Origin of the sequence: Luteibacter sp. 621 (assembly GCF_050435445.1) — a bacterium.
GTDB lineage: Bacteria > Pseudomonadota > Gammaproteobacteria > Xanthomonadales > Rhodanobacteraceae > Luteibacter.
The window spans coordinates 225016-281820 of the sequence record NZ_JBNDKI010000001.1 but is presented as its reverse complement, the minus strand read 5'-3'; the positions used below and the strand labels follow the sequence as shown (position 1 = coordinate 281820).

Genomic DNA, 56805 nt, shown 5'->3' with positions numbered 1-56805 from the left:
CATGCCGCGCTCAAAGCCGGCGCCAGTGACAACGGTGGGACAGGCACAGTGCAATCGGCGCTTGGGAAGATGAGGGACGAATGGTTGGATGAAGTGCCCCGCCTGATGGCTGCCGGACTGTTCGGAAAAGAAGCGGAGGACTTCAAGGGACTGCCGCCTCTTGGTCCAGGGACAACCCCCTCCCTTTACGCACTGCATGACTTCATCATCCGAATTATCGAAGGTGCAGGCAGGGAAAAGCATCCACGGAACCCGGCCGGCAAGGCGTCGCACGATTACTTTGACGCCATGCACGCGGTGTTCCTCCCGCATGTGGACATCTTCCGTGCAGACGGCCACACCGCTGAGGTCCTTCGCTCATCGTCCATGGCAGCAACGAAGCAGCTTGCGGCCTCGCTCTCAGACATCCCGGGCCTGGTCGCGGACCACCATCGTCGCGCATGATGCGTCCGGCGCTCAGCGACTGCCGGGCGCCGTAAGGCACCGCACTGAAAAAAGGAAAAACGCATGGCTGCGACATCCCGTGAACGAGACATGGAGCGACTGATGGCTGACCCAAGGCTGGTTGAGCTCTGTGAGCTCCACCGCACAGGCGACAGCATCTTTGACGTCGTCAGGCTCAGCGAAAAGCAGAACTCGACCATCCTGGCCTGGATGCTTGACCCAAAAGAAGGGCACAGCCAAGGGGATGAAGTGCTGCGGGATCTGCTCACGCACGCATCGTCTGTTTTTTCATCTGGGGGCAGTGGCCTCGACAAGCGCGGCGTGACGGCGCATTTCCTTGCCCGTTGGCCCGCTTCCCGTATCCGTACATCGAGCTTTGCTTCCGCCTTCACCCTGACCGAGTTCTGGGTGTCGGAGACTGCGCGGATTGACCTCTGTGTTGTCGATACCCAGAACAACTTCGTTGTAATCATCGAAAACAAGGTGGGCGCCAGGCACACAGAGGAACAGCTCGAACGCTACCGCGAGGATGTTGGCGCGGCACTGAAGGCCAACCCGCGCTTGCGCAAGCTCGACTCCGTCTACATTGCGATGGATTACTACCACGACGCCACGCAGGAGGCTCCGCGCCCGTCTGGTAGCTACTGGCTGCATGTGGGCTACGATTGGCTGGAAACCTCAGCGGTGCGCGCCCAGGCCCATGTGAGTCGTGGCAACGCATCGGCAAAGCTTGTTGCCGCTTACTGTCAACGCCTCGCAGACCTTCCGGCGGAAGGCGCTGAGCGCGTCGAACAGCTCGCTGCAGCCATCCATCAGGCCCATCCCGGCGCCATCAACGAGCTCCTTGGCACGGGGCGCCAGGACGCTGCCAATGACTGGCTGACGAGCCCTGCTGCAAACCGGACGAAGCTGCTGTTTTCTCTGCAAAACAAGAGTGTCATCAAGACGCTTCGCGAGACGAAGGGCATGGCTTCCGTCTTGACTGAAGTCCGGGCGGCCATCCCGGGCATGCCCCGCGACAATCTGCATGCGCGCCGGGCGACACTCGACGTTTGTCCCCGGGGCTGCGAAAACCTCAGCCGGGAGGAGTACTGGCCGGTGTATATCCGGGTGCGATACTCGGGCAAGGACCAGACGAAGTTCAATGTGCTGGTCTGCTGGGACCAGCTGGAAGCCAAAACGCCCGAGGTCGCCCACGCGCTTCGCGGCGCGCTCGCAGTCGACGATGAGCGCTTTGACAGCTATACGCAGGCCCGTCGTCGTCGTGTGCCTGTCTGGCGGGGATTGACCCTCGATGAGCTGAAAAAAGTCCTTGTAGAGCTCGAAGCCCGGCTCTCATCGGCCTTGGCTTGACGACCATGCGACAGAGTCCTGTCGGGCCAGATGGGGCATGCTTCTGGCGACCCCTCCCGTGGCCTGCTGTCGAAACACTGCCCCGCCGGCAAAGGGTTGCGTGAACCGGGCAGGGAGGCGCGATGCGGAGCGAGGCGTGCCAATGGTGGGTCGGGGAGCGTGTGCGGCGACGAACGGCTTGACGGTCTTAGGAACGTTGCGAAGGGGAAGGTCCAGTCATTGAGGGGGCGGAAGTGCAAGGCGCCGTCATCCGTAACAGGTGGCGGGGACCGTCGCCAGCCGGACTAACCGGTCGACGGTTCGGGCCGAATGTTTCGGATGCGGCCGAGGCTTCGCAGTTCAATCTGCCGGCTGCCCGTGTTCCGCACCGCCTGGAAAAACTCGAAATCATGCCGCCCGGTAGCGACGCACTTTGCCTGCACCAGCTGGAAGAGCGCCTGCTTGTTGGCGTCGGAGGTCTTGATGCCGAAGACGATCGCTTCAAGGTCCTCGAAGTTGTATCGCATCAGCCGCATCCCGGCAGGGGCAAGGTCGAGTACATCGCTATGGAAGGTGAGGCGATACTCCCGTTCCGGCGACCATTCCGTGTTTTTCCTCGTGATGGCAGCCTCAAACTGCTGCCAGTAGCCCGCGCGCCAGCGATGTTCATCCCCGTGGACTTCCTGTTCAATGGCGCTCAGCTTACCGGCACGGCTCACCCGCCACACCTTGTTGAGCGTCGGGGCGGGCAGGTTGCCCATGGCGGTAAAGAAGTTCAGGCGGACTCCTTCATCGGTATAGCGGACCTGCTGGAATTCAAGGTCGAGCGTGCTCCACAGCGTTTCTTCCCTGTTGAAACCCGCCGGAACGCGCAGCGGCAGGGCGTGCCTTTCACCGACTGACTTTGCCCGGAATTTCAGGCAGACATCCCGGTGACCGTTGGCATAGTGTCCCCACACGGCAGAATTGCCCACATCGTCCATGAAGCATGCCGTGTACCAGTCCGGATGCAGGAGGCGCCGCAATCCAGTGAGGTAATGGTCAACGAAATCGAGGTACACAAAGCGGTGGTTGGGTCCTGCAGGACGGTCGGTCCTCGCCCATAGGTGGACCTTGCGGCCTTGGGCGCTCACCTCTGCGGCCTGGAACATCGCTTCGAGTCGTGACTCAGCGTCGCTGTGCCCGGCCATCCCAGCCAATGTTTCATCCGTCGCCCGGACAATGGCGAGCACATCAGGCGGCGTCGCCACGGAGACGGTCCCGCCCAATGGGTGCCCGGGAAGGACGTCGAGAATCGCGACTGTCCAGTCGGGATGGAGCTGTTTGAGGTAAATCCGCAGTTCGGATTCGCTGGCCGGAATGCCACGGTTCGCCAGGTGGGCGACGAGCATCTGGATGTCAGGCGTCGCAACCAGACGGTCGGCGAGCTCCTCGATGGCCCTGACCACGGATTCGACCTTTGAGTCGAGCGGATCTTCGATGGGCATGTCGGCAAGGCGGATGGGGCGGTGCTCGCCGGATGCCGACGCGACCACGGCCCACGTCAGACAGGCAACGAAATGCCTGAAGAGGTTCTCCCAAACGATGGCGTCGCCCCGGAAGACGACGTCTGCGCGGCCCTCCATCGGATCGTTGAGCTCGTCGGGACCAGCAAAGTAAATGGTCTGGGTCTCAAGCTCCCGGGACTTGCCGAGCAGGCGGTCGATGGGACGGAATCGATAGTAAGAGGTCATGAGGTACGGGCTTGGTCAGTCGTCGGGGGCAGTGCACGAATCCGGAGGCGTCTGACCTACCGAAGCGCCGAATCGAGGAACACCTCATCGGGTCGGGGCTCGCCGAAGAGAGTCTTTTCCCGCTCGTGAGCCGTTTTTCCTGCCCGTTTCCGGACTGCGCCTCGTACGCCGGTTGCGAGGCGGTGGATGTGTGCAGCATGACCGGCGAGGTCACCCGACCACAGGTCGTACCGGGCGTCCGCGCATTCTTCGAGCTGCACCAGGAACGGCCACGCTTCCGCGTCGGTGGGCGCCGCGAGCAACGCTTCGAACCAGTGACGGGCCCATGTGTTTGACTCGTACGCCCTCGTGGCGTGCTTCCAGGCAGCGCCTGGCAATCCGCCCATCGAGCTCCCTGAGGCAAGACGGACATCCACGTCCGGGGACCTGTCCATGAAGCCGAGAACGGCGAAAGCTCTTGCCACCCGCGCAGGAAGGCCGGTGGCAAGCGATGTATCGACCCATGCGAGCAACACGTCGGTCCTCCCTTCGGTCTGCGCCGCGACGACCTCCCTGGCCAGCGCTGCGTCGTTTTTCGCTCCATCAAGGCGCTTGCCGCACAGGTCAGCAAACGTCGCGGTGCCGGCCGCCTGCCAGGCGACCTGCGAGGCGAGGGGGTAGGCGGCCATGTGGAAGACGAGCGACACGTAGGGCTCCACGTCCGCGTAGGCGTCAAAGAGCATGCGTGCGCGACTAGGTGTGACCTGTGCAAGGTATCCGGCGAACATGAGCGCAATATTGGCAACGGCGCGCTGGCCGGAGCGGGGCATGCGGAGGAGCCGGTCGGTCCACGCGTCCAGGAACGAGGCTGACGCGGCGAAGGCGGCGTGCATGCCCTCGGGTCGCAGGGTCCGGAGTGCAAGCGCCGCATCAACCCGTGTCAGCGCGTTACAAAATGCCATGAGCGCCTCATGCTCACGCTTTGCCTTGGCGGCATAGTCGGCGGGCGTCCAGTTCAGGCGCCCGAATCCCTTGTCGCCGGGAATGTCGCGCTCCTCGACATCAATGAGGTCACGCAGGACAAGCGGACCCCCAAGCTGGACTTCCAGGTCGACTGTGGGCGAGGGCAGGACATTGCTTTCCATCGCTTGCAGAAAGATGTGCAGGAATCCACCGACGATTGCGGCGGCTTCCGCGCTCGCGAGAGCAAAGGCACCAAAGGCTTCGGCGGTGATTCTTGGCGAGACGGCAGCTGGCGACGCAAGGGCCTGTTTAACGGCCTTGACCAGCACCAGGGACCCGAAATAGGCTTCCGTATCGTTAGCGGCCGTTGCCGACGACCAATCGCTTTCCACGAACGTAGCCAGTGCGTCGTTCAATCCCCGGTGCTGGAGAAACGCGAAGGCACTGACGCGGTCAGTCGGTTCGTCGCTTGCCACCATTTTCAGGACCAGCTCGTCGACGGCCGGCGTGACCGGGTCATGCGAAGCCCCAAGATGCCCGAGGATGTACCGGCCGACAACCGGGTTGCCGGACGCCAGTGCCTGCCGCGCCGCTTGCTCGATGCCGGGCGCCGTGGCGTCCTTGAACCGTCTCGTGTGCTGTATCCATACCGCCTGCTCGGGCGCAGGTCGAAGCAGCGCGTTGAGCTGCGCGTCGCCGTCGAGCTGGGGCAGGGCAAGCAGTAGGCAATATCCGCCCATGACCTCTCGCTCGCGTTCGGAAAGACCTTGTGCCTTGTCCATCAACAAGGCGTTGCGGACATCGAGCAGCGCATCTGCACGGCCAGGTGACATGGCCAAAGAGAACGCCTCGATGGCGAAGATGCCCTGTCGCAACGCCATCCCGTCCCGGGCCGGGACCTGCTCGATGAAGGCCTGGACCTTGGCAATGGCCGTCGTTGGTTGTACGCGGGCAACCCAGGGCAGGTCACGTTCGAAATTGTGGTCCTCTGATGTCGCGCCGAAGTGGTTGAACAGCGTCGTCACGTCAATGGACTCAAACCGCTCGATGCGCGTGGCGATGTCATCTGGATGGGGTGATGCGGGGTCGGCCGATTCAGGCGACTGCATGGCGTTCAGCGCACGAATCTGAGCATATTCGGGGTCATTTGCGCGCATCTCATCGAGAAGACGCCTGGCAGTGTGGCCGTCCTCCGAGTCGCCAGTGAAGCGGTACATCTGCACCACGGCGGCCGTGCCGGTGTCGCTGTGGCCTACTTTCAGCATGTCGTTGCACCATGAGCGCACGGCATCGCGCGTCGCTGGCCAATCGACCGCATTGTGGTTTCCCAGCCAGGAAAAGGCGCTACCGGGAGAGCGGCTGGATTGGGCAAGCCGGCTGCTGAGTGCCCATCTCGCCAAGGCCGGGACAAATGGTTCAAGCGCGCGGCCGGCGAGCAACTCAAGCGAGAGGCTGGCGAGTGCATCGACGTCTCCCTCGCATTCCTGCATGCCGGCAAGCAACGCTTTCTCGTGCTCGGTCAGCTTCCCCAGACGGCCCCGGTACCGCTGCACCCGGCGTTCACGCGACTGTTCCTCCTGGGATGAGCTCCCGCTCTCAACAGGGATGGGCGCGGGCGCACCTAAAGACAGCCACCGGGTGATTGCGGCGGCGACCACTGTCCAGGACGGGGAGCCGGACGGAAGCGCAGACAGGGCGTCTTGGACCCATTCACCGTTCTCCGGCAGCTGCCCGGGCGCAAGCCAGATGCGTTCGGCAGCAAGGACCACCGCGTCGGGAGACTCCCTCGCAAACGCATGGAGGCCCAGCGCATGGGCGGGGGCGACGTTCTGGAGACCGACGAAGGCGGTGATGATGCCGGCGACGACGTCAAGGCGTGAGTTGCCGCGCGAGAGGTTGGCAGCCCACGCGGCCGCCATCAGGACGTCTGCCGTGTCATCCAGGGTGGATATCGGGTCGACCAGTGAAGCAATCGCTTCCGTGGGCGTGATGCCGGCATGAATTGCCTCACGCACATGGTCGACGACCGCAAGCCCAAGGGCAAGGGTGAGGCCATCGGGAGAGAGCGTGTAGCGCGTCGGGTCGTCACCGAGAGGCACAAAAAAGCGGCCCTCAGCGGTTGCCCCCACCTCGTCGAGGATCCGCGCCCGTCGCCTCTCAATGGGGGTTGTCGCGGCGAGCAAGGTTTGTGCAAGGCCCGTCAGGCGCCGCATGAAAGCCGGTGCGCTTTCGTCTTTGGCATCGTCGCGGCGGGCCCGCCGGAGATATTCAAACAGCAACTGCGCCTTGGTCAGCTCGTCCATCGACTGCAAGGCGTTTGCGTCGAACAACTCGAGAGCGATGGAGAGCATCCTCGGGTTTCGAAGCGAGGCTGCGACGGAGGGCTTGAGTGAGTCTGCGGCGAGCCCGGCGGCGGTCAGTATCTCGTTGCGCTCGCCTTCCGTCCAAATCGGTACAGCACACGTCCTGACCTCGGAGAAACGGGGGCGGACCACATCCTCGAAGACGCCTTGCCTCGATGAAACGACAAGGTGCGCGTTGCGTTCCCGTAGCTCACGAAAAAGCCTGCGGGTGATGCGGCCCCAGTCCGCTTCGTGCTGGTTGATGCCGTCAACCACAACGACGAGGGCAAGCGAGCGGTATGGCCGGGGGTCCACCCAGCGCCTCACCAACCGCTCCCAGTTTCCCGGGGTCATGCCGTTTCCGTGCCGATTGGTTTGCCGTGCAAGGTTGGTCGCAAGCAGCTGGACGAGGTCAAACCCGTCCCCGAGTGCGGCCAGGTCCCTGGACTGGATGACCAGGAGCATGGGGCGCTCATCGGCCGGCAGTTCAAGCCAGGCGTCTAGCGGCAACCAGGACTTACCTGCGCCTTCCTCGCCAATCAGGAACAGGGCTTCCTTGGGCGCGGGTCCTTGCATGTGCGCCTGGACGGTGTGGACGAGGGCGGTTCGGACGATGCGGTGGGAGACGGATTTGTCGAGCGGGGCGATTGGCTGGCGCAGGTGGTCGATGGCGGCCTCCCTGTCCGACAGCGTCTGGACCAGCCATTCGGCATTTGCCCTCCGCGCGGCAGCAAAGCCCAGGTTGACGACGTCCAGCCCGGCGAGGAGTTCCTGGCGCTCAGCCAAGTATCCCGGTTGGGCGCGAAGGGTGTCCAGCGCGGTACGCACTCCGTCAATCTCGGCCTGGCTCACGCCGGCCTTGGCGAGAAACGCGTCTAGTGTTCCGGGAGGGATGAAGGACAGGAGCAGCGCGAGAAGCGGGGTGGCGCCCGTATCATCCCAGTCGAACACCTGGGTCTGCAGCCCGTAGAGGTCGGCGTGTTGTCGGACAGAACGGACAATCCGCTCATCAACCGGACAGGTGGCGCAAAGCACCCACAACTCGACATCGTCCCGTGTCTGGAGGTCGAGGAGCTTGACCTTGACGGTGGCGCTCTCCACCTTCGAGTCGTAGCGCTTGCACTCGAACCCGATGCCGTCAGCGGGGCCGGCGCCGGCGCCGTCGGTTCCTTGCTGCGAGCCGCTCTTGGTGAGCCGAAAATGCAGATGCGTCGCCGCGTTCAAGGCGAGGGCCGCGAGTCCCTCGAATCCGTCGCTTCCCGTCGGCTCCATTGCGGCCAGAACATCTCGCATCGCGTCCAGGGTCATTGCCGTGTCCTCCTTGAGTGAGGGGCAAGGCTAACCGATTTGGCCGGCGCCCTGAAGGCGGCCCTTTCACGGCTGCTCCCCTGCGGTCGATGCCGACGTCCCCGCCCTCAAAGACCCTGGCTCTGCCCCGGGCCAATCTTAAATGCTTCAAGAAATGAAGCGATTTGTTTTTTACGGTCTAGACAGTGTTTTTTTCATGCGCCAGAATTCCGCCACGATTTCCTACGGGGCGCGAACGTCCAATGAGCAACGACAGCGACGCACACAAGGGAGCGGCCCTTCCTGGCGGGGAACTCCACGCTGGGACCACGCCACGTGATGTCGTTGCCGCCATCTCGGCCTACACAAACGACAAGGTGCCATTCCTGGTGGTCATCCTGCGGTCGGGAGACCCCTGGCTTGTACCGGACACGGCAGCCGGACGGGAAAGTCTGGGCAATGCGGGTATCGACATCATACCCCTGCGAAGCGCCCGGCAGGGGGCGCTCTCGCGTCCATGGTCTGCCGACATTTCTCATTGGGCGCAGATGGCTGTTGCCTTGCGGGATGCTGATGCCATCGGCTGGCTTCTCGTGGTCATGAAGACGGGGACCGTCTGTGTGATGCTGGACAATCCGGCCAGGCGACTCGAGCTTCTTGCACTGGGCGTGCCCATGGTGACGGCCTCGGCCTCCCGCGAAGGAATCACCCGGGTGTTGTTGCCCAACGGTTGACGCTTTCGCGAAACGGCCCGCGACCTCCAGCCGGCCCCGTGTATCGAGCAGCAGCGGGGCAACGACGGGAGTTCAGTTTCCCGCAGTGATGGGCGTGCAGGGTTGGGCGTTTTGGCCGGCGACCGGCGCCGGAATCTCGCTCCAGGTCTCGGCGTTTACCGCCCAGATTGCCATCCCTGCAAGGAAAAGCCCCATGAGGACCGGGCGCACGCGCTTTTCGAAAAAGCGGGCGTAGTCAGGGTTGGCAAGGAGGCGTGCGAGGATGAGCATGCACAACTGGCCGGTGGCCGACACAAACAGCGCTGGAAACACCATGCATCCGAGACGCCAGCTTTCGATGAACGCAGGAAGCAGGATGCCAATGAAAATGCCTGATGCGGCGCCGAGGAGGTCGAAGGCGAGCCCTGCCATCAGCGACGCGATGCCAATCATGAGCGGAATTGGTTTCCATGCCCTGCTCAAAAATGCGATGCCAAGCACGACAAATGTGCCGAAGCTGAAGAGCTTTATCATTGTCGTTGAAAGCTGACCGGTGACTGCCGACAGCAGAACATGCGTCCAGTGGGGATTGCTCAGCAAAGCGCCAATGCCGCCTGCAAGACTGAGGGCGGCGGTTGTCCCGACGGTGGGCGCAGCCCGTCGTATGGCGCCAATGTCAGTCAAGCGGGCAAAACGGGGTGTCGACAGGTCCATCGATGAATTCCTTGTTGTTCTGGGCGTGGGCAGCGCTGCCGCGTTCAGGGTGTCGGCGGCGCGGTCGGGAGGCTTCCGGTGGCACCATGAATCTCCGTCATGCCAAGCTCCCGGAGCAGTGCCGCCAGGTCGAGCTCGCCATCGGGGACTGGCCACGGATAGAGATCGTCAACGGAAGACGCCGTTGACGCGTGCTCGACGACGTCCCTCAAGCCTGCGATAAAAGGTCCTCGCGATTCGTCGTCGTCCCCGTCGAAAAAAAATGTCGCCGGGGGAAGGGACGGCCGCTCTCCGAGCACCAGCAGCAGTCCCGTTGTCAGGCCGGCGAGATACAGGTCATGGGCACGAAGGCTGGACGACAGGATCTGCGCAAAGACGCCTTCGCTCGCCAAGTCATCGAGCGCAAGGTCGGCATCCTGGTCATGGTGACGCAACAGGGCAAGGCCGAGCATCGCGACCCCAACTCCCGCTGCCGGCTTCCATGCAGTACTTCCGGAACTCTTCGCTGCGTCCAGGGAGAGCGCGTCGTGGGCGGTGCGCGCATATGACTTCCAGTCGGCTGGAAGGCCAAGCGGAACGACCGCAAGTGCGCGGTCAATTGCCTCATCCGTGTCGACGTCTGAAACGAGGTCTTGCTCGAGGAGGCGCACCACATCGACCGCCGATGCGACCGGCCTCATCCCCTCAAGTGGGCGGTGGGTCTGTAGCAGGCTGACCGCAACATCCACGAAAGTACGTGCGTCGCCCGGGATTCGGATCGTCGAAAGTGTCCTCGGCGAACCGATGGGCTGATCGTCGACCCATGCCCAGAATGCCGCCACTTCCTCGGCGATGTCGTGGACGGGCTCCAGGGTCGCGCCGGCAAGCCTTGCCTCGATGGTGGTGACGGTCTCGGCGCGTAGCGGCAGCGGAGCGGTTTCAATGAAGTGGCGCGCAATCATGAGCTCTCGCTTGCCCACTTGCCAGCCCGATTCCACCGACATTCCACGCAAAACCTGGCTCCAGGCATAGCGCTTCTCGGATTCGCCAAGCGTTGACGCATTCGACAAGAGGCGCATGATGTTCATCGCGTCGGCCACAGGCAGATTTGTTCGCGCCATCGACGTCAGGATGCGCTGGAGAACCTGCACGCCACCGCTGATGGCAATGAGCCGGTTGAAGGATTTGCGCCGGCCAGCCTTGATGGCGTCCAGAAGCGGTGCTTCCAGGAGCGCCTTGGTTGCATCGGTGCGTTTGACACCGAAGTGGAGGGTTGCGATGTCTTCCGTCCAGGTTTTCTTCAGCGCTGCCTGCACGGAGGGTCGACCCGATACCGCGAGGATGATGTCCTTGTCGATGTCGGTCTTGTTAAGGCAGTAGTAGAGCACCGATGAGAGCGCGATACGGTCGGCGTGCGTCTGCATCACGTAGGAGGCGACGAGGTTGACCAGCGAGTTGAGGTGTCTCGGTGTGACGGCGACGCGCAGTTTTGCAAAATGCTCGTCGACAAGGCGGGTGAGCAGGTGCTCTTCTTCCTCATCGAGCGCGCGATTGAAACTTGCTTCGAGCTGCCGGCAAAAGTAGTCCTGCCAGCGGGTAAACACGGGCCGGGGGAGGTGGAAGGTGGCGTCGAAGGTTTTTTGCATGAAGCCATCGGCTGCCACGCCGCCTTCTTGCTCCGGATAGATAACATCCACCGCTTCAAGTGCGACCGGCACAACGACGACCGGAAGCCTGACTTCCGGGTAGCTTCCGGAGGGCTTGCCCACGAGAAATGTTCGCAGCATCGACCACAGCTCCCGGGCTTCCTGCGGCGGCAGGCGGTCGAGATTGTCGATGACGATGACCAGGCGACCCGTGTTTTCCTCAATGGCGCCGAGCAGCTGCCAGTAGACGGCCCGGAATTCGAGGGCGGTGGCCGTCGGGGTGCCGACGACCCTTGTCTCCTTGCTTTGGGCCTGCCGGTTCAACAGCAGGGCCAGCACATCCTCGCCTGCGTCCGGCGCGGATGGTGCTTTGTGATTGGAGAGCCAGTGCCACGCCCGGCGAAGCAGGACGACAGCGAGGGTGAGGGTCGGGATGAGGAAGGGGACGAAGCGGGGGAGCAAGGGGGCCGTGCTGCGGATGGCATCGACCAGTGCGGCCACCTGCGGGATGGACTTCAGAGCCTGGGCCTGTGCGCCAAGGAGGCCGCCTAGCGCAGCCGAGACAAGGATTGCCCAGGCGTCGACCGAGTACAGGGGGCGCTCGGTGGTCCGGGTCACAACGACCTTCCCGCTCAGCCGGTCGAGCGCGTCGCCGAGAATCGCCGTGTCACAGAGCCCGTTTCCGGCGGCGAAGGCGACGAGTTCCTCAAGGAACGACCTTCTTGGCGGCTCGCCCTGGCGCAGCCACGCGTCGTAGACGAACACGCGCGGCAGGTTCTCGGTGGGCGAAGCCCGTTTGAGGTCGGCTTCGAGAAGGGAGACCACGGTCGATTTTCCGCTGCCCCACGGACCGACGAGGCCGACCGTCCTGGGTGGGTCAGCAGACAAAATTGTCGCCGCGAGGGCCTCGCTTATCCGGCTGTGGGCACCGAACGCGTCCCGCGCAGCCGGGTCATCCCGGATGAAGCGGGGCATGGGTGCTGCGTCGTCATCCCTGGGCGTCATCGTCGTTCTCCCTGTGTCGACAGGATACCGCTGGGTCATCCGGGGAGCCAGCCGGATACCGTCCGCCGCAGCCCCGTCCAAGGCAGGGCCGACTTGGGTGATTAGTGTCAGGTCGTCACCCGGGCCCGCCGCGCGAAACAGCAGCGACGTGAGCCGCAGCAGCGGACTGACCCCCCAAGGGCCCGGGCGACTTTTTTGTGGGCAGGACGCAACGACTGTTTGGAGCTCAAGGGCTGTCTGCTTCGCCTCCCGCCCGCTTGGCGCCTGCGGTTAGCCCTTGCAGCCCATTTCGTCGTAAGCGCGCATCAATGCAGCATTGGCCTCATTGCCGGGGTGGTCGCGTTTCATCTTGATGGTGTTGCAGCTGAGTGCTGTGCCGACGCCGTTGACCGTGTCGCGCATGCTTGTGGGGGCAGTAAGGACGATGCCCTGGGCACGCGAGCCCGCGTCGAACCCGGGGACGGCAGGGGCATGGTGGGCCGACTCGCCAAGGGCCTGCCGGAGTGCTGGGTCGCCGCCAGCGTAGGACGTCGGATTCCCGGCTGGCTGCGCCGCCTCGGTGATGGGGGCTGGTGCCGGTGCCGGCACGGGTGGTGCAAACGCGGTGAGTGGTGCGTCTGATGGTGCGGGGTGGGTGACGGGTGACAGCCGGACCTTCCGGGGATGCGCGGTCACCGGTGGCGCCGGGGCTGCAAGGACAGCGGCAACGGGATGTCGCGGCGGCGGTATGGGCCGGGGATGGAACGTGATCTCCAGGGCGGCCTCGGGTGTCGGTGCCGACACCGCCCTCTCTGGTTCCGGTTGTTCTGAGAGAACGAGCAGGCCAGCCGCGAGGCCGATGTGCAGCGAGAAGACAAGGCCGAGGACTGCGCCATTCCGGAGGATGGGCAAGTGGTTTGTCGAGGGTGGGCGTTGGAAAGGCATCGCAATTTCGAGCGTGTTTTATGGGTCGTGGCGCGGCGGAGATTGCACGCGGCGCGCCACGAAAATAAGATGCTGTAGATACTGAAGCGACATGGTATTCGCGTCAATCTGCCAATGGTCACGGCAACGACAGTCGCGGGCCAAGGCGCCTTGCGTCACGTCTGAGTCCCACGCGTTTCACTCGCCAGTGGCGCGAGTGCGGCGTGGCTCCACGGGACCAGTCGTGGGACCGTCATGGTCAGGGCACGCCTAAAGTCTGTGTCATGCGCGCCGTTATTCATCTTGCCAACCGGGACAAGGAAACAGGGACATGCAGCATCTCTCCGCCTATCTGATGGAATTGCCGGATTTGCCGGATGCCGAGGCCCGGGCGCTGTACGACCGGATCAACGCGGAAATCGACGACTGGCTGTCCCGGAAGGGTGTGGCGGACCTGTCGGCGAGCGAGACGACCTTTGTGTCGAAGACCGGCGGGCAGGCGGGCAGGGTGTGGCATGCGCCCTTTTCCAATGAGCAGGGCGACCTTCGGGAAATCATTCTCGAGGAGCCAACTACGGACGACCACATCTTCCGCACGGCACTCCGGGTGGTCAGGACCTCGCTTCGTGTGGTGGTCTATCTCACCCTCGCGGCCCGCAATGTCCACAGCATTATCCGTCCGGGCTTTGTGGTGCCGCGCTGCCCGCAGATTATTCATGCCATCCGTGCCCTTCGGCCGGACTGGCACCTCGGTGACACGAAACTGGGTCCCGTGGGTGTAACGCAACTGTCGGAGGAAGCCGACGGCATCGCACTGGCCTCAAACATCCTGTCGACGCGACGCACCATGCCGATCGTCGCAGTGTCCGTTTTTGACGGGGAAGAACCATGGGACGGCCTTTCAGGCCGCATCGCACGCGACCTGTCCGCTCTCGCTACGGTCGTCACCCTGTCCGAGGACGCAAGCTGGAGCCTGACCGACGAAATCGGCAAGCGGCTGTCTTGCTATGGCGGGGCCGTGCGGCTGTACTGGCCGCCCCTGAGGAGTGGCACGGATGCGAGGGTGTCCGGGCGCGTGTGGACACCAGAGCGGCTCGACAGCATGGACTGGGACGGTGAAGGCCAGGAGCGACTGCGAAACCAGCTGCGGTACACCGTCATGAGTGCTGCGGCCCTCGGCGTTGAGCCGCCCTTTGAGATTCGCGAAATCCGCACGTACCGCGCCCGGATGCGCGTACGAACGCTCGAGGCGCAGGGACAAACGGCCGAAGAGGCGCTCGAACTTGTCCACGAGTTTGACAAGGAAAACGACGCCCTGCGGGAGGAGAACAAGGCGCTCCAGCAGGTCATCGCCCAGATGAAAGGCGGTTTCCAGGCGCCCCAGGATGCGCGTGTCGGAGAGGTGCGGGACGAGGACGAAGAGTCGTCCGACGACAACGGCCGGGAAGGGCCACCCGAGGCGGGGGAAATCCGCTTTTACAAGAAGCGCTACTCGAAGCCCGGCTATGACGTCCTCATCCGGCGCGGCGACTGCGGGCACGACAACTGGGAGAATTCCCATACCGCCGACAAGGCACGAAAGGGTCTCAAGCGCCTCGAAGGCCGGGATGACTGGCAGATGCTCAACCATTGCGCCAGCTGCACGGGCGGTGGCGTCTGGCGGGTGCGCTGGTGACGCCTGTGCACAAAGGCTCCTCGCATCGAAACGTGGGCCAGTGGGCTCGCGTAGACCGATTGGATCCTTTCAAGGAATGAGCATGAATTTGCCTTTTAACGATGCTGCCAATGGCCTTTCGTCCCGGACGGAAACACATCGCAATCGACCCTTCATCAACGCGGTGAGGGCGATTGGTGCCATCGACCCGGACGGGAATGCCTTCATTGTTGTCATCTTCGCGGACGGCAGCTTCCTGCTGTATCCGGACTCGGAAAAGGTGCGCGAAGCCCTTGCAGAAGAAGGGTTGGTGGTCGAACCGTTGTCGCGGGTCAAGCATCGTGCGTTCGCGGACAATTGGGATTCCGCTCTGGGATCTTCGGCACGGGTCGCGATCATCGCGCGCGATGACGACGGCGACGCGCTCATCCTGGTCGTCATGAAGGATGGCGCGCTCATTGTGTTGCCGGACACGCCCGAAAACCGCAGTGCCTTGCAGGCCTCCGGGGTGCCGTTGATTGTGCCTCGCGTGACACCTGAGGGGGTGGTCGCCGAACCCGCAGAGGGTCTTCCGAAGCCGCCCCGGCCCAAGCCGCGCATCTGACCCTGGGCACCAAAGCTAGTTGATCATGTCCTGGTATCGCTTCTGGAGTTCCAGAAGCTCCTGGATGCTGCCGAACTGTTCCTTGGCCAGCAGGTCGGCGATGGTCCGGTTGAGTTCGGCAAGCAGGCGGTGGCGGATGGTTCGGGTGATGTCGATGTTGGTCATGGGAAGCGCTCATGGTTGGGATTGACTCCAGCCTGGCGTGATCTGCGCCCTTGTCAACCCGACGGGCCGGACGACAGTTTGTCGCAGCAAAATAAAGTCCCCTTCCTGCTGGGCTGGGGCCAAATCAAGGGAAAAGGGATGACAGACCCAGAGAAAGAAGAGCTGGTTCCCCCGTCGGACGCGGAGGCATTGTCCGGTCGGCTTGCTGCGGCCGCAGACGCGCTCGAGCGCACGATTGCTGCGATCTTCACACCCGAAGAGCTCGCGGAGCTCAAGGAACTCGTGCCGCCAACGCCTGAAGGCCTCCGTGATTTCATCAAGGCCCAGCGCCGTAAGGTTGATGAATCGCTCGAGGGGTTCGCAAAGTGGCGAGGGCAGCTGCCGCCCATTGCCAGCGAGCAGCTGGGATGTATGGCCAGGGAAGGGTGGTTTCTCGACGTCCGAATGCCGCACGCACTCCGTTGGAGATTTCAGGAACGCATGGGCGCCGGTGACGAGGAAGGCGCGACCGCACTGATGCGGGATTATTTCGCTGAGCGAGCCAGCGGGATACTCCAGGAGCTTTCAGAGGCCTATCCCCACCGCGCTGCCCTCTTGCAGTCGGCGTTTGCGGCCATTGAAAGAAACGACCACGGGCTGGCCATTCCAACGCTTTTTGCGCAGGTCGACGGCGTCTGCTTTGATGCATTCGCTGGTGCGGCCTTCTTCGTCAAGTCCGGACGGCTCGCGCTGAGCAGTCATCTGCGCCGAAAGACCGACGGTCCCCTGACAGGTTTGGCCGATGTCTACATCGAGGCATTCAAAGCAGATGTGCCCGTGCACCAGAACGAAAAGCAGCGACCCGCTGGATTCCGGGGTCTGAACCGGCACCAGGTTGTCCACGGGGGAAGTGGTTGACTATGGATCGTTGGACAACAGCTTGCGCACGATGTCCCTTCTTTACTACGTCGCGTGGTGCGTGGGCGGATTTGGCACGGCACTGTCACCTGCGAGCGACAGGCAGGCATAGGCGGCATCCTGTTCGTTTTCGTGCACGCGTTGATGCGCAGGCCAGCAGAAACGCCCTTTAACCTTCATTGGCCACTCTTATGCAGAAGAAATACACACCCGTTCTCAACGAGCGAATCGAAAGGAGGGTGCCTGTGCTCTCGGTGGCTGTAGATGCCATCTGGGAGGCGTCGAAGATCTGGGGCGTGCTCACATCGATTGCGCTGGCCATTGCGGCCGGCTACTGGTGGCAATTCCGGGCGCAATATGCCATTCCGGTCCCGGTCGGGTCGAGCCTTGCTTGGGGGAGTCTCCCTGTGCTTTTTTGCCTGATTCTCGTGGCGACCGTGCTTCTCACGGCGTACGTGCTCGCCCCATCCATGGCGATGTGGATGACGGTGGATGCGGAGGGCAGAAGGCTCATTGACGGGACGAGGTCCGTGAGAGAAAAGCGGTTCGTCAATCCCTTTCGCACGGAGAATCTCTCCCGCGCCTGGGTCGCGTCGCAGATTGTGACGCTGGGCCTTATGTTCCTTTGCAATTGGCTGATGAGCGGAACGGACTGGGCATCGGGCGTCATCCTGTTGGCCACGGTTACCATCGCCTGTGCTTCAACCATCAGCGCCCTCCGATTGGTGCAGATGCGGGCGGGCATTGTCGGGAAAGGTAGACTCTATTCCAACACGCTGATTGCCTACTCAACTGTACTGCAGTGCCTTCTTGCAATCGGGCTCGGCCGTCTTGTTTTCGGTATCGCCAGGGATTTGGATGGCATGACTGTGGTCATGTGCTGGATGGCATGGCTGGCGCTCTGTGTCGCTGGAATCGCAGCCCAGTATGTGTTCAGTTATGCCCTGCGACGCCGACTCAACGCGGAAGCGGTCAGGCTCTTGCCGTTCCTGGTCCTTGGGTTGAGCGCACTGCCCCTGATTGCGCCGCCGTTTGCAGCAAAGCTTGCGACCCCCGCGTACCGGACCACAGCCGTGCATGGCCAAAAGTGCGTACGCCTCGTCGCTTCTGACAAAGCGGATGGCGATGCGTGGGAAGCCATTTCAAGTGAGAAGCCGTTGAAGGTCAGTGACAATCTGGACCTCGTCGTGCAGATGGACGGCTACCAGGTCAAGCGCCACCTAAACGAAGACACGGTGACCATCCCTGTTGACCAGGTCCGACGCGTCACATCCTGCGAGCCGGTGGACGGAAAAGCGCAGGGGAGTATGCGATGACGCGGGGAGCATCCAGTAAGGGAAAGTCATCCAGTCGATGGGCACGCCATCAGCGCGCCCAGGCAATTCTCAAGGAATGGAAGGAGAATCCACCGGTGCGTGAGTGGCAGCCAGCCAGTGCGCATCGGGCGATGATGTGGTGGCCGCAGTCCTTCAACCTCACATGGTGGCTATATTTGTTCGCCATCATCGGCCTTGCGCGTGGAGGCGCCTCTTCGCTGCACCTGCTCGACCCGTACCTGAAAAGTACGGCCATGAAATGGCCGATTTTCTGGGGCGCGGTGGCGGTTTCCGTCGCTCTCTACCTGCTGCGGCGCCATTTCCGCTACTGGTATGGCGTCTTTGAGGTCTTTTTTGCGGCTTGCGTCATTTTCGATGCGGCCGGTTCTGTCAGTACCGGCGGGGTAGCGGAAGGCCTGAAACTTGGGGCGGCCATTTACGTGATGATTCGCGGTTTTGACAACTGCGCGTCCGGTGTGACCGAGATGCAAAAACGCCTTGATGAGCGTGTTGCGGCCGAACGCCAGGCGCGGGCTGAAGCGGAAGCCGAGGGGGCAGCATAGGGTCGGGCACGTTTCCCGGCCGACAGCGCCAACGTGGAGCGTGTCCCGGCGTTCAATGCCACCAGCTCAACTGGAGAGGGCGTCGGGGTCCAGTTCGATGAGGCCGTCGGCGAGCAGCGCGTGAAGTGTCGACGCCTCGGACGGTGACAGTGTCCATGCGGGACGGTAATCGCCCACCTCCGTCACGAGTGTGTGGCGTCCGTCCGTGAGCAAGGGGTCACGGACGCGCTCGAGCATGGGTTCGGATCCGACGGTCGCGAAGACACGGCCATCTTGCTCAATCACCAGATAGGCAATGACCGGGCCACTCATGACGTCCACGAGCTCAAGCGCCGGCGGGGTGGTCGTCAGGCGTTGTTCGCGACACTCGCCGAGCAGGCCGGCGCATGTGATTGCCCACGCCTGCGCAAAGGCCGCCTCGTCTGCAAGCAGGGCCGGGTGGCGCCGGAGCCACCGCTGGATGACCCGCGCGGTCCTGGTCGGCGCATCAATCGACAGGACCGGTACTGCCGCCCGGTCGGCGTCCACGGGAGACAGCCGTCCCGGATGTGACGCGGCGGGCCATTGGAGAAAAGTCACTGTTGAGCGGTCGCGCTGGCCGGGCGGCGGCAGTGCAATGCGTGTGAGCAACCGCCCCGGCGCGATGGCGTACACCGCCTGGTTGGCACTGTGCGTGATGAGCGTTCCACCCGTGGCCGGGTCGACGACCAACTGCACAGGACCGGCGTCCAGGGTGTTCTGGCTGAGCGTGCGCCACTGCTTGATGCGGCCGACCGTGAGGACGGCTGCCAGAACGGTCATCAGTGCACCAGGAATGTGGATGGAGAGCCAGCGGACGGCCGGGAGCCTCCCTGGGAGGGCGGGACGGACATAGCGGGAACGTTTCATTGAATACAGACGTCCGGGTCGGCGGCTTTCGCCATGGGTTCCCTGCGCGTATCGGCACGCACTGTTGGTCGGGAGCGCGATGACGCCGGGCGGGGGTGGCCACGCACCGGCGGCCTGTTGAGGGCCAGGCGCGAAGAGAGTATCTAGTAAACAGGTAAAAATCCTGAATTAAACGTAACTGTTCATCAGGTATAGGTTTCCCGCCGTCCATCCGGGTACGGCTGATGAAACGAACTTCTGTCCACAGCGAACGCCACGCCATCGTCACCGCCTACCTGCGGGAGCTGCGGGTGGTCCGGGGCCTGACACAGGGGGAAGTGGCCGAGGCGCTCGACCGGCCACAGACCTACGTGTCGGACATCGAAAAGAACCGTCGCGGCGTCGACATGCTGCAGGTCATGGAGTTCTGCGACGCCTTTGACGTCCGCTTTGAGGATTTCGCAAAGGAACTGATGAGGCGCATCCGCGCAAAGAAGGCCTGAGCGCGCTCAGGTCAACGTCTGCCGCATGCCGGGGCGCCCCATGCACGGCGCGTGGTGCGCCGGCCACCCGTGCAATCACGGAGGGCAGGACCGTCAAATGGCCGGTCCCGCCTCCGCCGTGCAAACCTTAGCAGTGGTTCCCGCGCTCAGGCGTGGATGAGTTTCTTGTTGACGAACTCACCAAAGCCAAGGTCGGCGAGTTCGCGGCCGTAGCCTGAATTCTTCACGCCGCCGAATGGGAGGTCCGGTGCCGAGAAGCCGCCCCGGTTGATGAAGACCATGCCCGTCTCCAGGCGGGCGGCCACACGGTTGGCGCGCTCGATGTCGCCGGACATCACCATTGCGCCGAGCCCGAAGGGGGAGTCGTTGGCCAGCGATACGGCAGCCTCTTCATCGCTGACACGGAACACCATGGCCACCGGTGCGAAGAACTCCTGGTGGTAGGCCGGGTTTTCCGGCGAGACGTCGGTGAGGATGGTCGGCTCCATGAAAAAGCCCTGCATGCCTGTGCGGCTGCCGCCGAGAACGAGTCGTGCACCCGCGTCGACAGCGCTGCGGACCTGGGCTAGGGCGTTTTCGAGCGCCGGCGCCGAGTTCAAGGGCTGGAGCGTGGTCGCCGGCTTGGCCGGGTCACCGGGCTGGACGGCTGCCATCGCTTCGGTGAATTTCCGGATGAATTCATCGGCGACGCGCTCCTCGACAATGAACCGCTTGGCAGCGTTGCAGACCTGGCCTGCGTTGTGCAGACGGCTTGCAGCGCCGATCCTTGCCGCCTCGTCGAGGTTCGCGTCGTCAAGAACGATGAAGGCATCACTGCCGCCAAGCTCCATGGTGCTCTTTTTGAGCGCATGGCCCGCCTCGGCCGCAACCGCAGCACCGGCGCGCTCGCTTCCCGTCAGCGCTACGCCGCGCACGCGCTTGTCGGCGATGACCGTTGCAGCCTGCTCATTGCTGATGAAGACGTTGGTGTAGACCCCGCCGTGGGCACCGCCGTCGTGCATGACCTGTTCGAACGCGAGGGCGCACTGCGGCACGTTCGGGGCATGCTTGGCCACCAGTGTGTTGCCGACGGCGAGGTTCGGGCCGGTGACCCGGGCGAGCTGGTAGTACGGGAAATTCCAGGGCTCGATGCAGAAGATGACGCCGAGGGACTCGGTGACCACACGGGCCGGGCCCGACGCGACCGTCAGCGTCCTGTCGGCGAGGAATGCGGCGGCGTTGTCGGCGTAGTACTCGAGGATGGCGGCGCTGAGCTCGACTTCACCCAGGCCGTCTTTCGTGAGCTTGCCCATCTCAAGGGTCAGCAGCTCGGCGAGCGTGTGCGCCCGCGTGCGTAGGAGGGCAGCCGCGCGCCGCAGCACGGCACTGCGGGTTTCAACATCGCGCGCAGACCAGGTGGCGTGGGCAGCGTGGGCCGAGGCCAGGATGCGCTCGATGTCGCTGTCGGTGTGCTCGGCAAAGGTCTGGACGAGCTTGCCGGTGTAGGGATTGATGGTCTGGTAGGTCATGGGGTGCTCGGGATGGGAATGGAACGGCGGCCCGGTCACGTCAGGCGGCGGCCGGGCTGGCATGAATATCGGGGACGAGGCGCCATGCCGATGGGTGCTGGAACCCAACATGGACGCCTGTGGGGAGGCGCTTACAGGCCTGCCTTGCTGTTGACCGGGCAGCGGTAGCGGCTGGCGATGCGGTCGTGTGAGGCATCGGCGGCAATCGCGGCCTCGGCGGTGCAATAGAGCTCCCATGCAGCCGTCTCCGGCAGGGAAGGGATGCAGACGAGCTCGCCAGCTTCGACCGCACAAAGCGACGCTGTGACGAGATCTTCTGCCGACATCACCCGGCTTGGCGGGAAGGCGGAGAGGTCAGCGCCTGCGATGCGGTGGAAATCGGTCGCCACAACGCCGGGCACCAGCAGCTGGACATAGACCCCGGTTCCTTCCGCCTCGAGTTGCATGTGGCGGGAGAAGGCCATCACGAAGCTCTTGGACGCGCCATAGCCGGCGTTGCCGGGGCGCAACAGGAAAGAGGTGATGGAGGAGATATTGATGATGATGCCGTGGCCCGTTCGGGTCATGGCGGCCATCGCATGGCTGGCAAGGCGCGACATGGCCATGACATTGACCTCGAGCATCTCGTCGAGCGCATCGGCATCGAGCGAGGCGACCGGGCCTCGCGCGGCATAACCTGCGTTGTTGATGAAGACATCAATGGCGGGTAGCGCTTCAAGGCGCAATGCGACACGCCGGACATCCGGGCGTTGTGCGAGGTCGGCCACCATGACTTCGACCTGCACGCCGTAGTCGGTGGCAAGGCGCGCTGCGAGTTCGTCGAGATGGTCCTTGCGACGGGCGACGATGACCAGATCATGGCCCGTCTGGGCAAGACGGTCGGCGTATACCGCCCCAATGCCGGACGATGCGCCCGTGATGAGGGCGCGGCGAGTGGTGTTCATTTGCGGTGTCCTTGTTGGGTCAGGCCCAGGGCTCGAGCACAAGCTTGCCCATGGAGCGCCGGGCCTCGATGGCCTCATGAGCGGCGCCGGCGCGGCCGAGTGGGAAACGCTCGCTGATGGCGATGTGCAGGCTGCCGTCGACGAGGCCGTCGAGGAGGTCCTGCGTGCCGGCCTGGATGATGTCTGCGTGCTCTGGAGCAAACCAGGGCGGAAGGTAAAAGCCGCGCAGCGTCTGGTTTTTTTCGACCACGAAGGACGGGTCGATGGACTGGTGCTCGTCGACGCCACGACCGAATTTGACCAGGGTGCCAAACGGGGCCAAGCAGCGCAGGAGTGCCGGCAGTGATGCGCCGGAGGATTCAAACGCGACATCAACGCCGCGACCCCCGGTCAGGTCCAGAATCTCCTTGTCCCAACCGGGTGCGAGCGAATCGACGGCGAGGTCGACGCCACCTTTCCGGGCGAAATGGCGCTTGTCCTCGGTGCTTGCCGAGCCGACGATGAGCCTTGCACCCTGGCGCCTTGCCAGCTGGACCATCAGCGAGCCGACGCCACCGGCTGCCGATTCGATGAATACGGATTCGTCGCGAAGGTCGACTGTCTCGTGCGTCAGCAGCCACGCCGTCATGCCCTGGGCAAGCAGGACGGTTGCATCCGCGAAGGAGACCCCGTGCGGAAGACGCGTCGCATGCGAGGCCGTCGCCAGCGCGTACTGGGCGTATCCGCCGGAAGGCACGCGGCTGACGATGCGATCGCCGGCCGCATGGGTGGTCACGCCAGGTCCGGTTGCAACAACCGTTCCGGCAATCTCCGTGCCGGGTTCGTAGGGAAGGGGTGTGGGCAGGAGGTAGCGGTCCGTGCGGCGCATGACATCGCCGAAAAGGACGCCTGCGGCTTCGACGCGGACGAGGAGCTGGTTTGCGCCAGGGACGGGGACCGGGACTTCGACGAGTTCGAGGACGTCGGGGCCGCCGAATTGCCTGACGATGACTTGGAGTGCGCTGTTCATGGCTCGGAGGGGATGGGGGGCGCAGGCATGGCCTGCGCCCGGTCTTGCGTGTGCTCCGGTTCAGCCCGGAGCGCGTCCGTCAGGCTTTCTCGACGCGGGCGAGGAACTCGTCGATGGTGATGACCTCATGGCCGAAGGTCGGGTAGGAGAGTTCACGGGCGGCGTTGTGCGCCTCTTCGGTGAATTCGGCGACGGCATCGGTGAGGAAGGTCACATGGAAGCCTTCTTCCAACGCGTGGCGGCCAGCGCTTTCCACACACGTGTGGGAGGTCAGCCCTGCGAGCACGACCTTTTCAATCTTGTGCTCACGGAGCTTGGCGAGAAGGTCCGTATTGACGAAGCTGTCAAAGGTACGATGACGGCTGACGATGACATCTTCGTCGCGGGGCTTGAAGACGGGATAGAAATCCGAGCCCCATTCACCCATCCAGAACACCTTGTTTTCCATTGCCCACTGCCAGCGCGGGTGGATGTGGGTGACGTCATCGAAGCTGTGCTCGTGAAGACCATGGGGAACGTAGAAGATCTTCACCCCTTTCTCGCGGGCGCCCTTGACCAAACGCTTGAGGTGTTCGACGAGGTCCGTCTTTTTGAGCATCGGGCCGATGCGCTGGGCGAGCTTGCCGTTCTCGTCCAGGAAATCATTGAGGAGATCCACGAGGAGGAGCGCGGTATCGGAGGTTGCGTAGTTCTCTTGCATCATCAGTGTCCAGTTGGAAAAAACATCAGTCGTCGAAGCGTTGCCATTCGTCCATGCCGGCGATGTTCCGCCGGCGCGATTCCTCCTCACTGACCCGCTGCGCGGGATAGGCGGCGTTGCCCATCATCCAGCGGGCCGTGGTCCGTGCGATGCGTCGCCCAAAGCGCTCGGCCGTGAGCCGGTCGCCGGGGTGGGGCGCGGTCTCCGGTGTGCCATCACCAAAGCTCTGTGCACTGAGCCCGAGCCATGAGCCGTTGACATTGACATCGGTGTATTTGCTTGCCACGTGGTTGCCGCCGGGCTGGTCGCCCACACCGACCCAAATCATGGCCATCTGTGCTGCAAACACCGCCATCTGTTCTAGGGCGATGAGTTTGTCGCCGGCGCGCGAAGCGGAATTGGTGAATCCTGCGGCAACCTTGTCTTTCCAGGACTGCCCGAGCCAGGGAGAGAACCCGTACTCGAGAAACAGTTTGAATAGCCCATGGGCGGAGCCCATGTAGGTGGGCGCGCCAAAGACGATGGCGTCCGCCTCATCGAGCGCATCAATGATGGTCTGGTCGTGCCAGCGCCCGTCGGGGCCGATGTGGGCTGGCACAATCTCGTGGAGCTCTGCCCTGACGCCATCGACGGCGGAGGCGCCGGCGAGGATATGGGTTGCGATGGTCCGCGTATGGCCATGGCCGGAAGAAAATACGATGGCGACCTTGACCACGGGGGAGACTCCTGGGCGGCGTGCTTGCCGAATCGACCTAGTCTGCGACCGGCGTTTCGGGAGTTGAAATCAAAAATTAAAGCTGCTGGTATCAGCCCCATGGATGACAAGCGCATCGATCTCAATCTCATGCTCGCCCTGGAGGCACTCCTTGCCGAGCAAAACGTCACGCGGGCCGCCCGGCGCCTGCGCCTGAGCCAGCCTGCGCTGAGCGCGCAGCTTTCCCGGCTCCGGGACCTGTTTGGCGACGAGCTCCTGCGCCCGACGTCAAGGGGCGTGGTGCCAACCGCCATGGCCCGCGAAATGGACGGTCCGCTGCGCCTCGCGCTCGACCAGGTCAGGGACGTGGTGGCGCGGTCGCGGACGTTTGACCCTCTGACGTCCACTGCCACACTCACGATTGCCGCGAGTGACTACATGCAGGTCGGCGTCCTTCTTCCCTTCATGACGGAGCTTCCCCGGATTGCCCCCGGCGTGCGGTTGATGGTGAGCCTGGTCCATGACAGCCGCGCTGTCGCGGCGTCCCTTGAGAGGGGCGACATCGACGTGGCGTTCCTGCAGCGGACCGATGTCATTGATGGTGGCCTGCACCGCACGGACATGTTTGAAGAGCATTACGTCGGGGTTGCCCGAAAGGGCAGTGTCGACGGGGCCGGCATGACGATGGTGCGGTTTACGTCCGCGCGCCATATTCTCGTTTCGCCCAGGGCGGAGGGTTTTTCCGGCGCGACCGACGCCGCGCTGTCAGCCGTCGGCGCGTCGCGTCACGTGGCCTTTGCGGTCTCCTCTTTTCTCGTCATGCTCGAGACCATCGCCCAGTCCGACCTCATTGGCATGGTGCCGGCGAGGCTCGCGAAGCGCTTTGAAGACCGGGTCGATACCTTCATCGCACCCGTCGACGTGGAGGGCTTTTGCATGTCGATGGTCTGGCATGACCGGACCCATACCCATCCGGCACGGCGTTGGTTGCGCGAGCGGTTGATGGACTTCTGTGGGGAAGGGTGAGCGCGGCGATGCCAAGGGCTGAACCAATGGGGTGACGCCACCCATCGGACTGTCGAGGGTGCCGGACCATGCGCCGGATAGTCGTGGGTGGCAGGATGCCGTGGGGTTTTCCGGCGTGGGACCTTGATACAGGCTGCCAGGAGGGCCAAGCGCGCCGCGTGTGCATGCGTTGGTCAAGCCGGCTCCAGGCGCGACCAGCAGCTATGCTCGGCGCGTCCCTGGTCGCATCAACGACTGGCATCCAAATCCAATCAGCCTTCCTTTCACAGGCCCAGTATGTCCATCGCCTATACGTTCTCCACTCCCGCCGAATTTGACGTCGAGGTTTTTGGTGACACCGGTACGTCCCTTGGGCAGGCGAAGCTCGAGGTGGGCGGGAGAAGTGGTGCCTCACTGGCGTTCCGTTGGACAACAGTGTCCCCGGTGCTCGAGGACGACTTGACGCTCGACCGCCTGGTTGCGCGGACGGCTGAAGGACAGGCGTTTACGCTGTTTCATTGCCAGTACCACTCATACCGCGCCTATATCGGACAGGTCGTCGAGGGCGAGACCACCGACGCCTTCACCGAGGTCGGTGTCCGGTTTACCAACCTCACCGAGTGGTTCCTGTCCGGCCAGCGGGTCCGGGGTGAGGCCGGGGACACACTGAAGTGGGAAGGCCGACCTGAGGCCATTGATGTCGAGGTCGAAACACCGCATGGCGCTTTGTGGGTCCGCAGTACGGTCGAAACCTCCATGCGACAGTCAGGGGACGACACCGTCATCACCGACCAGCTCTGGTTGTCCGTCGGCGCCGAGACGCCGTTCTCCATCGCTGATGCGCGGGAGCGCTGTCGCGACCTCTCGATTTTCCTGACCATTCTTCTCGCCCGGCCGGTCGACATCCTGGAAGTGACGGTGGCCGTGGCCACGGGACAGCACCGGCACGCCTGGGTCCAGTACTTCGAGCCTCACACCGGGGATGGCGGGCGCCGTGGATGGCCGCGCTTTTTGATGAGGTGGCCCATCGTCGACGGGCAATGGAAGCGGCTTCTGGAGAATTACTACCGGTCAGTGTTCCGCGCGGTTTCCTGGACCCGGGTGGCCGGGATGCTTCGGTACGAGGGGTTCTGGGACTTCAGGTTCTTCGGCTATGTGGCGCTGCTCGACGGGGTGGTCAAGCTCAAGGCGGGCAATGCCGGGACCGAGGTCATTGGACCTCCAAGGGACGCAGTCCACGCCCTGCGGGGAACCCTCCCCACCATGGCTGAGCCGTTGAGTCGTGGGCAGAAGGCGGAAATCATTGCACTGGTCCGGAAGGCCTTCACCCGCGAAGTCGAGTCGTTCGGCGGGCGCTATCGCCAGGCGGTGGGTGCATCCGACCAGGGGGTGATTGATGCTATCAACATCACCTCTCAGGAATTCAAGGTCATCAAGGAAACGCGCGACGCCATCGCCCACGGCGACGACATGGCATTGTCCCCGCAGGCGTATGCCGACATGCAAACGCTCACCAACAAGGTGGCCCTGTTGCTGACCTACTGGGCATGGGAAGACTTTGGATTGACAGCCGCTGACTTCCTCGACTGCCTGCACCAGACACACAGTCCTATGGTCATGGGGGCGAACATTGACCGCGTCGCAGTCGACCGCGCGCGGGGACATGCCGAGTTCCACGTGTTTACCGAATCGGCGTTCGACAGGCTTCCCGTGTCAAAGGGGCAAGTGCTGCACCAATGCTTCACCCAGGTGCCGGGGGAGGGCATTGAATACTCGGAACGCTTCAGTGCCGTTCTCAAGACCCTGGTGCGGCAGGGCAGGCTTGCACCGGAACAGCTTGCCGATGCCATCGGTGTCGTACCAGATAAGGTCAGAATCTCGGGTCCTGCCTACATTGAGTGCGGACCACGGGTCGTGGAACTCGTCTGGGTGTACATCATCGAGACGGGAGAGAACGATCTTTCGCTGCGCGGGCTGAGCGAAAAGGCCACCGGTGTCCCCTGACCTGTCGCAATTGACACTTTCAGCGTTGCGTTTGGTGTGTGCGACGCTGGCGCGCGGCCAGCGGCCCTTGCTCGGCGTGGTAAAATTGAGCTTCAGACGCATTGATAAGGCAGTGGAATGAACAGCGCCAGGGATCTGCTGGGAAATCTCCTCGATTACATCGGTGAGCAGGCGAAGAACGCCAAAGCCGAACCCTGTTTCCTTCCCGATTCGCCAGGGCTGAAATTTGATCATTTGTCTTTCGCGGGCTTGCCGGGCATCGCGTCGAACCTTGTGAGCGACGGTTATGCGGTGTGGCTGCGAATTGAGCGACTCGAAGCCTATCCGGCGCCAGCCCTGCAGGCACTTCTGATGCCGGTTGTCAGCGTGTCGGACAATCCCGCCGGGCAGCCGCCCGCCCTCGATGAGAGCGCTGTGCTCGCCCATTTGGCCGCCAATCCCGACGTCGACCCAGGCGAACACCGGCTGGCGTTGGCCGCAGCGTTGGATGCCTATGCCGAGGCCTGGTGGACATGGGCGGCACATGAGAAGCCACGGCGGGCCGTCATCGACATCTACTCTGACCTCTTTGCCCTCAAACACCAGATTGAAGCCGAGGAAACGGCCCGCCCCCAGGAGCTCGTATGGGGGATTGGCGTTGCCTCGTGGGATCTGAAGACTGACGAGGCAGCGGTGCTGTTTGAATACCCGGTGCTGACGCAGGCCATGGAAATCAGTCTCGAAGAGACCACCATGGCCATCGAGGTGCGGCCCCGTGATGTGCCCGCACGTGTGGACCTTGGGCCGCTCATCGCTGCCTCAGTCGTCGGGGCGGCAGGGGTTGAAGTTGGAGTGCGGACGGATCTGGATAAAGACGGTGCACCCATCCTCAGCCCGTTTGACCCGTCGTCGTACCTGCCCCATTTGAAAACGATTGCCCGCGCGCTCGATGCCAATGGCGTGTTTCGCGAGGTGCTCGCGCCCGGCGAGCGCTGGCCGGGTGCAGGTGAACACCTCACCGTGACCGACGGGTGGGTGTTGCTCGCGCGGGCCCGCCAGGCCAGTTACCTGCTCGAAGACCTCATCCGGCTCAAGGCCAATGTCGAGAAGGCGGGCGAGCTTCCCGCCGGGCCGCTCTCCCTGGTCACCCCGCCGTCCGACAGCGTGGTCCACATCGAACCCGTGCGCTTCCGGGGGCTGTCGACCGGAACACCATCGGGCGTGGGCAAGGTCGAGGAGCTGTATTTTCCGCTTCCGAGCAACGATGAGCAGATGACAATCATCGAGCAGCTCGAGCGCGCGCCGGGCGTGACCGTCCAGGGTCCGCCGGGAACAGGCAAGACCCACACCATCGCCAATGTCATCTGCCATTACCTTGCTACCGGTCGACGGGTTCTTGTCACGTCCCGAGGCGAACCGGCGCTTGCCGTGCTCCAGGAAAAGTTGCCTGAGGATGTCCGCCATCTCACGGTCGCGCTCCTCGTCAACGACCGGGAAGGCGTCCGTCAGTTCCAGGCCGCCATTGAGTCCATCCAGCACCGTGTCTCGCAGCTCAACGTCCGCGAGGCCCAGCATGAAATCATCACGCTCGAAACGGCGATTGACCGCGCGCACGAAGAGATTGCGGGCATTGATGTACGCCTCGACGCCATTGCCCGCTCGCAGCTCGACAGCATCACGGTCGATGGGCGGCCGATGCGGGCCCAGAGCGTTGCTGAGCTCATCCTCGCCGGTGCCGGGCAGCACCAGTGGTTCACGGACGTGCTCTCGCTGGACGAGGCGCACAGGCCGCCCCTGACCGAAGACGAGATGCGTGCGGTAAGGGGCGCCCGGCGTGCGGTTGGCAGTGACCTCGTTTACCAGGGCATGGCCCTGCCGTCTGCCGAGACCCTGCCTACTGCAGGAGCAGTGGCCGACCTTCACCGTTCGATGCTTGACTACCGGCGAATAGAACGCGAGCTCGACACCCCCACGGGCCCGTCGATCAAGGCCAACACGCCGGACGTCGTGCAGGCGGCGGAAGCGCTGCTGCAGACCATGGCCGCTGCTAGCGAAGTCATGGATGCCCTCGATGCGTCGGCTGCCGGATGGTGGAAGACCACGCGAGAGCGCTGTCATGCGCCCTCGTTTTCGAGTGAGCGAGGGGCGTTGGAGGCCGTTTTCTCGGACCTCGATGAATTGACGAGTGCCCGCGCCGATTTCCTCAAGCGCCCGGTCGTGGTGCCAAAGGAGGTGTTCGGCTCCCCGAAGGCACTTGAGGCCATAAAGCGGGCCGCCGAGGGCGGCAAGCCGTTTGGCATGCTCGCCTTTGGCGCCAATGATGCCAAGCAAGCCGTCGCGGCCATCCGGGTGTCAGGCCTTCCGCCCGCTGAGGCGGACGGGTGGTTGCACGTTCAGCGATTCATCGACACCCAGACCCAGGTGCTGTCGTTTGTCGCCCGGTGGAACGAGTTTGCGCACGCCTTGGCGTTGCCGCGCATTGAGGAGGCGGTGCCCGACTTGCGCGACGTCGAACAACTGGGGGTGGCTGCCCGGAGCGTCCACCGACTTGCCTGCCATCTCGACCGCATCATGGCAAACCAGGCTTCCGCCGTATTCAATGATGTGCCGGCCGGCGCCTTTACGGGTGAGCGCGACACGTTCGAGGGCATCCGAAAGACGCTCTCCCGCGTCGTGACCCGTGCACGGCTCGCCCAGGCAACAGAGGCCCTCTCGGCCCTGCAGCATCAGCTCGCCGGCAAGACCGGGGGCGTGTCGGCCGCGCTTCGTGAATTCGCAACGCATTTCATCGGGCGGGCCGGCGTCGAGCCGGACGAGGTCAGTGCGGAGTACATCACCCTCATGGCTGAGCTTCGCCGTGTCGCGGGTCTCATGCCTTCCCTTACCGTCATCTCGGACGGTGCGCGCCGTGTCCGGGATGCTGGGGCTCCGGAGTGGGCCCAGCGCATCGCGTCTATCCCAACGCTGCAATCGGGCGAGGAGACGGTCATCCCTGTCTTGTGGGAGCAGGCGTGGACGTGGGCGAGGCTTCGTGGACATCTCGACGCCATCGATGCGCGTGACGAGCTCCGCCAGCTCACCGAACGACGGATGACCCTGTCGAGGGCCCTGCAGCGGCTCTATTCCGATGTTGTCGCCAAACGAGCGTGGCTCCAGGCGAAGAACAACGCGACACCGAAAATCCTCTCGGCGCTCAACGGGTATGCAACCGCCATCCGTCGCATCGGGCAGGGGACAGGAACAAACGCTGCACGCTACCGCCGCGATGCGCGCGATGCGATGACCGACGCGGCAGGCGCCGTGCCGTGCTGGATCATGAGTCATTCGCGCATTTCTGAAGCGATGCCAGCGGATGTCGGCGCGTTTGACCTCGTCATCGTCGATGAGGCCAGTCAGTCCGACCTCTGGGCGCTTCCGGCCATCCTGCGCGGAAAGAAGATTCTTGTCGTCGGCGACGACAAGCAGGTCTCACCCGATTCAGGCTTCATTGCCGCCCAGCAGATCACATCCTTGCGTCAGAGGTTCCTGCAGGGCCAGCCGTTCGCTGCCGACATGACCCCGGAAAAGTCCCTGTACGACCTTGCCGCTCGCGTGTTTGCTGGCAACCAGGTCATGCTCCGGGAGCATTTCCGCTGCGTTGCGCCCATCATCGCGTACTCGAATGCCACGTTTTACAAGCATTCCATCAAGCCGCTGCGCGTTCCGAGGGCCTCCGAGCGCATCGACCCGCCGCTTGTTGACCTGTATGTGGAAGGTGGATTCCGCACCAGGAAAGACTGCAACCCCCAAGAGGCAGATGCCATCGCCGACGAGATTGGCGCCATCCTCGACAATCCGGCGATGGCTGGACGAACCCTTGGTGTGGTGTCCTTGCTCGGCATGGAGCAGGCCAAATACATTGATACCGTCGTCCGCAGCCGCTTTCCCGCAGGAGAGCTCATGCGCCGCAAGTTTGAATGCGGTGAGGCCCGGTCTTTCCAGGGCAGCGAACGGGATATCATCTTTTTGTCGCTCATCGTCGACAAGGCCAGGCACCATGCGCTGTCCGGGAGCCGGTATGAGCAGCGTTTCAACGTTGCAGCCAGCCGGGCGCGGGACCGCATGTATCTGGTCCGTTCGGTCGAATTGTCAGATCTGTCCGATGCGGACCTCCGGAAGTCACTGCTTGGCCACTTCAGCATGCCGGCGCTGACCAGCACGGACGCAGGGGACGACCCCATCTCGCTTTGTGAATCGGGATTCGAGCGCGAGGTCTATTCCATGCTCACCGAGCGCGGATATCGCGTCATCCCGCAAGTCAAAGTCGGAGAATTTCGCATCGACATGGTCGTTGAAGGTGAAGACGACCGCCGCCTGGCCATCGAGCTTGATGGCGATGAGTTCCATGGACCGGACCGTTGGGCGCACGACATGGCGCGACAGCGCATCCTGGAGCGGGCGGGCTGGACGTTCTGGCGCTCGTTCGCCTCGACCTGGTCGCTCCATAAGGAAGACGTCTTCAACGAGCTCATTGAGCGCTTGCGCTTCATGCGCATCGAGCCCATCGGGGCGATGGGTCAACTGGCGAAGCTCGTGGAGTATCGGACCTGGTCACCGGCCCCGCGCGAACGGGATGAAGCGGACCGGTTGATTGAAGAGGCTACGGACAACGAGGTGGAAGGGGTGCCGGGCGACAACTGAGGGGCGGCCTGTGAGCATGCGACCTGGCGCCTTTCGTGAGATGGGGCAATCTCTCTCCTGCGTCAAACGACATTTGGAAGGTGGCCGAGGGCGTGGTCCTTCCGAGGGCGCAAGGTGGGATATCAGCTGACGGTCTGATGTGCACGAGGCCCCCCGGTCAGGTGACGGCGGGCCAGTCTGCCGGTCCGCGTGCCGCGTCCCGCAGCCATCCGTCTTTTGGCGGATGGCGAGGCGTGGCGTCGCCGCTTAGATTGAGCGGACCTACTTGGGGGGAGCGTCCATGCCATCGTCAAGCGTCCGTGTGTCGGGTCGCGTCTGGTTTGTCATTGCGCTTACACTGTGCGGCGATGTCGTTTCCCCCTGTGCCGCGCAGACGCAGGACCCCGGCGCGGTGGTCACTTCCGTCCCGTGCCACTTTGGCGACGCGCCGCCGGAGCCAGGCCCGGCGTGCCTCCTCGCCCACCAGGACCTCGGCGCGCTGCCAGACTCCCCTGTCTACTGGCACATCGACCAGTTCGCCACGAGGGCGGAGGCCGAGGCGGCAAGGCAGGCCACAGGGACCGTGGTGACCGATTTCGGGAAGGTCTGGCTGTTTACCATTGCGGGTGCGGGCTGGCATGCGCGAGGCGGCACACACATCGCCTCCATCGGGCCCTTGCCCATGCTTCCAGCAACCGGCTACAGCGCGGAATATGTGCACTCCTTCTTCATGCCGGGCATGAGTGCACCGATTCACCGGCATTCGGGCCCTGAAGCGTTCTATGCCATCGAGGGTGACACGTGTCTGGAGATGCCCGGAGGGGCGCAGTTCGGCACCGGCCCAGGCAATCAGCTCATCATGCCTGCCCATGAGCCGATGCTGCTCATGGCCGTCGGCAAGGTGCCGCGCCGGGCGTTTGCGCTCATCCTGCACGACTCGACCCTGCCACCGACCACCCGCGTCGATGCCTGGCATCCGGCAGGTGCCTGCCAGGCGCGGGCCGCTTAAGGCCGTTGACGCAATGAGATTCACCCTGTTGAGTGCGGCCAAAGACTCGCTGGAAGGCGCGATCGCCGGACGATGGACGACCTGGCCTTTCGCACCGGGTTGGGTCTTCAAGCTGCCGGGTGTGCACCCGTGGTGCAAGTCACACCGTTGCGACGGAAAAAGGCCCCGCTGTCCCGGCACCACCCGGCATCGGCGGGAGCCGTCGACTGGCGTGCCAGAAATGGGTGGCTTCAAACACGCGGCAGACGTTGTCCGGAATGACGCTGTCAATGTCATTAAGGCCTCGATGGAGGTCGGGGCGGGGTGCTCGCTGCAGGGTCCGAGGACTACGTGAGGGACCTGCCGAGGTTCGAAAATTTTCCGTCGGGCATGGCACCGGGGATTGCCGCCCGTGGGTGGTTTGCCTGCTATATGGAGAGGATGGCCGCGCGGACCATGCCGGCGCCGAGCAGATCAAGGCGGTTTTCGACTGAAATTTCAGAACCGGGTGAGAGCGAAGGTCATCCCGTGCAAATGCACCCGGCCCGGTGCAGCCCTGCGCCGCCGGGTGGTGTATAAGAGCGCGGTCTTTCTCGATGGATGGAACCCATGGACCGACCGCTGACCGATGACGATCGCCTCGCGCTCTTTTCCAGTGACGCGTTCGCGTCCTCGTTCGCCGGTGTCAGTGACGACATCCCGGTCGAGTCCGTCAATGACAATGGTGCGTGGGTCGCCCTCCACAACAGCGGGCGCATCGACCTGCTGAGACGCAGTTCCGGGGCGCTCGAGGGTCTGGACTGGGGCGTTGCCTATCCGTTCGGGCAGCGGCTTGCACGGGTGTTGCCAGACCTGCACTCGAGTGCGATGGCGATGGCGGACTTCCTCGTCGCCTTAGAAGGCACGAATCTGGGCATGGGCGCCATCGCCCCTGCGGTGAAGGCCTGGCTTCTTGCCAACGCCGATGTTTGTGAGGCGGTGACGCGTGCGCCGGATGAGCGCCATGTGCAAGCCCGACTGTTCACCTTGGCGCTCCAGGCGCACGGGAATCCGCAGGTCGCTCGCAACTGGCTTGGCGACGAGGATACGGCGGTCCGCCTTCAGGCGCTCAATGCGTTGTCAAACATGGCGGATGATAAGGCGGGTGTCGAGGCCACTCTCAGTGCCCTGAGGTCTCTTGTTTCCTCCGCTTCGGACGAGGAGCGGGAGCTGCTCATCCGGGTGGCCATCCACCTGACCGAGCTTTCGGGCGATGCGGACGTCGGGGGCGTGGTCACCGCCATCCTCGAGGGAGGCGGGGCAGCCTGTCTCCGCCAGGCCGGGGTGGGGCTTCGTATCGTCCCTGCCTTCATGGCGTCGAGTGCGAGGGAGCCGGTGGTCGACGCATTCGGTGCTTTGGGCGCCGATGCGCCGTCGGGGGAGGTGACCGAGTTGGTCCGGAAGCTTATCGGCGCCGGTCACGTTGATGCCGCCGTGCATTTGTCCGAGATGGTTGGTATCGAAGCCACCATTACGGCCCTCCTCGGGACGCTCGACCCCGAGGCACGGTGCGATGTCGTGCTTCGCTGGTTGCGAAATGATGATTTGCGGGTCCTGCCTGGGATCGCGCACTTTTTCACCATGCGTACAATGGACGGCATCGACGAGCTCCATGTCCCCGCGTCGTCCGTCGCACCGGTCGCCGACCGGCGCCTGTTTGTAGGGATGAAGGCCGTCTCCTGGCTGATTCACGCACCTCAAAGTGCCATGGCCATTCTCCTCGCCCTGCTCGATGGCGCAGACGAGGTTGCTCGCGCACCGCTGGTGACGCTGATTCGTGACCTCCTGCGCGATGACCAGGGCCTTCGTGTCGCGGTTCAGGCAGCTGCTGATGCGCGGAGTGACGAGCGATTGCGGGAACTGGTCCTTGAGCACGATGCGTATCTGCACGCTATTGAAAGCATGGAATCGTTGCCCGAATTGCGACCGTCGCCGTCGCACAGGGCCGTCATGGCCATGCTCAACCAGCGGGAGATGCAAGCGTCGTCCCGCGCAGCAGAAGCGGACTCGGCATTCTTGTCGCTCGTCACGCGTGTAGAGGTGCTGCACGGAACCGGCACACTGGGTTCGGTGTATGCCTCGGACGGGACAGCGCACTTTTCGAAGAACATGATGGCGACCGTCAAGCGCAGCTACAAATTGCCGTCGACCAGCGTACTTGACCCCGTCGGCTATGAGATGCGCATGGTCACCTTTCGCATCGCAGGAGTTGAGTGATTAAGGCGCTGCTGCGTGAATACCTGACCAGCCTCGGCGAACGCGGCGGCCTCGACGTCCTTTTGCCTGACCTGCTCGCCGAGTCGGGCTTTCAGGTGCTTTCCCGACCACAGGTGGGAACGACGCAAAAAGGCGTGGATGTTGCGGCGGTTGGTCCTTACAAGGGAAAAGAGTCGATGTACCTCTTTTCCATCAAGCCAGGGGACCTGAAGCGGACGGAGTGGGAGGGCGGCCCCCAGACAGTCGCCCCCTCGCTGCGGCAGTTTGCAACGTACCGCAGGAACCGTATAGCACCTGAGCACCAACACCTCCCGGTCGTCGGCTGTCTTGTGACGGGCGGGCAGATGCATGAGACGTTGCACGACGATTGGACAGCATTCGCCGAGGGTGAGGAGAAGCGGGAGAGCATCGCCTTCATCCACTGGAATGGTGACCGGCTCGCTGAGTTGTTGCTGGCCGGGCACCTACGCGAGGAGGTCATGCCCCGGGAGATGCGCAGCATGCTGCAAAAGGCCGTCGCGATGGCCGACATCGCGGACGTGTCTGCGCATCACTTCGAAGAGCTGACCCGTGCGCTCCTTGCCCGCAATGCCTCGGGGGACGTTGCCGAACGGTTGACCGCCATCCGTCAGGTCACACTGGCGGCATCCATCGTGCACAACTGGTGCAAGGAAATTGGCAATCTCGACGCCGGCTGGCGGGCGACGTCGCTTGCGGTGCTTTGCGCCTGGGCACTCGCGCGGGAGGTGCTGGCCGACAAGCCCCGCCAGCGCAAGAAAATTCTCGCCGTAGTCGGCCATACCGTTGAGCTGCACCGTACGGTGGGGGAGGCGTACGTGAAAAAACTCGGACACCATGCCGGCGTGCTCAATGCGCTTTCCTTGCAGGTCGCGTCGCAAGAATACCTCGACCGGAACCTTGCGCTGTTTGATGCACTCGGGCGCGTGGCGATGACCGGGCTTTGGGCCTATCACCATGCCGCGCAGTCCCCCGAGCCGCATGCCGCCGATAGGGAGCTGGCGGAGGACGCCACGGTCGATGACCTATCGCACTCGGTTGACGTGCTGAAGCATTGTGTCCACACCGGCTTGACCATGATTGCTTCCAATCCAGTGCTCTGGCTTCCCTGCCATGATGGGCAGGCCACCGATATCGCGCTTTTCCTTTTGCTTTGCCAGTACACGGGCAACGGGGAACATGTGCGAAGCTGGCTTTGCCGAATGGTCGAGCGGCTTGAATTTTCCGTGGTCCGCCGACAGCGCCATCCCGTGACGCACTCAGGCTACGAGGAGCTTGCCGCACAGCGGGGCGAGATGTCCGATGAGCCATTCCGACGAGGGACGGGGTCGAGTACGTTGATTCCGCTGCTAGGCGCCTGGCTCCATCTCCTCGGCGAGACCGCGTATGTCGACCGTCTTTCCCACCTCGTCGAGACAAAGCTTCCACACTGCGCGCTGCAGCTTTGGGTGCCATCGGAGGATTCCGACGAGCGGCTGTACACGGACGACCCGGCCCACGGACTCGCCCTGACCGACGCCGACCTCGGGAAGGGAGGCGGGCAGCTGATCGAGCACATCATCAATGCGTGCGAATTCGAGCGGTCGTTCTACGAGCTCTCTGCGGTCACCCACGATTACTGGCCCATTGTCCTCGCCGCGTGTCGTCGCCAAGGCCTGCCGTTGCCGCCTCATCTTTGGGTCCCACCGCGTGCCGATGGGGGCGAAGGCACCCACGCCTAGCCGCTGGACCGTGGCATTGTCAGGCGGCAACTCCGAGGGGGCGGGAATACCATCCTGGTGGGAATCGGCCGGTTGTCAATCGAGAGGCTCGTGCACATCCGTGACCGGGTCGATGCCGTCGGCGCCGGACAACGCTCCGTTCGCTGTTTTGGCTTTTCCCGGTTTCGCGGGCGGGGGTGCGATGGCTTCCTCGTCCCGACGCCCAAGCCGGCGCGGGCCTGCCCCGGTAACCGCGCCGTCGAGGCGGGAGCCAGACCCTGGCGCTGGACCGATGAAGTCGCCGACCTGATTCAGGTAGGTGGGCAGCTCCTCGAGTGGCTCATGCTTGAGCCTTTTTCGCACATCTTCAAAGGCATCTGCCTGCGACATGCCGGCCCCGTAAGTCAGGTCCCAGCACCAGAGTCCGAGCAGCGCGCCGTTGAACTGGTCGCGTTCCCGAAGCATCGGCTTAGGTTCGCCAGCCCGTGCGAAACGCGTCCCCGCGTAGGCTGTCGCGCCGCTCACATTGCTCCAGCCCCCGTTCTCTTCTGCAAGAAGCCCCTTGAGTGCCTTTGCGTAATAACTCAAGGCCTCATCGATGTCGACCGGCGCACGGTTAAGGGAGACGGCGAGATAAAGGGTGCGGCCCCCATCAACGTCGACGTTTTGAAGGAAGGGGTTTGCGGCGCTGTCGAGCACCTTGATGCTTGGCGAATGGAAGGTTCGCGGGCGCGCTGACTGGGCAAGGGCAAGTGCGAGGTCGAGGTCGTCGGGCTCGGTGTCCATGCGGAACCACCGGTCATGGGTGATGTCGAGTTCGGCCGCCGTGGGGTCGGGATGGTCAATGAAATGGTCGAAGGCCGGCTCCAATGGAATGCGTCCATCCGAGGCCGCCCTGTACAACAGGTACGTGTCCTCTCCACCCGTAACGGTGGTCATGTCGAGCACGGTGAAGTAATCGAAGTAGTTGAACGCGGCCATGGCTTGTTCGACCCGCTCGAGGGCTTTTTCGAGGACATCGAGGAGTTCGAGCACAAGGTCTTCGTCATTCAATACCCACCCGATGTAAGGCAGGGGTGTCGTTGTCCCCATTACGTCCATCGCCAGGGCAGCGTCCTTTGTCCGTATGGCGCTGCGACCGAGCCGTGTTTCGAAAAGCTCAAAGACCGTCGTCAGCGTATGGGTCAGGGACGCCGTCAATGCTGATGGACGTTTCCCGACCTCCCACTCGTGCAGACGGGCGACGACATGATGCCGGATGTCATGGAGCGCTGCAAAAGCCGGTGCATGCTCAAGACGGAACCGACGCACGGCGCATTGCTGGACGACGAAGCGGTCGAAGCGCTGATGCGCCTGGATCCTGGTGCGCAGGACCATCCCTTTGGTCACGGGCGTGGGGACGATTGAAGCGGGAACGTTCTTGCGTGGCGGCATGGGTGGCCTGTCAAGGGGGAACTCATCGATTCGGGTTCCCCCTCGCCACTTCAGACGGTCTGGAGGACGCTGGTTACGGAACGGGCCGTGCGGCAGGGGGCCGGTTCCATCCCTCCATCCTGCCATCAAGGACACTCCAATGACATTTCAGACCATGCGCGATGTCGTATCCAACCCGATGGGCACCGCCCGTCTGCTCGAAGGATTCAGCACTCTGCGTCGTGCGGCGCAAGCGGGCATCACGCCGGGGCAGTTGCGTGTGTTGTACCAAGACCTCGCCCGGTGTTCCGAAGCAGACGTGCAGGGCTTCATGAGGGTGGGTGAACTGCTCGTTGCCGGGGAGCTCCGGCTGCGCGGCCAAGCGTTCGGGGAAGGTGGGGAGCCGGTGTCTGCGTGACGACAAAGTCGCGCGCTTTGAAGCCATCCGGTCGTCGTCAAAAGCCGCCCCGAGGGGCGGCTTTTGACGTGACGGGCATGGTCCGCAGGGAAGGGCGTCAACGTCACCATGCGACCAGCAGAAATGGCGAAAGCCTGGCATCAACGGCAGCGTCTGACCTCGCCGACCCCTGGTCTGGTGGTTGGTCAAGGGGTATCCCGGGACAATTGTTTGGCTTGCTTGACACGGCCGGCACGGAAGTTACGATCCGGGACACTTCCCGGTACACCCGGAATGTGTCCCGAGCCATGGGAGAGAGGGGTTGATCTGAGTCCCACTCTCTCCGCCAAGCCAAATATCTCCCCGATCCATCAGGCACTTACCCGTGTCCCGATAGAAACCGCTTGGTCAATCCGGTTGGTCAATTCCAACCATGTATCTCCCTCACCGCCTCTGGCGAGACCCGAGCGGCGTGTTTCACTTTCGGCTCGTCGTCCCAGTCGATCTGCGTCAGGTCTTCGGCAAGAAGATCATCAAAGTCAGCAGCGTCGTGGGTATTGTGACCAGCGCTGACGGGACGACGACCTGGCAGGTCTAGGTGAAGTAACGCTGGCGCACATGCTGTTCGAGAAAGCTCGCTTCGGCGGCCTTTCTCGTAGAATCGGGGAGCGTCGAATCACCGGGGAAGGGAATGCGCCACCAATGGATCATCGTCGCGGCCAGCTTGGTCGCTCTCACGGCATGCACGACAAAGCCGCCGCGCCCGGACCAGCTGAGGCGCCCGACGGACGATCGCCTCCTGGCGTTTCAGGCCCCGAGCGATGGCGACGCCTCGGTCACGGTCACGCGCGACGTGGGCGCCCTCATGAGCGCCTGCTATATCGCCGTCTTCGTCGACGGGATGCCAGCTGCCAAGCTCGCCACGGGCGAGGCCGCCACGCTACACGTTCCTGCGGGCGAGCACATCATCGGCGCATGGAATACTGGCTCAGGCCTATGCGGGTACCGGGAAGGGAAGGACCGGCGGGAGCAATCGACGGTCCTTCGGCCCGGCGACGCAAAGCGGTACCGCGTCACGGTGAATCAGGGCTCCGGCATCGAACTCAGTCCGACCACGATGTAGGGGAAGGACTACAGACCCTGCGCCGATATCCGCTGAAAATAGCCCGTCCAAGGCGTGAACAGGGGGACTGGATATGGCAGTAGAGCTGGGGAAGTGTGAGTGCTGCGGGCACGGCATCAGTAGCAGGGCGCCTTCATGCCCACGGTGCGGGGATGTCATCCCGGTCCGGCGAAGCGGGCACGAAATGTTCGCGTACGCGGTGGTTTTCCTGATCTCGATCCCGAGCCTGCTTGGGACGGTCTGGGCGCTGTTCCTCGCAACCGGCATTTCGGCCCCGCAGCAGTGCTCCGTTGTCGCGGGATGCATGGCGTTGACCGTGATCCCGTACTGCTACGCGCGGGCGGTTGAAAAGCGAGACGGAAGGTAGTCGCGAACGGCTTGCAGCACACCCATAAGGCCCCGCGAGGGGCCTTTCTCTTTGGTCGGGCGTCGCTATGCGCTGTGGCTCGTTGATGCTCTTGAGCCGAAGCGGCCAGCTCTGCAGGCGCGTCGCTCGGTGAGTGGACCAGGATGACCCGCAGGCGGTGCGGGCGGTTGTGGAACGAACCGCCGTACGCCATCGCCCTGGTACGAAGCGTCGCCCAGTCGCACGGTATCGTACGCTACGTCTCTGGCCGCTAGCGATTTGCACGAGGATGAAACAGGTGTCAAGGTTATATATCCACTTAATGTTGCTCGCAGCGTGCCTGGCTCTCGTCGGATGCGGCGAGGACAACGCCGTGGTGTGGCAGGCGCACGTGAAGTCCCCCAATGGCCACTACCAGGTCAATGTCGCGACGATTCAACAGGGCGGTCCGGGGAACGCAGCCTTGTATACGCGTGTCAAACTGAGTCAGCGTGATGATGGCGACGGCATTGATATTGTCGACCTTTCGCACAATCGGATGGACGAAATTGCTGGCGGCCCGGTGAAGGTCGTCTGGCTCGATGACACCAATCTTCGCATCGAGTACGTCGCTTCGAGTCATGTCAACTTCCAGGCGATAAAGGCAGCTGCGGTGGCCATAGAGACGCTGCCTATGTCTAAGTAGGAAGGAACCTTGGTTCACGTTTCGTCCCGGCGGCATCAGAAGCTGACGTCGATAGGCCATCGGATGTTGGTGCCTTGTGGTCGTCGCGGTTGTCGATGTTGGTCGCAACTTGAAGGAGGCATCGGACCGTTTCTCAAGGGAAACATCGTGTCCGTTCATGAGACTCGTCAATCGTAAGCGCAGCCGCACCGTCTGACACCTGAGAGGTGTTCTGTCAGTCGATATACCTAGTCGTAGAACAACGCGAGACGATTGCTATCAGAGAAGGTGCGGTAAATGCATCGCGCTCATGGCCGTCGTTGACAATGCTGCTGCAACGTATCCGGAGACAGACAATGCGTGACGTTTCCTCTGTCAGGTGGAGACGCAAAGACGAAAAGTTCGTGGACGCCACAAAGGGAAAATGATGAATCACCGTGCAGTCTTCCTGCTCGTCATCGTCGTATTGCTCCTCGGTCTCGGATATACAACCTACAAATGGATTGACGTATCGGTGTCCTATGGCTATGCGTCGTCGGGAGAGGACGAGGCGCTCGTCGCAAACAAGAAGTTCAGGCGACTGCTGCTCGCCGCACTGAAAGGCCAGGAGAAGGCCCGGGTAGTATTACTACTTAACGAGGACGCGAGGGCGCATCCGGAAGACCATATTCTCATTAAGGATGAGGGGCGTTCCGTGTCTTACGAGAGCCAGGATTTTCGCTTCAGTGAACAGGGCCGCCTGGAAGGCATCGGGCAGGGGGTTGGTGTGCCGTCGCCTCGAGCGTGCGACGGTCCCGAAGCTCCCAAGGACGCCCCCTAGCGTTGCGCCATAGCTGTTTGCGGTGCGCTCACGGCCGTTTGGCTCCCTGGGTTTAGCTGTCCTTGTCCGTCCGCCGCCAATGGTCTCCAGCGCGGACGATGGGGGGAGCGCGCAGCCTCCTGCATCGCTCTCGCCGGGGTTCAGCGGCGCGTGCCGGAATTCCTCGATATCCTGTAGGAAGCTACGGTTGCTGTTCGCGAACAGGGAAATCCGAGATTGGGCATCGGTCAATGGTCAATGACATCAGGTTCAAACGGCTTGAAAAGGCGAAAGAAGCCACGTTGCAACCGGCAGGCGCAGTAACCTGCCTTGCGATAACTTTGGCGTGGCACACCGGATAGGACGGTGAGGAGGTTGCAAAGGATGAGCCGTGCCCCCCAATCGCCTGACGGGCGCTATGCAGCGAAGCTGCTTTTTCAGACCAGATTTGAAGACGACAAGCCGGGTGGCTTTCGAACCGTCGAGGAACGTATTCTGCTCATCGAGGCGGACACGGCGGATGCCGCCTATCAGGCGGCGTTGAAGCGGGGGAAAGAAGGGTCGTCCACGTTTACAAACGATGCGGGCGCGCAGGTCTTCATCGAGTTTGTCGGGGTCACTGACCTGATGAATCTGGGTCCTGAGGTCGAGACCGACGAGGTCTGGTACGAGATTCGGCGGATGAAGGATCCCATGCAGCGAAAATCCGACCTGGTTCCAAAGAAGGCCGACCTGTCAGCGGTCCGGCTTGAACGTCGGCACAGCGCGGACTCCGCGCTGGCGCCGCACCGGAGATCTCCCAAGCGATAGAGGATGGCAGCACGTTTATGGCCAATGGCGTTCGGCGGGCTGTCGCTTACGACACGCGGTGTCGGTTGGGAGAGCGGCTTAGGTTATGAGGATTGTTGAGCGCGACAATGGACAAAAAGACACTCACTACTGAGCAAACTGGGCGGAGCGGAGAACACCGGGTGCAAGAGTGCCAACACTGTCTGAGGTTACTTTGCGCCGAGTCTTCGATGGTGGTCACTGACGTGGCTGGTAATAACAACACCGCCAATCCGGGGAGATATCCGTGATGTTCAGAGCGATTGCGTTGTCCTGCGTCATAGCTTCATCGGTATGCTCTCTGAGTAGTCGAGCAGCGGAAAGCCCCGTCACCCAGCGCACTGCCCAAGTGGTCGACAGCGGCTCGTATGTGAGCAAGGCGGCCATCGCTATTTGGGGGCAACCTAGCCGGGATCCCAGGGCACGAGTAGCCATACAGATGACCCAGTGGGTGAGACGGAATCCGGACCAGGTGACCGATGCGGACATCTCCATCCTCGCGGGTCTTATGCGGCATGACGATGATATTGTCCGCCGCGAAGCCGCCGCCTCACTTGGGTTTGTGGGGCACCGTGCGGTATCGGCTGCTCCTGCCCTTATTCAGGCGCTCCGTGCGCGGCCATGCTCGCCTCAGCCGGCCATGCCCGCAGACACTATACGCGTTGCACTTGAACGGATTGGTGCAGAATCGGTCAACATCCCCTGTGCGGATCCGTTCGGCTCTCCATAAGGAGCCGCAAGTCTAAGGCAGCGTCACATGAGGCGACGCGCGCCATCAGGTCGCTCGAGCAAGTTGGCGATCCCCTCACAACACTGACTGTTGAGTATTGGCCATGACTGTCGCGAAGTTGCTGATTTCCGTCTGTGCGTTCTGCGTGATGAGTGAGCAGGTCGTAGCCGGCGAAGCTTCAATTTGTACGCCGAAAGATTCAGTGCAGGTCGAGTCAAGTGTCTCGAAGGTACGCGACTGGCGAGGGGTTTACGCATCATTTCGTGCGAACAGAGCATGTAACGCCGAGACTGTCGTCGAAGTGTGGGCCGCCTACAGCCAGATTGTGGCTAGACTCTTTGCTAACCATTGGGACAAGTCGAATGATTTCTTTCGGCTGGCCTCTGAGCACGCAGATTTCAAGAACTTTGTAGTCAAGCATCTGGCAGATGAAACGATCCCGGAGGATGTTCTCCAGGTAATACGGGTTCATGCGCGGAGCAGCTGCAGCTACGGCTTCGAAACGATGTGTAAGGAGATTGATGGGGCGACGCGGTAGCCGGGCGTTTGACGCCGCGATGGTGCGGCGGCGATGACGGACGAAACAGTGCGCCCGTTAGTCGCGGGTGGCGGCTTATTGTCGGGAAATCGGAATTGGCTGTAACGTCTGGTCTGCGCCTTGGCTTACGAGGATTGTTGAACGCGACAATGAACGAACATGACGCTCAATGGTTCTTCGTGTTCTTTGGACTTTTCTGCGTTATCGCGGGTGCCCGCCAGATTGTCGCTCGCAAAGGCATCCTTCGTGGCAAGTCGAAGAAAGCTGTCCATTTTGAAGGGCGTGAAGCGGTAGTGCGCGGCGTTAGTGCGCGGCGTTATCGCAGCAGCTGTTGGGCTATCGGCCTTATTGTGGGGCGTCTGCAAGCTGATGACGGGGTGAGTGTATGCGACTAGCAGCCTGTTTTTTCGCCGTTGCGTTTGCTCTCGCGTTGTCGGCCCATGCGAGCGGCCCAGATGTGCCCGGGCAAATGGATGCTTACTCGTACGTGCACCATTCGGCGGCGGCCATTAGGTCAGCAACAAACCGGGGAGACCGCGCCAGGGCTGCGATAGCCCTCTCGGCATGGGTCCGCAAGAATCCAGGGCAGGTGAGTGACGCTGACATGCCGATACTCGCGGGGCTCCTTTCGGAGGACGATGACATCGTCCGGCGTGAAGCTGCAGGGGCCCTTGGCTTTCTGGGGCCGCGGGCAAAGCCGTTCGTTCACCAGCTTCTCGATGCGCTCAGGGAACGTCCGTGTTCGAACCAGCCGGCGATGTCTGCTGACGCCATTCATGTAGCGCTCGAGCGTATTGGCTATGGACCCATGGGATTTCCTTGCACGGACCCCTCGCGGTCGCCTCCCACCGCACCCTAGTCGCGTCGGTGTCGAAGATCAGGGCGTCCGCCTGACCGGCGGGGCTATGCACCTCGCGCCTGCAGGCGGGGTTTGTAGTGCCTTCTTCACCCGGCATCGCCGCCTGTACTCTCTCTCTACAAGCAAAGAAAAAGGGGCCGGAAGGCCCCTTTTCCTGTTCACGACAACGTCCTTGGGTGCAATGCCTGCTGGCGCCACGCTCATCGGGGCCGAAGACATCAACGATGACGGAGCGCGGGACCTTGTCTTCTTCAACGCAACAAAGCGGGTGGTCACGGTCTGGTTCATGAACGACACGTCGGTCAAGACGGTCGTCGGCCTCGGTGATTTCGACGCGGACGGGCATGCCGATGTGCCGACACAGAATCAAGTGCGGCACCTGTCGTTTTGGAGTCGCCTCGTTGCGGGTGGTTTCAGCGAACACAGCATCGGTCTGGACGCAGCGAGCGAGGTGCCGACCCGTTGGAGCGTGGTGGCCGCCCAGAACCACTAGCACAGTGAAGGGGGAGGGCTGGCGTCCCGCCAGCCGTCAGTGGCCCGGAACAGGAACGGGCTCAACGTGGCCCGATGGTCCGATTCGACAAGGACGGGTGGGCTGCACGGGCCGGGGTTGCCTGCGTGTGTCGACAATCACGGAGGCAAGGTAGTGGCCCGTCCGCTGGGCGAGAGCGACAAGCCTGCCTTGAATGGTCGCGGTCCACCCTTGATCGTTGCCGATAGCCGTCCATTCGACGCGGCCGCCGTCACTCAGGTCCCCGCGCACCCTGGCCGCATCGATGCATTGTTGCGCGTCCACGCCGGCAACCAGGCGGACGATGTCCGGGGTCTTGGCATTCCAGTCAGAGGTGAGCGTTATCTCGAGGGACACTCCATCCGCCGTTCTAAATCGGATGGGCGAATGCCGCCAGCCGTTGGATGTTTTGTGCACTTGGTCGTGAACGCCGAAGAGCGCTTCCACGTCCGCTGTGGTTCCGGGAACGAGCGGGATGACACGGCCAACGAAATCCGCAAGGGGCATTTGCGCAGGTGCTTGTTGCGTGGCCGCCGGGGCTGCTGTCGAGGTAACAGCGATGAAGGCGACACAGGAGGGCAGGGCGCGCAGGCTCATGGAGTCAGGTCCTCATGGGCGGTCATCGATGGTCCAGGTGGCTGCCCAGCGGGATGGACGAGGCGGGGATGTCGCCAAGCCGTTAGGTTGTGCCATCGTAAGACGATGAGGTCGTCGGCAACAGCACCTTCGATGTGGCAGGGCGCACGTGACTCGACAACCAGTGGCGGGCGCGAGCGGGATATAAAAAAATCGCTCGGAGCTGCCTGCCGAATCGGCGCATTAGGACAACCCCGGCCGGAATGGCCAGAGACGCACGGTGCCTCATCCTCTGGTTGCCAGGCGACCCGGGCCTAAAGGCTTTCATCCACGACTTGCCTTCTTCGCATCCAGGTCCCCACCTCGTCGTTTTCGAACTCCTCGCCGCCAGCCCGCTCACGGCCAACAAGCCAGTTTTCTCGAGCATGTTCGGTCATGGCGATTCACGCGAAAAAGCCGTAGCCAACAGTTTCGTCAAGACGATGATTGGCCCGCTCCACGTCATGCTGGAGTCCTTGTCCAACCACGTGTGTGACCCACCCCAGACCGCCATTGAGGCCTGGGCGTCGGCGACAGCAGGCTGGAAGGTCTTCGAAGGGCAGGTGATCACCGAGGAATCCGAGGGATCAACGCATTCGCTCAGCTCGATCTACCGTGAACACGGCTGGCCAGCCCTTCGCCGGATGTTCGAAGCAACGCAAAGCCGCGGACCTCACGCCATTAGCGTCTCGCTCGTCAGCTTCAAAGGGGAGGTGAGTGGCATCGATATCCTGCTGGATAACGAGTCATGGCTCGAAGCTATCGAGCACTTCCGAACGCTCCCGTGGCAGGCAGGGCCGGGCTATGAATCCGCCCGCCATTTCGCCATTGCGCTGGAAAAGGATGTGGCACCGTGAGCCTCGCCGATCGGAGGGCGGGACGCTCACCGTTGCGCGATGCGGAGCTGACGATCTAACGACATCGATTCGGAGATCCAGATGCTGCACTCCCGCGGATCAGGTTCCCATGCGCCGCCTTTCTTGCGCATGATCGTGATACCGCCGGTACCGCACAGCCCGCCACATACGAAGCCATAGCTGAACACCGCCACGTCATGGCGTTCGTTGAAGGCGATCGCGGAGAAGGTGAGGAGCGCCGCTGATATGCCTGCCTTCACGGCGTCCTTGACCGGCTTTCCTTGTCCAATCAGCCGTTGCGGATCGGTAGGGCGCCAAGTCGACCGATCAACATAGTGGATGGACGGGTCCGGCCCGAGCACCTTGCTGAGATCATCGATGCGTTCAGCGGGGCGCTTAATGATCGCTTCGATATCGGGGTGGCCCCCGCAACCGCCGTCGTCACCCTCGGGGCGCATCGGCTCAGCGACACGCGCCACGTTGACAGCGTCATGGCTCTTGCCCATCCAATGACGCAGGAAGGCCTTGTAGACGGCTGCTGCGTCCGTTGAAGTTGTTGCGTCTTGCGCAGGTACGTCTGCTGGCCCGACCGACGCGGCTGCCATACCGATCACTACGAAGGCTAAGAGCCTTACGGTCCTCATGTAGTTGTTCCCCTGGTTCGTGGCAGGAAAGCGGCGTGGATTGTGTGGGTCAAGGTCGAACATCCGTGCCCTGGCCGTCAGGCCATGCGCATCAGATCGTCTCGCACGACATGCCCTGGACCATCGATGGAGCCGTGCTTAACGGGGGCGAATCCGTAGCTCTGTGGAGGCTCCCCGTTCTTTTGCGTGGTGTAGTACATGTGCCCCGGTGTGGACGTGGCGCCTGGCTCCTTCTCTTGCGTAAGGGGCGTTCCGGGTGCGGCTGCGTACACCGTTACGGTGTACCTATCCTTGTCCATGTCTGTTGCTCCCTTACTCGCCGGTGTTGTAGTAATCGTCTACGCGTACAGTAGTGGCGACGCCTTTGAATGCGGGCATCGGCTCGATCGTCGATATCTCGGCGATGTAATGTCCATCGCGTTTGGCATAAAAGCCACAGGCAGATAGATTCGACTCGTCATCGAGCCCTGCATAGAGATGGAGTCGGCAGACCGTCGGATCTGTGCGGGGGCGTGGCTTACCGGTATTTCCGGCTATTATCGTTTCGGTGTCTTCGGTCTCAATAGGTACCCGAGTGCCGTGGTCGTCGTAGACGATACGGACGCGGATCAGCCGGGTGTGGAGTCGGACGTCGTCGACCGCCGGAAAGTCCGGCGCATGGGGTACATCCACGCCGATCATTAGGTGCCGCTTGGCGTCCACATTGCCGCTGTTGATGTCGAACGGGATGGTGATGCTGTTACCCGAGGCATCGAGCGCAAAAGCGGCTGACACGGGAATCGTGCCTGGCGCGCTACGAGATTCGGACATGGCGTGGGCTCCCGCTCCGATGGTTATGGCACAGACGAATAGCAGGCCAATAGTGGCTCTGTTACGCATATCCGGCGACCTCTCTCCTGTGATTCCGAGTAGATAGTCGCACACCCATCCGAATGGAGCGAGCCGCGCCTATGTAGCGTATCAACGCTGTACGCGCAAATCGGCAGGTTTCTTTTGCACATCCATATCTAAGCAGTATCCGATGCCATCGGATACGCTTTTGAGTTCGATCAAAAACACGCCAAATGGTAGGGCGTTGAAGTCGGACGGACTACACACGATGTCCCAAGTTCCTACAGACATCATCAGCAAACATTTGCTACCGTCGTCTCGTTGCCCGCGCGCGCACTTCACCCCCGCCGCGCAGGCAACCACCGCCCAAAGCGGTGAAAGTCGCGAGCCAGAGGTGTTACGAGCACCCCTGACCCGCTAACCAAAACCAACTGTTGGAGAGCTGATTTGGCTACCCCCGATCATACGGCACTCGCTCGCCCGCCGAATCCCCCCGGCGACACCTCGACGGTCAACGGGCCGCCTGCATAAGCCGCAGGCACGGTTGAAGAACCGCGGCGAAGCCTTCTTTTGAGGTGATTCTTGATCGAATGAGGCAGGCGAGACGCCTGGCACGCCTCATCGGTGGCCTTCGCCCGAATACGTCGTCAATCAAGCCACCCGGAGCCCGGCCACGGGCAGCCGGAGAACCCGCGATCGTATGGTCCGTGGCATGGCAGGTCGTGTTGACTGTCGTGCCACGTTAGATCGTGGTGTGGCTATACACGAGAGAGAATAATGAGAGCACCGAACGAAGCGCCGGTGAGCGAACTGCCCGCAAGCGAAACCACCACCGCGCAGGACATTCACGATCTGATGAACGAAGCGACGATGTGGCTTCAATACTCCCGCGGTGTAACAACCACGCTGGCTGATCTCATTCACGAGGCAGAGGAAGTGGACCTGAGACGGCTGGCACTGGCGCTTGAGGCCATCGCAGCTATGACGAGGCAGGGCGCCAGTCAGCTCAGTGAAGCGCGTGCCACTGCTCACTGGATCGCGGCGATCGGCGACGCGAACAACGCGTAGCCAAGGAATCGTCCTTCGTTGGCCCGGTGATCCTTGTCGAGATCGTTGGCTCATCTGAGCTCGATCTGTAGTGCAGCCGGGCCGGAATAAGGAACCACTAGTAGGGAAGCAGGGATTCACTGTTACTCTGCGACGGCGGACCGCGCCACCTGTGCTAGATACGCTCAACCTCATTAACCATCGTTTCTTCGTTCCCAGGGACAGAAATCATGGCTCTCCCGAATGCCTACGCAAGCCATCTCTCCGAGTTTGGTATCGATCTTCAAGAGGCCTTTGGCATCGCCGACGTTGCGATGGATAGAGAAGCAACTCTGCGAGCGATAGCCATCCTGGCGGAAGAGGGCGCCACTATCCTGGGTGGCGACGTCTACTTGGACTCAGGGATGGGGCTTCGATTCGCCATGGCAAACTGGTACACGGAAGGCCAGCCGGGTGAAAGCGATCAATCACTCGCCGCGCGCTCTGTTAGCGACAGCCGAAACTACGTTTCCGGCTTCGAAGCCTCGACAAGTGAGACGGCCTATTTCTCGTTGGTGATCCGGCAAGACTAACGGAGTCAGGCACGATCTGCCGTTGGAACTCGCGGGCCAGCGGCCACTGGGCTCGACGATGGGCCACCCGGGAGGTGACGCGGCACGGCGTTGTATCCTACGGTGTGACGAAGCCCGCAACGCGCATGGACGAGAGACCGCTAATAATTTCGCGATGTGTTACCCGGTAGCCCTCCCTTCACACAAATCATTGCGAATGGCGAAGGAAGGTAACAGCGCTACAATTATCGGGCGATTCCGGTGGCCGCAGCGATCTTTTGAGGGGCGCGCCAGGTGATCCGAGCCGAGGAGCACACATATTGAGTACCGTACTTGCCGCATTGGCCAACGATTTCTTCGAGCGGGTTAATGCGGAGCTAAAGCCGTTGGGTTTCAGGGGTTCGAAAAGCGACCAGGCGTTTCGGATCCGCACGAAGACGGGAACAGGGGTGGCACACTACGCGGCAGTTCGCCATCCCGGCGTCGATTTCGCTGTGCAACTGGACTTCGGCGTTCGCATTGATGCGGTAGAAGCATTAACGAATGATTTCCCCGCCTCATTGAATCCCGTCCGACGGAAGAAAGTGGCGACGCTGGGTGTCGGCTACGGAAATCTGATCCAGGGATCGCCCATATCCTGGACCATCGCAGGCGCCGAGGATGTTCCTTTCGCGGTGGACGAGTTCATGTCGGCCGTCGTGTCGACAGGCCTTCCATTCATCGAGAAGTATTCGGATATGACGGAGGCGCTGCAGGCCATGGGCGGCAATGAGCCTGTTCACTGGGAGCTGATGCCGCTACACGACAAGCGAGCGAGCCGTTCGCTGATCCTGGCTTACCTCCTGCGCAACAGAGCCGTTTTCGACAGGCTGGCAAAGGAGCACGAGGAGAACCTGGTAGCCCGCAACCACATGGGCCTTGATGATTTTCGAGCGCTGGTCGCCGACCTTCGCGAAGCGTGGCCCTAGCTCCCAGCGCAGGCGGTGCACGTTGTGCCGCTCGTCAACGCCGCGTCACCGTGGCAGGATCGAGCCATCGGACGGCGTTGGGGGCGCACGAATGCGAACGGTGGCACGTTACGGGGTCTACGGCACCCTCCTGCTTGCTGTTCCCGCCCTTGTCGTAGCGGTTCCCGCCGTCGCCGGCCGTGATCTGCCCGAGCTCCCTTATTACCTGATGCTCCTCGCCTGCCTGGCGGCCTGCGCGACCGCGCTGGGCTGCATGCGCTCGCCGGGGTACGACCGGCGCACGATGTTGAGCCTGGCCATCGGGTTGGGATGCTGGGCGATCGGCATGGCCGATGCGATCGCCACTTCCGGGACCGATGACAACGCCATCGTCAACTACGTGTTCTTCATCGCTTACGGGCTACCCCTGCTTTATGCGGTTTCGGCAAGTCGCGATGAGCCGACGACGCTGAGCCGGCGCGTCGTCGATGCGATCCTGCTCATCCTTCTGGTAGTCCTGTGTTACCTCGGTGTCGAGGACCTGCAGGATAGCGATGGCTTGCTACGCCATGAGTACGTCGGTTGGGTGGCGGCGGCGTTCGATGTCGAGAATGTGTTTCTCTTTATTGTCTTTTTTATCCGCACCATGGCGGCGGATGATGACCGAGAGTATCGCTTCTTTCGCGCCACGACAGCCTTTCTCGGCGTCTACGCCGTCGCGGCTGCGGTCCACAACCATGACGGCCTTTACCCGGAGACGGTATGGCTCCAGAAGGTCACCGATGCGTTACCCGCCGTCGCATTTATCTTGCTTGCGTGCCTGTTGCACGGAAGCCGCGCGCCGCGCCCGTTCAAGCCGCCGTATCGGCGCTGGGCCCGGTTGATCTCCACCGGCTTCGCCCCGGGCGTGCTGCTTGCTGCCGTCTTCGCGATGAGCGTGGGTATTCGGGAATCGCATGGCGCCGTAGGCCGCGTTGCCCTCGCGCTGGCGATGCTGGCCTACATCGTTCGGATCGTACAAACGCAGTTCTGGTTCGCGGCGACACGCGATCGCCTCAAGGAGGCGCTTTCGGCGGTCGAACGCCTGTCGTTGCTCGATGAACTCACCGGGGTCCCGAATCGCCGCGCATTCGAGCAGGCGCTTGTTGCGCTCACCGGGGAGGCGCAACGGGACGGTCGGCCGCTAAGCGCGCTGATGATCGATGTTGACCTGTTCAAAACCTTCAACGACACGCTCGGACACCCCGAGGGCGATGTGGCCCTGGTGGCAGTCGCGCGCCTGCTGGCGGGCACGTTACGCCGACCCGCGGATTTCATTGCCCGTTACGGCGGCGAGGAATTCGTGGTGCTTCTGCCGAACACGCCCGTCGAAGGCGCTGAAGTAGTAGCGCGCCGCATGACGCGCGCCGTCTACGACGCAGCGCTGGATTTTCCGCAAGGTATTGATAGCCGGGTGACCGTTAGCATTGGCATCGCTTCCGGTGCCGTGACGAAGGGGTTTGATCTCGTGCGACAGGCGGACGTTGCGCTCTACCGGGCTAAGCAATCAGGGCGAAATGGGCACGCGGCCCATAATGTGGCCGCGTAGAGGCACACGTTGCTTCTCGATTGCCTCAAGAATGCCTGTTGCGCAGCGCCACCGCCCACGCATGCTGCAACGCCGTCTCAAGCTGGGTCACGCTAAAGGGCTTCACAATCGTGGTAGCCGCAGGTGGCGCGTCATCCATCGCCTCAGCGGGGTCCGACAGCATCACGACCACGGCCATATCCGGATTACGCGCCCGCGCCTCCTCCAGGTAGGCCCCCGCGTGGTCCTCGCCGGGCGCAGGTACGGCAGCCACCAGGAAGTCCACTCGCGCCCGCTCCAGCACCTGGCGGGCGGCGCCCGCATGTGTCGTCGCCACGACGACATCGAAGTCGCGACGCAGTAGGGAGTCTTTGACGGTATCGGCAAGAGACGGGGAGGGCTCGATAATCACGGCGAACCGACGCTCGAACGGTGTGGGCATGGGCGGGCCTCCTGCGAGTTACCCGTAAACCTACACCACGTCGCTACCGATGGCGATTCAGGTTCGTGGGCGCGCCCGTTTCCCGGGCTCCACGTCGTTCATACATGCCGATGGGAACGCTCGGGGCGTGCCCCTTGCCATTGCCGACATCATGCCCGACGCTCACAACCAGCCCAATCTCCCCAAGCCTGCTGCAAGGCTGGAGCTGGCGAGTCCGTACGATGTCCAGCTCCGGGCTCTGGTGATGCGCGTCGACGAGCGTGCCGTTCGCGAGGCGGCGGAAAAGGTGGGCACCAATGTGTGGGCCGTCTGGGCGGAGATTCAGTCGAATCCGGCGCGTTATCCCAGGGGTCCCGACCTCCGCCTGCCACCGGGACGAAAGTGACGGCCCGTGATAATACGATTGGCTGATACCCGCCCCGCGACAACGCGCGTAGGGTCATAGGCTGTACCGCGGAGGTCAGCCATGGTTACCATTTCTGTTCGTTGCACAGATCAGCGTGCCCGTGACTGTTTCAAGACCGTGGAGGTCGAGACGGGCGTGGCCGAGCTCACTCCAGCGCAACTTGCCGATATCTTCGATGCGGGCGCACCCAAGCCGCCGCTGATGTCTCCGAAATCAGCCGCGTTCGCGGTCGACACCACTTATTTCGTGCAGGTAAGCCTCGACGACACGGTATGCGCATCGTGTTTGAGAGATCGATCGTCCGAAATTCCGGAGTGACCTGTCGGTACGATGGCTGGCGGAGTCTGCACTAGTTGCCGGAAATGGCCTGCACTGCCTTGGCTGCCACGGGATAGCCACTTAACTGCAGGAGCAATGCAATGAGTGACGTAGCGCCAATTAGCGCAGCGGAAACCCCTGCAAACGCACAAATGGCGAGCTGCAGTTTGGTCGGGTAGTGACTCAAAGACTTTGTCAGTGCAGCGATTTCCACGTGAGTCGCGCGTATATCGGCACGCAGTGTTTCCTCGAGACTGCCGATCTTGCTGTCGATCTTGGCGTCAAGCGTGGCGATCTTGTTATCGATCTTAGCGTCAAGCGCGGCAATCTTGCTATCGATCTTGGCGTCAAGCGCTTCGATCTTGCTGTCGATCTTGGCGTCAAGCACAGCGAACTTATGATCGAACTTGGCGTCAAGTGCAAGGATGTCGCTTCTCATCGTGTCGACGGCACGCTCGACAAGCGTGACCTTTTCCTTGGTGTCGCGTACGTCGCTGCGAATTTCCGAAATATCGCGACGTACATAGAAAAATCCGTCTTCCAAGCGGGTTACTCGTGTGTGTAAGCCGATATCATCAGGTGGCCGTCCCGCACTTGCAAGCGCGCTCATAGCGGTTTGTCCGTCGATGCCAATGCGTGTGTCGAATTGAGGCGTATCCACGATGCTCCCGATGCGTTGGCTGGATGAGGTCACCCATGCTACGAAAGAGCGGCGTACGAATGGCCCGCGAGGTCGCGTAGGAATCGGCCGACATTTCAAAAGAAAACGGGGCGCCTGAGCGCCCCGTTCAGCACACACATCAAGCAGCCAATCAGCCCTTGATAAACGCCAGGATATCCGCGTTCAACTCATCCGGATGCACCGTCAGCATACCGTGCGGGTAGCCCGGGTAGATCTTCAGCTTGCTGTTCTTCAGCAGCTTGGCCGAGAGCAGGGCGGCATCCTTGTACGGCACCACCTGGTCATCATCACCGTGCAGGACCAGGGTCGGGACCGTGATCTTCTTCAGGTCTTCGGTCTGGTCGGTTTCGGAGAACGCCTTGATGCCGTCGTAATGCGCCTTGGCCGCACCGGTCATGCCCTGGCGCCACCAGTTCAGGATGATGGGCTGCGATACCTTCGCACCCGGGCGGTTGAAGCCGTAGAACGGGCCGGCGGCCACATCCCAGAAGAAGTTCGAGCGGTTTTCGGCAAGCGCCTTGCGGAAGCCATCGAACACTTCGAGCGGCAGGCCGCCCGGGTTGGCTTCGGTCTTCAGCATCAGCGGCGGGACGGCGCTGACGAGCACGGCCTTGGCCACGCGGCCGTTCGGCTGGCCGAAGTTCGCGACGTAGCGCGCCACTTCGCCACCGCCGGTAGAGTGGCCAATGTGCACGGCATTCTTCAGGTCGAGGTGTTCGACCACGGCCCACGCATCGGCGGCGTAGTGATCCATGTCATGACCATCGCTCACCTGCTGCGAGCGGCCGTGGCCACGGCGGTCGTGGGCGATGACGCGGAAGCCCTTCGCCAGGAAGAACAGCATCTGCGCATCCCAGTCGTCCGCCGAGAGCGGCCAGCCGTGGTGGAACACGATCGGCTGGGCGTCCTTCGGACCCCAATCCTTGAAGAAGATTTCCACGCCATCCTTGGTGATGACGGTGGAGGACTCGACGCGGTGGCCGCCGGCAGCCGCCTTGCCCGGAGCGGGTGCGGCGGCAGCGGAGGTGGTGGTGCCGGCGGCGAGGGCTGCACCGGCAACCATGGCGCCTGCGGTCAGGCCGGCCGAGGTGACGAACTTGCGCCGGGGGGCGTCATGCGACGCAGTGGTGTCGAACTCGCTCACGGGAGATCCCCTACATTATTAATGGTTGGGGAACTATGCGGGAGCGTATCGATTCCCTCTTGCACATGCCTGCTGTCCAAAACAGACAAACGCGGACATGACGCCGCAGGCTCAGGCAATAGACCCACCACCGTCTACCGTAATGGTCGAGCCCGTGGTGAACCCGGTGCCTGCGGCGTAGAGCACCGCGTTGGCAATATCTTCGGCTTCACCCACGCGCTTGGCCGGCAGCTTGCCCGCGGCGGAGGCGAAGAATGCGCTGCGCGTGGCTTCATCCATGCCGTTCCACAGCGGTGTACGGATGACGCCAGGCGACACCGCATTAACCCTTATGGGGGAGAACTCGAGGGCAAGCCCACGGACCAGGCTCTCAAGCGCTGCGTTGATCGCACCCTGCAACACCGATGTGGCGCTGGGCCGCACGGCCAGGAAGCCCGACACCAGGGTGAGCGAACCACCGTCACGAATCTTCGCCGCACGGGCAACCCGGTAGGCGCCCCAAAACTTGCTCTCCATCGCGGCGTAGGCATCGTCGAGCCCCAACTGGCGGACAGGGCCACCCGGCGTCTTGGCCGCCGACACCACCACGTGATCCCAGGTCTGGCCACCGAGCAGGGTCTCGACGGCAACGTTATCGGCGGTATCGAGCTCCACGGCCCGGGCGCCATGCCCGATGGCATCCGCGGCTTCCTTCAACTTGCCCGCCGAGCGCGAAGCGATAGTGACTTGGGCGCCGGCCGCGGCGAACGCCTTGGCGGTGGCCAGGCCGATGCCGGAGCTGCCGCCGACGACGAGGATATGCTGGTCAGTGAACGTGTTCATGTAAGTTCTCTGCAAGGAAGGAGGAGGTGGAGGCACTATGATTCTTGCCGCCGGACCGAAGAAGCCTCGCCGCCCTGAAAGACTCTTGCCGGACCATAAACAATGCTCGACAACCTGCTCGAACTGACCATCTTTGCTCGCATCGTTGCCACCGGCAGCCTGTCAGGCGCCGCCCGCGATCTGGACCTGTCCCTGGCGGTGGTGAGCAAGCGGTTGACGGCCCTCGAGGAGCGCCTTGGCGTCCGGCTTCTACAGCGAACCACGCGCCGCCAGTCGTTGACGGAGGAGGGCGAGGCCTTCCACGCCCGCTGTGTGCGGATCCTCGCCGAGGTACAGGAAGCCGAAGCGGCTGTATCCCGAACCCGCGATGCCGTGACGGGTGTGCTGCGAGTGGCCGCCCCACGGGCCTTCGGCCGCCGTCGCATCGCGCCGCTCGCGGTCGCCTTCCGTGATGTCCATCCCGAGGTATGCGTGCAGCTCACCCTGAGCGATGCGCTGGTCGATATCGTGGAAGACGGCATGGATGTCGCCATCCGCTTTGGCGCGCTGGCAGATTCTTCGCATATCGCCCGCCGCCTCGCACCCAACTACCGGATCCTGTGCGCTGCGCCCGCATACCTTGCTCGCCGCGGCATGCCGCAGGAGCCGGTA

The 56805-nt window shown here is 62.7% G+C and carries 52 protein-coding genes (2 of these 52 cut by a window edge); 32 read left to right on the top strand and 20 right to left on the bottom strand.

All coding sequences use genetic code 11. The features are described 5' to 3' along the window. Together ABIE56_RS01300 and ABIE56_RS01295 are read left to right on the top strand one after the other, a co-directional pair. Positions 1 to 444, top strand: partial view of a hypothetical protein gene (locus ABIE56_RS01300; protein ID WP_429242026.1) — the final stretch only. The gene continues 771 nt to the left of window position 1, outside the view; the window shows 444 of its 1215 coding nt (coding positions 772-1215); its start codon lies beyond the left edge, outside the window; the stop codon is at positions 442 to 444. 63 nt (positions 445 to 507) lie between these two features. Continuing rightward, on the top strand, positions 508 to 1797 hold the full coding sequence (locus ABIE56_RS01295; RefSeq protein ID WP_429242025.1) for a PD-(D/E)XK nuclease family protein: 1290 nt from the start codon (positions 508 to 510) through the stop codon (positions 1795 to 1797). A 284-nt stretch (positions 1798 to 2081) separates the two neighbouring features. Here the strand turns inward: ABIE56_RS01295 and ABIE56_RS01290 are convergent, their stop codons facing one another. Beyond that, on the bottom strand, positions 2082 to 3509 hold the full coding sequence (locus ABIE56_RS01290; RefSeq protein WP_429242024.1) for a hypothetical protein: 1428 nt from the start codon (positions 3507 to 3509) through the stop codon (positions 2082 to 2084). A 56-nt stretch (positions 3510 to 3565) separates the two neighbouring features. Further along, on the bottom strand, positions 3566 to 8101 hold the full coding sequence (locus ABIE56_RS01285; RefSeq protein ID WP_429242023.1) for a hypothetical protein: 4536 nt from the start codon (positions 8099 to 8101) through the stop codon (positions 3566 to 3568). Positions 8102 to 8343: 242 nt separating this feature from the next. Here ABIE56_RS01285 and ABIE56_RS01280 point away from each other — a divergent pair, with 242 nt between their 5' ends. Next, positions 8344 to 8814 (top strand): hypothetical protein, encoded by a 471-nt coding sequence (locus ABIE56_RS01280; RefSeq protein ID WP_429242022.1) that lies wholly within the window; start codon positions 8344 to 8346, stop codon positions 8812 to 8814. Between the two features lie 72 nt (positions 8815 to 8886). Here ABIE56_RS01280 and ABIE56_RS01275 read toward each other — a convergent pair whose 3' ends face one another. From ABIE56_RS01275 to ABIE56_RS01265, 3 genes are all read right to left on the bottom strand, one after another. Then, the gene (locus tag ABIE56_RS01275) at positions 8887 to 9507 is read right to left on the bottom strand and encodes a hypothetical protein (protein ID WP_429242021.1); all 621 of its coding nucleotides are present in this window, start codon (positions 9505 to 9507) and stop codon (positions 8887 to 8889) included. A 44-nt stretch (positions 9508 to 9551) separates the two neighbouring features. After that, positions 9552 to 12137 (bottom strand): P-loop NTPase fold protein, encoded by a 2586-nt coding sequence (locus ABIE56_RS01270; RefSeq protein WP_429242020.1) that lies wholly within the window; start codon positions 12135 to 12137, stop codon positions 9552 to 9554. 270 nt (positions 12138 to 12407) lie between these two features. Then, entirely contained in the window at positions 12408 to 13028 is a 621-nt protein-coding gene (locus tag ABIE56_RS01265; protein WP_429242019.1) for a hypothetical protein, read from the bottom strand. A 343-nt stretch (positions 13029 to 13371) separates the two neighbouring features. Here ABIE56_RS01265 and ABIE56_RS01260 point away from each other — a divergent pair, with 343 nt between their 5' ends. After that, positions 13372 to 14715, top strand: a complete 1344-nt coding sequence (locus tag ABIE56_RS01260; protein WP_429242018.1) for a hypothetical protein — start codon at positions 13372 to 13374, stop codon at positions 14713 to 14715. An 82-nt stretch (positions 14716 to 14797) separates the two neighbouring features. After that, entirely contained in the window at positions 14798 to 15298 is a 501-nt protein-coding gene (locus tag ABIE56_RS01255) for a hypothetical protein (protein ID WP_429242017.1), read from the top strand. Between the two features lie 15 nt (positions 15299 to 15313). On the opposite strand, the gene ABIE56_RS01250 is transcribed toward ABIE56_RS01255, so the two are convergent. Then, positions 15314 to 15463: a hypothetical protein gene (locus tag ABIE56_RS01250; protein WP_429242016.1), complete on the bottom strand. Its 150-nt coding sequence runs from the start codon at positions 15461 to 15463 to the stop codon at positions 15314 to 15316. Positions 15464 to 15541: 78 nt separating this feature from the next. Between ABIE56_RS01250 and ABIE56_RS01245 the strand changes: the two genes are divergently transcribed. The 3 genes from ABIE56_RS01245 (at position 15542) to ABIE56_RS01235 (ending at position 18239) form a co-directional block, all read left to right on the top strand. Further along, a complete protein-coding gene (locus ABIE56_RS01245) occupies positions 15542 to 16360 on the top strand; it encodes a hypothetical protein (protein WP_429242015.1) in 819 nt (272 codons plus the stop codon). Between the two features lie 191 nt (positions 16361 to 16551). Further along, on the top strand, positions 16552 to 17676 hold the full coding sequence (locus ABIE56_RS01240; protein ID WP_429242014.1) for a hypothetical protein: 1125 nt from the start codon (positions 16552 to 16554) through the stop codon (positions 17674 to 17676). A gap of 95 nt (positions 17677 to 17771) precedes the next feature. Then, a complete protein-coding gene (locus ABIE56_RS01235) occupies positions 17772 to 18239 on the top strand; it encodes a hypothetical protein (protein WP_429242013.1) in 468 nt (155 codons plus the stop codon). A gap of 66 nt (positions 18240 to 18305) precedes the next feature. Here the strand turns inward: ABIE56_RS01235 and ABIE56_RS01230 are convergent, their stop codons facing one another. Beyond that, positions 18306 to 19040: a hypothetical protein gene (locus tag ABIE56_RS01230; protein WP_429242012.1), complete on the bottom strand. Its 735-nt coding sequence runs from the start codon at positions 19038 to 19040 to the stop codon at positions 18306 to 18308. 311 nt (positions 19041 to 19351) lie between these two features. Here ABIE56_RS01230 and ABIE56_RS01225 point away from each other — a divergent pair, with 311 nt between their 5' ends. Beyond that, positions 19352 to 19609, top strand: a complete 258-nt coding sequence (locus ABIE56_RS01225) for a helix-turn-helix transcriptional regulator (RefSeq protein ID WP_429242011.1) — start codon at positions 19352 to 19354, stop codon at positions 19607 to 19609. Between the two features lie 146 nt (positions 19610 to 19755). Here ABIE56_RS01225 and ABIE56_RS01220 read toward each other — a convergent pair whose 3' ends face one another. From ABIE56_RS01220 to ABIE56_RS01200, 5 genes are all read right to left on the bottom strand, one after another. Beyond that, a complete protein-coding gene (locus ABIE56_RS01220) occupies positions 19756 to 21117 on the bottom strand; it encodes an NAD-dependent succinate-semialdehyde dehydrogenase (protein WP_429242010.1) in 1362 nt (453 codons plus the stop codon). Between the two features lie 131 nt (positions 21118 to 21248). Beyond that, positions 21249 to 22061 carry an SDR family NAD(P)-dependent oxidoreductase gene (locus ABIE56_RS01215; protein WP_429242009.1) on the bottom strand — a complete coding sequence of 271 codons (813 nt, stop codon included), beginning with the start codon at positions 22059 to 22061 and terminating at the stop codon, positions 21249 to 21251. 19 nt (positions 22062 to 22080) lie between these two features. After that, positions 22081 to 23070, bottom strand: coding sequence for a quinone oxidoreductase family protein (locus ABIE56_RS01210; protein ID WP_429242008.1), 990 nt, complete (start codon positions 23068 to 23070; stop codon positions 22081 to 22083). A 79-nt stretch (positions 23071 to 23149) separates the two neighbouring features. Then, positions 23150 to 23773, bottom strand: a complete 624-nt coding sequence (locus ABIE56_RS01205) for an isochorismatase family cysteine hydrolase (RefSeq protein ID WP_429242007.1) — start codon at positions 23771 to 23773, stop codon at positions 23150 to 23152. A gap of 22 nt (positions 23774 to 23795) precedes the next feature. Further along, positions 23796 to 24485, bottom strand: a complete 690-nt coding sequence (locus ABIE56_RS01200; protein WP_429242006.1) for a flavodoxin family protein — start codon at positions 24483 to 24485, stop codon at positions 23796 to 23798. 99 nt (positions 24486 to 24584) lie between these two features. Here ABIE56_RS01200 and ABIE56_RS01195 point away from each other — a divergent pair, with 99 nt between their 5' ends. From ABIE56_RS01195 to ABIE56_RS01170, 6 genes are all read left to right on the top strand, one after another. Continuing rightward, the gene (locus ABIE56_RS01195; RefSeq protein ID WP_429242005.1) at positions 24585 to 25490 is read left to right on the top strand and encodes a LysR family transcriptional regulator; all 906 of its coding nucleotides are present in this window, start codon (positions 24585 to 24587) and stop codon (positions 25488 to 25490) included. 276 nt (positions 25491 to 25766) lie between these two features. Then, complete coding sequence (locus ABIE56_RS01190; RefSeq protein ID WP_429242004.1) at positions 25767 to 27473, top strand: hypothetical protein; 1707 nt, start codon at positions 25767 to 25769, stop codon at positions 27471 to 27473. Positions 27474 to 27590: 117 nt separating this feature from the next. Next, complete coding sequence (locus ABIE56_RS01185) at positions 27591 to 32132, top strand: AAA domain-containing protein (protein WP_429242003.1); 4542 nt, start codon at positions 27591 to 27593, stop codon at positions 32130 to 32132. Between the two features lie 280 nt (positions 32133 to 32412). Beyond that, the gene (locus tag ABIE56_RS01180; RefSeq protein ID WP_429242002.1) at positions 32413 to 33120 is read left to right on the top strand and encodes a hypothetical protein; all 708 of its coding nucleotides are present in this window, start codon (positions 32413 to 32415) and stop codon (positions 33118 to 33120) included. A 588-nt stretch (positions 33121 to 33708) separates the two neighbouring features. Then, positions 33709 to 35355 carry a hypothetical protein gene (locus ABIE56_RS01175; protein WP_429242001.1) on the top strand — a complete coding sequence of 549 codons (1647 nt, stop codon included), beginning with the start codon at positions 33709 to 33711 and terminating at the stop codon, positions 35353 to 35355. Beyond that, on the top strand, positions 35352 to 37094 hold the full coding sequence (locus tag ABIE56_RS01170) for a hypothetical protein (RefSeq protein ID WP_429242000.1): 1743 nt from the start codon (positions 35352 to 35354) through the stop codon (positions 37092 to 37094). The genes ABIE56_RS01175 and ABIE56_RS01170 overlap by 4 nt, the downstream gene beginning before the upstream one ends. Positions 37095 to 37169: 75 nt before the next feature. Here ABIE56_RS01170 and ABIE56_RS01165 read toward each other — a convergent pair whose 3' ends face one another. After that, positions 37170 to 38507: a hypothetical protein gene (locus tag ABIE56_RS01165; protein ID WP_429241999.1), complete on the bottom strand. Its 1338-nt coding sequence runs from the start codon at positions 38505 to 38507 to the stop codon at positions 37170 to 37172. 139 nt (positions 38508 to 38646) lie between these two features. Here ABIE56_RS01165 and ABIE56_RS01160 point away from each other — a divergent pair, with 139 nt between their 5' ends. From ABIE56_RS01160 to ABIE56_RS01120, 9 genes are all read left to right on the top strand, one after another. After that, on the top strand, positions 38647 to 38904 hold the full coding sequence (locus ABIE56_RS01160) for a hypothetical protein (protein WP_429241998.1): 258 nt from the start codon (positions 38647 to 38649) through the stop codon (positions 38902 to 38904). 412 nt (positions 38905 to 39316) lie between these two features. Next, a complete protein-coding gene (locus ABIE56_RS01155; RefSeq protein ID WP_429241997.1) occupies positions 39317 to 39481 on the top strand; it encodes a DUF6538 domain-containing protein in 165 nt (54 codons plus the stop codon). Between the two features lie 93 nt (positions 39482 to 39574). Next, the gene (locus tag ABIE56_RS01150) at positions 39575 to 40006 is read left to right on the top strand and encodes a hypothetical protein (RefSeq protein ID WP_429241996.1); all 432 of its coding nucleotides are present in this window, start codon (positions 39575 to 39577) and stop codon (positions 40004 to 40006) included. Between the two features lie 668 nt (positions 40007 to 40674). Continuing rightward, positions 40675 to 41037 carry a hypothetical protein gene (locus ABIE56_RS01145; protein WP_429241995.1) on the top strand — a complete coding sequence of 121 codons (363 nt, stop codon included), beginning with the start codon at positions 40675 to 40677 and terminating at the stop codon, positions 41035 to 41037. A 406-nt stretch (positions 41038 to 41443) separates the two neighbouring features. Further along, positions 41444 to 41836, top strand: coding sequence for an Imm58 family immunity protein (locus ABIE56_RS01140; protein ID WP_429241994.1), 393 nt, complete (start codon positions 41444 to 41446; stop codon positions 41834 to 41836). Positions 41837 to 42199: 363 nt separating this feature from the next. After that, positions 42200 to 42625 (top strand): DUF4288 domain-containing protein, encoded by a 426-nt coding sequence (locus ABIE56_RS01135; RefSeq protein ID WP_429241993.1) that lies wholly within the window; start codon positions 42200 to 42202, stop codon positions 42623 to 42625. 851 nt (positions 42626 to 43476) lie between these two features. Beyond that, complete coding sequence (locus tag ABIE56_RS01130) at positions 43477 to 43911, top strand: hypothetical protein (protein ID WP_429241992.1); 435 nt, start codon at positions 43477 to 43479, stop codon at positions 43909 to 43911. Between the two features lie 149 nt (positions 43912 to 44060). Next, positions 44061 to 44306, top strand: coding sequence for a hypothetical protein (locus ABIE56_RS01125; protein WP_429241991.1), 246 nt, complete (start codon positions 44061 to 44063; stop codon positions 44304 to 44306). Between the two features lie 510 nt (positions 44307 to 44816). After that, on the top strand, positions 44817 to 45263 hold the full coding sequence (locus ABIE56_RS01120; protein ID WP_429241990.1) for a hypothetical protein: 447 nt from the start codon (positions 44817 to 44819) through the stop codon (positions 45261 to 45263). Positions 45264 to 45299: 36 nt separating this feature from the next. Here ABIE56_RS01120 and ABIE56_RS01115 read toward each other — a convergent pair whose 3' ends face one another. After that, entirely contained in the window at positions 45300 to 45878 is a 579-nt protein-coding gene (locus tag ABIE56_RS01115; RefSeq protein WP_429241989.1) for a hypothetical protein, read from the bottom strand. Between the two features lie 242 nt (positions 45879 to 46120). Between ABIE56_RS01115 and ABIE56_RS01110 the strand changes: the two genes are divergently transcribed. Further along, entirely contained in the window at positions 46121 to 46753 is a 633-nt protein-coding gene (locus ABIE56_RS01110; RefSeq protein WP_429241988.1) for a DUF6348 family protein, read from the top strand. Between the two features lie 26 nt (positions 46754 to 46779). Here the strand turns inward: ABIE56_RS01110 and ABIE56_RS01105 are convergent, their stop codons facing one another. Next, positions 46780 to 47397: a hypothetical protein gene (locus ABIE56_RS01105; RefSeq protein WP_429241987.1), complete on the bottom strand. Its 618-nt coding sequence runs from the start codon at positions 47395 to 47397 to the stop codon at positions 46780 to 46782. Positions 47398 to 47709: 312 nt separating this feature from the next. Next, entirely contained in the window at positions 47710 to 48207 is a 498-nt protein-coding gene (locus ABIE56_RS01100) for a hypothetical protein (protein ID WP_429241986.1), read from the bottom strand. Positions 48208 to 49029: 822 nt separating this feature from the next. On the opposite strand from ABIE56_RS01100, the gene ABIE56_RS01095 reads away from it, so the two are divergent. The 4 genes from ABIE56_RS01095 (at position 49030) to ABIE56_RS01080 (ending at position 52361) form a co-directional block, all read left to right on the top strand. Further along, entirely contained in the window at positions 49030 to 49296 is a 267-nt protein-coding gene (locus ABIE56_RS01095) for a hypothetical protein (RefSeq protein WP_429241985.1), read from the top strand. A 209-nt stretch (positions 49297 to 49505) separates the two neighbouring features. Next, complete coding sequence (locus ABIE56_RS01090) at positions 49506 to 49847, top strand: hypothetical protein (RefSeq protein WP_429241984.1); 342 nt, start codon at positions 49506 to 49508, stop codon at positions 49845 to 49847. A gap of 299 nt (positions 49848 to 50146) precedes the next feature. Next, positions 50147 to 50794, top strand: coding sequence for a hypothetical protein (locus ABIE56_RS01085; protein ID WP_429241983.1), 648 nt, complete (start codon positions 50147 to 50149; stop codon positions 50792 to 50794). Then, positions 50748 to 52361, top strand: a complete 1614-nt coding sequence (locus tag ABIE56_RS01080; protein WP_429241982.1) for a diguanylate cyclase — start codon at positions 50748 to 50750, stop codon at positions 52359 to 52361. Before ABIE56_RS01085 ends, ABIE56_RS01080 begins: the two co-directional genes overlap by 47 nt. 25 nt (positions 52362 to 52386) lie before the next feature. Here ABIE56_RS01080 and ABIE56_RS01075 read toward each other — a convergent pair whose 3' ends face one another. Further along, on the bottom strand, positions 52387 to 52782 hold the full coding sequence (locus ABIE56_RS01075; RefSeq protein WP_429241981.1) for a hypothetical protein: 396 nt from the start codon (positions 52780 to 52782) through the stop codon (positions 52387 to 52389). Positions 52783 to 52909: 127 nt separating this feature from the next. Here ABIE56_RS01075 and ABIE56_RS01070 point away from each other — a divergent pair, with 127 nt between their 5' ends. After that, positions 52910 to 53167, top strand: coding sequence for a hypothetical protein (locus ABIE56_RS01070; protein WP_429241980.1), 258 nt, complete (start codon positions 52910 to 52912; stop codon positions 53165 to 53167). Positions 53168 to 53248: 81 nt separating this feature from the next. Continuing rightward, a complete protein-coding gene (locus ABIE56_RS01065; RefSeq protein WP_429241979.1) occupies positions 53249 to 53506 on the top strand; it encodes a hypothetical protein in 258 nt (85 codons plus the stop codon). A gap of 31 nt (positions 53507 to 53537) precedes the next feature. Here the strand turns inward: ABIE56_RS01065 and ABIE56_RS01060 are convergent, their stop codons facing one another. The 3 genes from ABIE56_RS01060 to ABIE56_RS01050 form a co-directional block, all read right to left on the bottom strand. Next, on the bottom strand, positions 53538 to 54167 hold the full coding sequence (locus tag ABIE56_RS01060; RefSeq protein ID WP_429241978.1) for a hypothetical protein: 630 nt from the start codon (positions 54165 to 54167) through the stop codon (positions 53538 to 53540). A gap of 151 nt (positions 54168 to 54318) precedes the next feature. Beyond that, a complete protein-coding gene (locus ABIE56_RS01055; RefSeq protein ID WP_429242223.1) occupies positions 54319 to 55251 on the bottom strand; it encodes an alpha/beta fold hydrolase in 933 nt (310 codons plus the stop codon). Between the two features lie 192 nt (positions 55252 to 55443). Continuing rightward, positions 55444 to 56154, bottom strand: a complete 711-nt coding sequence (locus ABIE56_RS01050; RefSeq protein WP_429241977.1) for an SDR family oxidoreductase — start codon at positions 56152 to 56154, stop codon at positions 55444 to 55446. Between the two features lie 102 nt (positions 56155 to 56256). On the opposite strand from ABIE56_RS01050, the gene ABIE56_RS01045 reads away from it, so the two are divergent. Further along, positions 56257 to 56805, top strand: partial view of a LysR family transcriptional regulator gene (locus tag ABIE56_RS01045; protein WP_429241976.1) — the 5' portion only. 357 nt of this gene lie beyond the right edge of the window; 549 of the gene's 906 nt are visible here — the first part of the coding sequence; the start codon lies at positions 56257 to 56259; its stop codon lies off the right edge, out of view.

Bases quoted from the DNA above. Each gene is read 5' to 3' on its own strand.
- ABIE56_RS01295 (WP_429242025.1), top strand. From the start codon at position 508: ATGGCTGCGACATCCCGTGAACGAGACATGGAGCGACTGATGGCTGAC.
- ABIE56_RS01290 (WP_429242024.1), bottom strand. From the start codon at position 3,509: ATGACCTCTTACTATCGATTCCGTCCCATCGACCGCCTGCTCGGCAAG.
- ABIE56_RS01285 (WP_429242023.1), bottom strand. From the start codon at position 8,101: ATGACCCTGGACGCGATGCGAGATGTTCTGGCCGCAATGGAGCCGACG.
- ABIE56_RS01280 (WP_429242022.1), top strand. From the start codon at position 8,344: ATGAGCAACGACAGCGACGCACACAAGGGAGCGGCCCTTCCTGGCGGG.
- ABIE56_RS01275 (WP_429242021.1), bottom strand. From the start codon at position 9,507: ATGGACCTGTCGACACCCCGTTTTGCCCGCTTGACTGACATTGGCGCC.
- ABIE56_RS01270 (WP_429242020.1), bottom strand. From the start codon at position 12,137: ATGACGCCCAGGGATGACGACGCAGCACCCATGCCCCGCTTCATCCGG.
- ABIE56_RS01260 (WP_429242018.1), top strand. From the start codon at position 13,372: ATGCAGCATCTCTCCGCCTATCTGATGGAATTGCCGGATTTGCCGGAT.
- ABIE56_RS01255 (WP_429242017.1), top strand. From the start codon at position 14,798: ATGAATTTGCCTTTTAACGATGCTGCCAATGGCCTTTCGTCCCGGACG.
- ABIE56_RS01250 (WP_429242016.1), bottom strand. From the start codon at position 15,463: ATGACCAACATCGACATCACCCGAACCATCCGCCACCGCCTGCTTGCC.
- ABIE56_RS01240 (WP_429242014.1), top strand. From the start codon at position 16,552: ATGCAGAAGAAATACACACCCGTTCTCAACGAGCGAATCGAAAGGAGG.
- ABIE56_RS01230 (WP_429242012.1), bottom strand. From the start codon at position 19,040: ATGACCGTTCTGGCAGCCGTCCTCACGGTCGGCCGCATCAAGCAGTGG.
- ABIE56_RS01225 (WP_429242011.1), top strand. From the start codon at position 19,352: ATGAAACGAACTTCTGTCCACAGCGAACGCCACGCCATCGTCACCGCC.
- ABIE56_RS01220 (WP_429242010.1), bottom strand. From the start codon at position 21,117: ATGACCTACCAGACCATCAATCCCTACACCGGCAAGCTCGTCCAGACC.
- ABIE56_RS01215 (WP_429242009.1), bottom strand. From the start codon at position 22,061: ATGAACACCACTCGCCGCGCCCTCATCACGGGCGCATCGTCCGGCATT.
- ABIE56_RS01210 (WP_429242008.1), bottom strand. From the start codon at position 23,070: ATGAACAGCGCACTCCAAGTCATCGTCAGGCAATTCGGCGGCCCCGAC.
- ABIE56_RS01205 (WP_429242007.1), bottom strand. From the start codon at position 23,773: ATGATGCAAGAGAACTACGCAACCTCCGATACCGCGCTCCTCCTCGTG.
- ABIE56_RS01195 (WP_429242005.1), top strand. From the start codon at position 24,585: ATGGATGACAAGCGCATCGATCTCAATCTCATGCTCGCCCTGGAGGCA.
- ABIE56_RS01190 (WP_429242004.1), top strand. From the start codon at position 25,767: ATGTCCATCGCCTATACGTTCTCCACTCCCGCCGAATTTGACGTCGAG.
- ABIE56_RS01185 (WP_429242003.1), top strand. From the start codon at position 27,591: ATGAACAGCGCCAGGGATCTGCTGGGAAATCTCCTCGATTACATCGGT.
- ABIE56_RS01180 (WP_429242002.1), top strand. From the start codon at position 32,413: ATGCCATCGTCAAGCGTCCGTGTGTCGGGTCGCGTCTGGTTTGTCATT.
- ABIE56_RS01175 (WP_429242001.1), top strand. From the start codon at position 33,709: ATGGACCGACCGCTGACCGATGACGATCGCCTCGCGCTCTTTTCCAGT.
- ABIE56_RS01165 (WP_429241999.1), bottom strand. From the start codon at position 38,507: ATGCCGCCACGCAAGAACGTTCCCGCTTCAATCGTCCCCACGCCCGTG.
- ABIE56_RS01160 (WP_429241998.1), top strand. From the start codon at position 38,647: ATGACATTTCAGACCATGCGCGATGTCGTATCCAACCCGATGGGCACC.
- ABIE56_RS01155 (WP_429241997.1), top strand. From the start codon at position 39,317: ATGTATCTCCCTCACCGCCTCTGGCGAGACCCGAGCGGCGTGTTTCAC.
- ABIE56_RS01150 (WP_429241996.1), top strand. From the start codon at position 39,575: ATGCGCCACCAATGGATCATCGTCGCGGCCAGCTTGGTCGCTCTCACG.
- ABIE56_RS01145 (WP_429241995.1), top strand. From the start codon at position 40,675: ATGTTGCTCGCAGCGTGCCTGGCTCTCGTCGGATGCGGCGAGGACAAC.
- ABIE56_RS01140 (WP_429241994.1), top strand. From the start codon at position 41,444: ATGAATCACCGTGCAGTCTTCCTGCTCGTCATCGTCGTATTGCTCCTC.
- ABIE56_RS01135 (WP_429241993.1), top strand. From the start codon at position 42,200: ATGAGCCGTGCCCCCCAATCGCCTGACGGGCGCTATGCAGCGAAGCTG.
- ABIE56_RS01130 (WP_429241992.1), top strand. From the start codon at position 43,477: ATGACTGTCGCGAAGTTGCTGATTTCCGTCTGTGCGTTCTGCGTGATG.
- ABIE56_RS01125 (WP_429241991.1), top strand. From the start codon at position 44,061: ATGAACGAACATGACGCTCAATGGTTCTTCGTGTTCTTTGGACTTTTC.
- ABIE56_RS01120 (WP_429241990.1), top strand. From the start codon at position 44,817: ATGCACCTCGCGCCTGCAGGCGGGGTTTGTAGTGCCTTCTTCACCCGG.
- ABIE56_RS01115 (WP_429241989.1), bottom strand. From the start codon at position 45,878: ATGAGCCTGCGCGCCCTGCCCTCCTGTGTCGCCTTCATCGCTGTTACC.
- ABIE56_RS01110 (WP_429241988.1), top strand. From the start codon at position 46,121: ATGGCCAGAGACGCACGGTGCCTCATCCTCTGGTTGCCAGGCGACCCG.
- ABIE56_RS01105 (WP_429241987.1), bottom strand. From the start codon at position 47,397: ATGAGGACCGTAAGGCTCTTAGCCTTCGTAGTGATCGGTATGGCAGCC.
- ABIE56_RS01100 (WP_429241986.1), bottom strand. From the start codon at position 48,207: ATGTCCGAATCTCGTAGCGCGCCAGGCACGATTCCCGTGTCAGCCGCT.
- ABIE56_RS01090 (WP_429241984.1), top strand. From the start codon at position 49,506: ATGGCTCTCCCGAATGCCTACGCAAGCCATCTCTCCGAGTTTGGTATC.
- ABIE56_RS01080 (WP_429241982.1), top strand. From the start codon at position 50,748: ATGATTTTCGAGCGCTGGTCGCCGACCTTCGCGAAGCGTGGCCCTAGC.
- ABIE56_RS01075 (WP_429241981.1), bottom strand. From the start codon at position 52,782: ATGCCCACACCGTTCGAGCGTCGGTTCGCCGTGATTATCGAGCCCTCC.
- ABIE56_RS01065 (WP_429241979.1), top strand. From the start codon at position 53,249: ATGGTTACCATTTCTGTTCGTTGCACAGATCAGCGTGCCCGTGACTGT.
- ABIE56_RS01055 (WP_429242223.1), bottom strand. From the start codon at position 55,251: ATGGTTGCCGGTGCAGCCCTCGCCGCCGGCACCACCACCTCCGCTGCC.
- ABIE56_RS01050 (WP_429241977.1), bottom strand. From the start codon at position 56,154: ATGAACACGTTCACTGACCAGCATATCCTCGTCGTCGGCGGCAGCTCC.